Origin of the sequence: Teichococcus coralli (assembly GCF_009829925.1) — a bacterium.
Lineage (GTDB): Bacteria > Pseudomonadota > Alphaproteobacteria > Acetobacterales > Acetobacteraceae > Pseudoroseomonas > Pseudoroseomonas coralli.
Map to the genome: position 1 here is coordinate 1 of NZ_SNVJ01000005.1, position 55,218 is coordinate 55,218.

Genomic DNA, 55,218 nt, shown 5'->3' on the forward strand with positions numbered 1-55,218 from the left:
CCCGGCGCGCAAGACGACCGGCACGCGCACCGCAAAGGCGACGGCGACCAGCCGCAAGTCGGCGACGGGCAGCCGCACGACGACGGCGCGCAAGGCGACCGGCACGCGCGCCACGAAGGCGGCGACCCCCACCCGCAAGCCAGCGGCCAGCCGCAGCACGGCGGCGCGCAAGCCTGCGGCGACCAAGGCCGGCAGCACGCGGAAGACGGCCACCACCGCCCGCAAGCCGGCGGCTGCCCGCACCGGCACGACGGCGCGCAAGGCGGCGACGCCGCGCCGCGCCTCCGCGCCGAAGGCCGCGGCAGCCCCGAAGAAGACGACGTCTTCGCGCCGTGGCCGTGCCAGCGCCTCCGAGAAGGCAACGGGGGGAATGGCGCCGGAAGCCGCAACCCAGGCGGCCCCGCAGTCCGCGGCGGAGACGAAGCCGAAGCGCGCTTCCGGCGCGCGCAGCGAGGCGGCCAAGAAGGCGGCGGCCACCCGGGCCCGCAAGAAGGAGGCAACTGCTCCGGAGCCGGCCTCCGCGCCTGAGGCGTTGCCGGAAGTCACCGTACTGACGGTGGCCGAAGACACGCCGCAGGACATGGCGCCCGGCAACTGAACGGTGAGAGGGCGGCGCATCGGCGCCGCCCTCTCACGCCATGGCTTTGCGGCGCCGGCGCTCTGCCCTAGCTTCTCCGCACCGTGCCACGACGCGGCACACGGAGAGGGAACCATATGTCAGAGAATATCCGCCGCATCCTGTATCTGAGCCATGCGCCGGAGGCCGTTTACGCCCTTTGGCGCGCCAGCATGCCGGAAGGCTGCGAACTTCTGACCCTCTCGGCCAATGACGATGCGGAACGGCTGGAGAAGCTGGCGATCGCCGATGCGGTGATCGTCGCGCCCGCCGTGCTGCGGCCCGAGTGGGTGGCGAAGGCGCCGCGGCTGAAGCTGGTGCAGCACCAAGGGGTGGGCTGGCAGGGCGAGACGCCGATCGCGGAACTGCGCGAGCGCGGCATCCGCCTCGCCATCAACCCCTCCGGCACCGCCGATGTTGTCAGCGAGCATGCCCTGGCGCTGATCTTCGCCTGCCTGCGGCACATCCCGCGCACCGATGCCGCCATCCGCCGTGGCGAGTGGCTGGGCACCGCGCTTCGCCCCATTTCCCGGAACCTGCGCGGACGCACCGTGGGGATTGTCGGCATGGGGCGCATCGGTTCGGCGCTTGCGGCCCTGCTGCAGCCCTTCAAGGTGCGCGGGTTGTACGCCGATCCCTACCAGCGCCTGCCGGAGGGGCTGGAACTGGCGCTCAACTTCCGCCGCGTCGGGCTGGAGGAACTGCTGCGCGAGTCCGAGGTGATCTCCCTGCACCTGCCAGCGACGGCGGAGACGCGCCACCTGTTCAGCGACGATGCCTTCGCCCGGATGCGCGCCGACGCGGTGCTGGTCAACTGCGCGCGGGGCGCGGTGGTGGACGAGGCGGCGCTGGCGCGCGCGCTGCAGGCCGGCAGCATCCGCGCCGCCGCCATCGATGTGTTCGAGCCGGAGCCGCCACGGCCCGACAATCCGCTCTTCGGCCTGCCGAACGTCGTGCTGACGCCGCACGTCGCCGCCGGCACCTTGGATGCCATGCAGGCGAAGGTGCAGGGTGCCACGGCCAACCTCGGCCGGTTCTTCCGCGACGAGCCGCTGGCGGACGAGATCGACCTCGCGGCATGCCCCTGAGCATCCGGCCCTTCACCGCCGCAGACCAGGCTGCCCTGCTGCCTCTGCTGGACGCCTATGCGGCGGAGATGCGCGGCGTGCTGCACGGGCAGGCGGCGACGACGGGTGCCGCCGTTGCCGCGCTGCTCGCCGCCGACGCGCGCGCGGAGCTGCTGGTCGCCTGGCAGGAGCGCGCGCCACAGGGCTTCGCGCTCTTCTTCGACCTGCCGGAGATCGTTTTCGCCCGCCGCTGCGGCCAGCTCGACGACCTGTTCGTGCTGCCGGCGGCGCGTGGCCGCGGCATCGCCCGCGCGCTGGTCGGGGCCGTGGGCGAAGCCGGACACGCGCGGGGCTGGAGCCATCTCCGCTGGTTTGTGCCGGAGTCCGATCGCGCGGCCATCGCCCTCTACGAGCGAATCGCGGAGCACGCACCGTGGCGCAGCTATATCCAGCGGCTCGACCCCGGCGCTTCGCTTTGAAGCGAGTTCGGAACGGCGCGGCGCGGCAAGGCGTCGTCCGGCGATAAAGCTTCCCGTTCGGGTGAACTCGCCGAAACGGCGGCTGCCGGAAGCAACCAGCGCTGTCTGGGCGCTTTTTCCCGGCGGGCTTGCAAGGGCGTCGGCCATGCGCATCAGGGTGATCATCAATGCGGGCGGCGGCTCGGTAGGTGGCGAGGACATCAGCCGGCAACTGACCGACGCTTTCGCCCAGCACGGCGTCGAGGCATCCGTGGCCGAAGTCGAGGGTCCGGCGCTGCGCGATGCCGTCGAGGCCGCGCTCGGAGAGCCGTGGGACGGCGTCGTGGTCGGCGGTGGGGATGGCACCATTGGCACCGCTGCCGGGCTGGTGGCGGGCACGGAGCGGCCCTTCGGCGTGCTGCCGCTCGGCACCCGCAACCACTTCGCCAAGGATCTCGGGCTCCCTCTGGAGGTGAAGGAGGCGGTTGCCGTCATCGCCGGCGGCCACCTGCGCAGCATCGACGTCGCCCGGATCAACGACCGCATCTTCGTCAACAATGCCACGGTGGGCCTCTACGCGGACATCGTGCGGGGGCGGGAGTACGAGCAGGAGCGGCACCGGCTGCCCAAGAACCCCGCCACCGTGCTGGCCACGCTGCGCGCGCTTTGGCGGTTCACCCGGCACCGCCTGGCCGTCCGCGCGGAAGGCTGGGGGGAGCGGTTGCGCACGCCGCTCGTCTTCATCGGCAACAATCTCTACAGCACCAGCTTGCCCAACCCGGGCCGCCGCTGTGCGCTGGACAAGGGCGAGTTGTGCCTCTGCATCGCCCGCCACCACAGCCGCCTCGGCATCCTGCGCATGTTTGTCCGCGCGCTGAGAGGGCGGCTGCGCGAGGACCGCGACTTCGAGATGCGCTCGGTCACCGCGGTGGAGATCCGTTCCCACCGCCGCAGCCTGAGCGTGACCCTGGACGGTGAAGTGCTGAAGATGCAGTCCCCCCTGGAATGCCGGAGCTGGCCGGGGGCGCTGCGCGTCTTCGCGCCGCCTCCGCCATCTCCCACCGGCGGATAGGCTGCCGCGACCCCGCCGCCAGCTCAGCCGAAGGTGGAAAGCAGGTCCTCGACCTGGGCGCCCGTCAGCGCGCGCGCGCCGGCGCCCCGCAGCATCAATGCAAGCCGCGCCGATTCCTCCAGCTCTTCGGCGGCGTAAACGGCGTCCATGAGCGTCTTCCCGGAAACGACGGGACCGTGGTTCGCCAGCAGCATGGCGCGCGCCGACTTCGCCGCCTCGTGGATCGCCGGCTCCATCGCCGCATCGCCGGGACGGTAGTAGGGGATCACCGGCAGGCTGCGGCCGACGCGCATGACGAAATAGGGTGTCAGGGGTGGAATGGGCGCGCTCTCGCCCGGTTCCGCCAGGCAGCCGATGGCGGTTGCATGGGTGGAGTGCAGGTGCACCACCGCTCCCGCATCGGGGCGTGCCGTCAGCACGGCGCGGTGCATGAACACTTCCTTGGAAGGCTTGTCGCCACCGACATGGGCCCAGCCGGCGTCCAGCTTGCTGATGCGCTCCGCCTTCAGCCGGCCGAGGGAGGAGTTGGTCGGCGTCATCAGGTAGCCGTCGGGCAGGCGGACGCTGATGTTGCCGGCGCTGCCGACGGAGTAGCCGCGGGCGAAGAGGCTGGCGCCCAGTTCGCAGAGCAGGTCGCGGAGTTCGTTCTCGGTCATGCGGCGAAGGCCTTGAGGAAGAAGTCGCGGGCACCGAAGTTGCCGGATTTCAGCGCCAGGTGCAGCCCGCCCGGCTCGGCATAGGTCCAGGGCACGCCGGGGTCGATCTGCGGACCGATGCGCAAGCTGGTCACGCCGAGCTTCTGCACCACCGCGCCCGAGGTCTCGCCGCCGGCCACCACGAGGCGGCCCACGCCGCGCTCCACCAGCGCCTGCGCGATGCCGGCGATGGCGTGCTCCACCAGCGTCCCGGCCGCCTCGCGCCCGAGCTTCTGCTGCAGCGCGGCCACCTTATCCGGCGGTGCGGAGGCAGCGATGACCACCGGCCGCTCCTCGGAGAGCTTGCCCTCCACCCAGCCGAGTGCCTCCTTGACCAGCGCCTGTGCGTCGGGGTTGGCGAGCGCGTCCAGCTCCAGCGTCGGCACGTGGTCGCGCGCCAGCCCGATCTGCCCGAGCGTGGCGCGGGAGCAGGAGCCGGCCACCACGGCCATGGCGCCGCGCGGCGGCGGCAGGCTGGCGGCGTCGCCGCGCTCGGGCAGCAGCCCCTTGGCGCGGAAGTTGTCCGGCAGCCCCATGGCGACGCCGGAGCCGCCGGTGATCAGCGCATGCTCGGCGCAGGCTTCCCCCAGCATCCGCAGATGCGCGTCGGTCACCGCGTCGGTGATGGCGTAGCGGCGCCCGGCCTCCTTCAGCCTGGTGAACTCGCGGCGGATGGCCGCAGCGCCCTCCTCGACCACGGGGAAGGGCACCAGCCCGACGCCGCCCTCCGTTTGGCGGGAAAGGACGCGCACGAGGTTGGCGTCCTTCATGGGCGTCAGCGGGTGGTTCTCCATGCCGCTCTCGTTGAGCAGCGCCTGGCCGACGAAGAGGTGCCCCATGTAGATGGAGCGGTTGTTGGCCGGGAAGGCCGGGCAGGCGATGGCGAAGCCGGATTGCAGCCGCTTGAGCAGCGCGTCGGCCACCGGGCCGATATTGCCCTCATCGGTGCTGTCGAAGGTCGAGCAGTACTTGAAGAAGATCTGCTTCGCGCCTGCGGCCAGCAGCGCCTCGCAGGCGGCGAGGCTTTCGGCGACCGCGTCGGCCGCCGGCGTGGTGCGCGACTTGAGCGCGACCACGATCGCATCCGCGTCCGGCATGGGCCCTTGCGGAACGCCGATGACCTGCACCGTGGTCATGCCGTTGGCCACCAGCATGGCGGCGAGATCCGTCGCGCCGGTCGAATCATCCGCGATGCAGCCGAGCAGAGGCATGCTTCTCTCCCTGTTCCTATCCTGAAGGCGCAGCCTTTGGCCCCATTCTTCGCCCAACGAACCGAAAGAAGAAGGGGGTTCGGGGAATTCATTCCCCCGAGCTGCCTCTTATCCGGGCAGCGCGAGCAGGTCGGTGTGCCCGATGCGTGCCGCGAGCCGTCCGCGCATCGCCTGCGCCTGGCGCGCGCCTGCCCAGCCTCGCAGCATCGGCGAGAGGCTGCGCGGGAGGGATGTCATGGCCGCCCGCGCATGACCGTCCGCCAGCGCGTCGGCCATGGCGGGCGTGTTGGGGCCGACCCACCAGGGGCTGGGCGCGGTCCGCACGGTGAAGCCGCGCGCCCGGAAGGCGCTGGCCATGGCGGCAGGAGCAGCGGGGCCGAGGGCCGACCCGCCGAAGCCCTTGTCGCGCGTCTGGTCGCGCCGGAACCCGCGGGCGACGAGATGGTCGGCGGGATGGGGCGGAAAGAAGCGTTCGCGCCCGTTCACGTTCAGCGCGGCGTAGAAGGGCATGTTCAGCCCTCCGGCCATCGCTTCCACCCAGCGCCGCGAGACCAGATCGCAGAGGGCGGAGCTGACCACCGCATCCGCGCCGTCCAGCGGCAGAGCACGCGGACCGGCGGCGAGATCGGCGACCACCGCCTCCACGCGCCAGACGCCCTGCGGGGTGTGAACGAGCAGGGTACGCTTCTTCGGCCAGGTGGTGGTCCAGCCGGCGAGGATGGCGCGCTCTTCGATGGTGGTGACGGCTTCCTCCAGCAGGGCAGCGTCGGCATCCACCAGTGTCCAGCGCTGGGAACGGGCGAGCAGCGGGGCCAGCCAGCGCAGCAAGGCGCCGGTGCCGGCGCCGAGATCCACGAGATGCGGGCGCGGCGGCAGCGCCTCCGCCAGCGCCACGGCGAGGCCCAGGCTGCGCGCGCGCGCATCGAAGGGCTCGCGGAGGGCGAGCCAGCCGGCGTCGAAGCCCTCGCTCATGCCTGCGCCGCGTCCAGCTCGGCGGCGAAGGCCTCGGCGCGGTCGGTCCAGCGCGGCAGCTTCTGGCCGGCGGCCCAGGCGGCCTCGGCCATCGCGGCACGCAGGTCGCGGTCGTAGATGACGCGCCGCATGGCGCGGGAGAGCGAGCTGGCGTCACCCGGCGCGGCGATGACACCGGCCTCCTTCGGCACGAGGTCGGCGATGGCGCCACCGGCGGTGATGGCCAGCGGCAGGCCGCGCGCCAGCGCTTCGGCCGCGGCCATGCCGTAGCCTTCCCAGTGGGTCGCCAGGGCGAAGAGGTCACTGCGGGCGTAGAGGGCGTCCAGGGCGGGCTGCTCGACCTCGCCGGCGAAGGTGACGCGCTGGGCGATGTTCAGCTCCTCGGCGAGTGCGGCGAGGCTCTTGGCGTGCACCGGATCGCGTGGGGAGCCGGCGATGGTCAGGCTCCATTCCAGGTCGGTGAGGCGGCCGAGGGCGTGCAGCAACACGTCATGGCCCTTGCGCGGCACCAGCACGCCGACAGCCAGGAGGGCACAACCCGGCCCGCCCGAGCCCTGGCTGCGCGGCGCCGGATCGGTGCCGGGCTCGACCACGCCGATGCGCTCCTTCTCGGCGCCGAACTCCAGCGGAAGCCGGTCCGCGGTGAGACGGGAGGTGGCGACCAGCCGCGCCATGCGCGGGAAGAGCAGGCTCTCGCGCTGCTTCAGCTCCTCGCGGTCCTCCCCGTCGTAGCCGGGCTCGATGGCGGTGGGGTGGTGGATCAAGCCGACCGCCTGCCGCGCCTCCAGCTCGTCAACGAAGGGGGCGAAGGCGGGCAGGCCAAGCCCGTCGATGACCAGCCGCGTGTTCTCGGGAACGGCGTCCAGCGCCGCGCGGGCAGAGGCCTGGGCGGCGGCGTCTGGAAGGGGATGGCGCCCATCCAGCTCGACCACGTCGATGTCATGGCCGGCGGCGCGGAAGCCCTCGACCAGCCGCCGGTCGTAGCCGTAGCCGCCGGAGATGGTGCTGAAGGGGCCGGGGACGAGCAGCGCGATCCTCATCTCAGCCGACTTCCGCGTCATAGGCGGCCCAGGCGAGAGGGCTTTCGCGCAGCAGCACCTTGATGGCCTCCACCTTGCGGCCGCTTTCGCCGAGCCGGCCGTCTCTTGCCGCGGCGCAGAGCCGGCCATGGATGTGCCGGCAAAGGAATTCGGTGCTGGTGTTCTGCCCGGCGAATTCCGGCACCGTGTCGAGGTTGCGGTAGTCAATGGCGTCCAGCAGGCGGCGCAGTTCGATGCGGGCGGCAGCGATGTCCACCAGCAGGTTGGCCTCGTCCAGCGCGGTGGCGCGGAACTCCGCCTCCACCACGAAGGTGGCGCCGTGCACGCGCTGCGCGGGGCCGAAGCCGTCGCCGCGAAAGCTGTGCGCGACCATGATGTGGTCGGCGACCGTCAGGCTGAACATGGGGCTGCGCGTCTCCGGGGCGGTTTGCGGATCGTGTCAGTAGGTGATGACGGGGCAGAGCGGCGCAACCACGCCCGGCGGCGGATCGAGCAGCGCCGGCATCCGCGCGGACAGCTCGCCGAGGGGAACCGCCGGTCCGAGCAGCGCGTCGAAGACGGGTTCCGACAGCAGGGAAAGGGCGAGGGCAAGCCGCTCCGCATGGCTGCGTCGGCCGCGCATGGCGGGCGAGACGGCACCGACCTGGCTGGAGCGCAGCGTCAGCCGCTTCGCATGGAAGGCCTCGCCCAGCGGCAGCGTCACCGGCTCGTCGCCATACCAGGAGGCTTCGATGATGCGCGCCTCGAAGGCGGCATGGGCGAGCGCGTTGCGCAGCCCTTCGGGATTGGCCGAGGCGTGGATAACCAGCTCCTGCTCGGCCGGACAGTCCTCCGGCGCGGCGAAGTGGACGCCGAGGGCCTCGGCCTCCGCGCGGCGGGCTGACTCGGTGTCCAGCACGGTGACGGCGGCGCCGGGGATCCGCGCCGCCAGCCAGGCGGCGAGCAGGCCGACCACGCCGGCGCCGATCACCAGCACGCGCTCCCCCGGCAGGGGAGCCGCGTCCCAGATGATGTTCAGCGCGGTTTCCATGTTGGCGCCGAGCACCGCGCGCCGGTCGGGCACGGAATCGGGCAGCGGGATGCACATGGAAGCCGGGGCGAGGAAGCGGTCCTGGTGCGGGTGCAGGCAGAAGACGCGGCGGCCGGCGAGTTCCGCAGGCCCATCTTCCACCACGCCGACGGCGGCGTAGCCGTATTGCACGGGAAACGGGAAATCGCCCTGCTGCAGGGGCGCCTGCATGGCCTGCCACTGGCTCTCGGGCACCTGGCCGTGAAAGACCAGCCGCTCGGTGCCGCGCGAGACGCCGCTGGCGGTGGCGCGGACCAGCGCCTGATCCGGCGCGCGTGGCGGAAGCCGCCGCGCGCGGAGTTCGCCGCGGCCCGGGGCGATGGTCCAGAAGCCGTGCGCGATCACGCGCAGACCGCCGGGCGGGCGCGGTGCAGGGCGATGTCGAACAGCACGTCCTGGCCGAGCTGGTGCACCTGCCATTCGAAGCGCAGCCCGTCGGCGATGCGGGCGGCCTCGGGCAGGGTGAAGGCGGGAATGCCGGAGCCGAGCAGCACCGGTGCGACGGTGACGTGCAGCCGGTCCAGGCAGCCGCTGGCCAGGAAGCGCGAAACCGTCAATCCGCCGCCCTCGACGAAGAGCCGCTTCAGGCCGCGCGCAGCCAGCAGCGGCAGCAGCGCGCAGAGATCGAGCCCGCCGATTGCGGCACGCGGCGCTCGCAGCACCTCGGCCGCGCCGTGGCGGCCCGGCCCCTGGGCGTCCTCGGCGCAGACCAGCAGGGTGGGCGGCCCGCCCGCGGCGAAGACGCCGTGCTCCGTGCCGAGCCGCCGGTCGGTGTCCAGCACCACGCGCACGGGGCTGGGCCCATGCACCTCGCGGGTGGTCAGGCGGGGGTTGTCGTGCCGCACCGTTCCGGCGCCGATCACAACTGCATCGCAAAGGGCGCGCAGGCGGTGGGTGTGCAGGATGTCGCCGCGGCCGCCGATCCATTGGCTGGAGCCTGAGGCGGTGGCGATGCGCCCGTCCAGCGTCTGCGCCAGCCGGCCGAGCACCATGCAGCCATCCGGCGCGCCGGGCGGGGCCAGGATCGGCGCGAACAGACCACCGAGCGGATGAGCGGCCAGGGCCGCGGCGTCATGCTCATCGCGGAGGCGCAGCAAGGCATCCCAGGCGGAATCCTCCCCGGGAAGCTCGGCCTGCCGCGGGTCAGGGGTCGGCGTATCCATTGCCGTGATCTATGCCGCAGCGCGCGGAATGTTGCCAGACCCGCCCGCGGGCGGAGCGCCATGCCGTTTCGTGATCGAAACCGGACCCGCAGGCATGCTGAACTGTCGCTGAAGGAGGACGCCGCATGAGGATCGTTCTGGCCACCTTGGCGTTGGCGGTCATGCTGACCCCGCTCGCCGCCTCCGCGCAGGGCAGCGCCCCGACACCGCAGCAAGACCGGATGAAGGCGTGCAATTCCGGCGCCGGAACGCAGAAGCTGGAGGGCGACGCGCGCCGGAAGTTCATGAGCGACTGCCTGGCGGGACGGGTTCCCGCGACGGGGCCGGCCCAGGGCGGCAGCCCGGCCCAGGCCGCGCAGCGCCAGCGCATGACGGGCTGCAACGCCACCGCCGCGCAGCGCAAGCTGAGCGGCACGGCGCGGCAGGACTTCATGAAGTCCTGCCTCTCGGGAAACTGAGGCGCCTCAGGCCGGCAGAATGCCGCGCCGGGCGTCGGCCCGGCGCAGCCAGGCGGTCAGCGGCAGGGCGAGCAGCACCATCCAGAGCTTGCCCAGCACCTGCCCGGGAAGGAAGCTGAGGTCGCCAAAGGCGATCAGCAGGAAGAAGATGCTGTCCACCACCAGCCCGGCCAGACCGGAGGCGAAGACGGCGAGCACCAGGTTGCGCCGCTGCAGCGGGGTATAGACGACGAGGTCCACCGTCTCGCTGATCAGGAAGGCCACGGCGGAGGCCAGCACCAGCGATGGCGCCGCCAGCAGGGCCGAGAGCACGGTGCCCGCCAGAATGGCCAGCCAGGCGAAGCCGACGCCCAGGCGGCGCTGCACGAGGTCCCGCAGCACCAGGGCGAGGCCGATCATCAGCACGCCGGAGGGCGCCATGACACCGGGCGCCACCGGGATCAGGCAGGGGCCTTCCGCCGTGCAGACCGTGCCGGCATTGCCGATGAGCCAGTTCGCCGCGGGAATGGTCAGGCCGAAGGCAATCAGAGCCAGCAGGCCCTCCAGGCGGCGAATTCCGGTCATCTGCGAGTTTTCCCTTATGGGGCGGGTGCATCCGCGCGTAAGCGGCGCGACTGGTACGCCATCCACCCCTTGGCGCGCAACGCGCAGGCCGGACATTCACCGCAGCCATGTCCCCAGGGATGGCTCGCGCCGCGCTCGCCGAGGTAGCAGGTGTGGGTCCTCTCCACGATGTCCCGCACCAGGGGCGCGCCGCCGAGGCTTTCGGCCATTTCCCAGGTCTGCGCCTTGTCCAGCCACATCAGCGGCGTGTGCAGGACGAAACGGCTCTCCATCCCGAGGTTCAGCGCCACCTGGAGGGCCTTGATGGTGTCGTCCCGGCAGTCCGGATAGCCGGAATAGTCGGTTTCGCACATGCCGCCGACGATGTGGCGCAGCCCGCGCCTGTAGGCGAGGGCGGCGGCGAAGGTGAGAAAGACGATGTTGCGGCCGGGGACGAAGGTGTTGGGCAGGCCACTGTCCGTCATGGCGATTTCGGTCTCGCGGGTCAGCGCGGTGTCCGAAACGGCACCAAGCGCCTCCAGGGCGAGCGTGTGGTCGGCGCCGAGGCGATCCTGCCAGCGCTGCGGCAGGGCGGCGCGAAAGTCGGCGCGGCATTCCAGCTCGACGCGGTGCCGCTGGCCGTAGTCGAAGCCCAGGGTTTCCACCCGCTCGAAACGGTCCAGCGCCCAGGCGAGGCAGGTTGCGGAATCCTGCCCGCCGCTGAACAGAACCAGTGCGCCTTCGCTCATTCCTCGCTCTCCTTCGGCTGCCGGGCGTGGGGCTTCCCGCCCCGGGCAGCGCAGGTCAAGGGTAGGACGGCGGGGGCGCGCCGGCCTCAGAAGAAGGAGAAGGCCTTCTTGCGCGAGCGCTCCGCCTGCACCACCAGCCGCGCCTGGTCGGCCGCGAAGGCGCGGCGGGCCGCAAGGCCGGGCGCGCCGATTCCGCGCTGCCGGCACCAGGCGAAGAAGTCGTCCGGCCGCATCGCGATGCGGATGACGCGGTAGCCCTCCTGCTCCGCCTTCTTCAGGTCCTTCTGCGCGCCGAGGCGCCAGTCGTCGTAGTTCTCGCTCATGTCGGGCATGGCTTCGCGCAGCTTGTCGAAGCTGCCGGAATCGTACCAGGCGAAGCCCATGACAGGACGGTTGTCCGACTGAAAACCAAGAATTTCAGAGATCATTCCCGATCCGCCCATCATCCGAGAGTTGTCAGGACCGTGCGGAAGGAAGTGCCGCACGTGGTGTGATGCGGCGCATAATCCGGGACAAAATTTACAAAATCATGAACGGCGTGCGCCCAAATCAGGGCAAGGCCTCGGCCAGCCGCGCGGTTGCCCAGCCGGCGGCCTCCGCCACCACCGGGGAGGGATCGCCGCGCAACGCCTCGGCCGCCGGGCGCAACCCGGCCTCGCCGGAATTGCCGATGGCGATCAGCACGTTGCGCACGAACCGGTCCCGCCCGATGCGCTTGATGGGCGAGCCGCTGAACAGGGAGCGGAAGGCGGCGTCGTCCAGCGCCGCCAGCTCCGCCAGGCGTGGCGCGGTCAGCTCCTCACGCGGAAGCAGGCCCGGCTCCTGCGTGGCATGGGCGAACTTGTTCCAGGGACAGACCGCGAGGCAGTCGTCGCAGCCATAGATGCGGTTGCCCATGGCGGCGCGGAATTCCTCGGGGATCGGCCCCTTGTGCTCGATGGTCAGGTAGGAGATGCAGCGCCGCGCATCCAGCCGGTAGGGGCCGGTGAAGGCGTTGGTCGGGCAGGCGGCGAGGCAGCGCGTGCAGCGGCCGCAATGGTCGCTCTCGGCGCCGGAGGGAGCGAGGTCGAGCGTGGTGTAGATCTCGCCCAGAAAGAGCCAGGAGCCGAACTCCCGCGAGACGAGGTTGCTGTGCTTGCCCTGCCAGCCGATTCCGGCTGCCTGCGCCAGCGGCTTCTCGGACACGGGAGCGGTGTCCACGAAAACCTTCAACGCGCTGCCGCGCCAGCGGTCCACCATCCAGCGCGCCAGCGCCTTCAGCCGCTTCTTGACGATGTCATGGTAGTCCTTGTTGCGCGCATAGACGCTGATGGCGGCGCGGTCACGCTGCTGCAGGACCGCGAGCGGGTCCTCCTCCGGCCCGTAGTTCATGCCGAGCGCGATGACGGAGACGGCCTCGGGCCAGAGCGCCCGCGGATGGGCGCGCTGCCCGGCGCGATCGGCCAGCCAGTCCATCTCCCCCTGCATGCCGGCGGCAAGGAAGGCGTCCAGCCGCTCCCGCACCTCCGGGCCGAGATGCGCCGGCGCGAAGCCCACCGCATGGAAGCCGAGCGCCAGCGCCTGCGCGCGGATCTCCGCCGCCATGCCCTCCGGCGTCAGTGCCGGGGAGGGCACCGGGGGCGGCGCCTTGCCGGCGCGGGGCGTCTCACCCCCGGCCACGGTAGTTGGGCACGTCCTGGGCCGGCACCCAGACGCCCTCCGGCGCGTTGCCGGTCTGCCAGAACACGTCGATGGGCATGCCACCGCGCGGATACCAATAGCCGCCGATGCGCAGCCAGGCCGGGTCCAGCACTTCGGCGAGCTTGAGGCCAATGCCCACCGTGCAGGCCTCATGGAAGGCGCCGTGGTTGCGGAAGCTGGTGAGGTAGAGCTTCAGGCTCTTGCTTTCCACCAGCCAGCCGCGCGGGATGTAGTCGAGGACGAGGTGGGCGAAGTCCGGCTGACCGGTGATCGGGCAGAGCGAGGTGAACTCGGGTGCGGTGAAGCGCACGCAGTACTGCCTGCCGGGATGCGGGTTGGGCACCCGCTCCAGCACGGCCTCCTCGGGGCTCTGCGGCTGCTTCGTGGCCTGGCCGAGCATGGTGAGGCCGGACACGTCGTGCGTGGTCATGCGGTGGTCTCCTGGGCGCGGACCCAGCCGGCCTCGATGGCGGTGGCCTTCTCGGCGAAGCGGCCCGCGAGGATGGCGGCGCGGAGGCGCGCCATCAGGGTCTGGTAGTAGCGGATGTTGTGCCAAGTCAGCAGGATCGGCCCGAGCATCTCGGCCGCCTTGAACAGGTGATGCAGATAGCCCCTGGAGTGCCTGGTGCAAGCGGGGCAGTCGCAATCCGGGTCGAGCGGGCCGATATCCTCGGCATGGCGGGCGTTGCGCAGGTTCAGCACGCCCTGACTGGTATAGGCCCGGCCGGTGCGGCCCGAGCGCGTCGGGATGACGCAGTCGAACATGTCCACGCCGCGCGCCACGGCGCCCACCAGGTCGGAGGGCGTGCCGACGCCCATCAGGTAGCGCGGATGCGTCTCCGGCAGCATGCCCACGCTGAAGTCGAGCACGCGGAACATTTCCTCCTGCCCCTCGCCGACGGCGAGCCCGCCGATCGCATAGCCCTCGAAGCCGATCCGCTTCAGCGCCTCCGCGCTCTCTCCGCGCAGGTCGGCATAGACGCCGCCCTGCTGGATGCCGAACAGCCCGTAGCCCGCGCGCGGCGTGAAGGCGGCGCGGGAGCGCGCGGCCCAGTCCATCGAGAGCCGCATGGCGCGCGCGGCCTCGTCATGCGTCGCCGGGTAGGGGATGCACTCGTCGAAGCACATGCTGATGTCGGCATCCAGCAGGTGCTGGATCTCGATGCTGCGCTCCGGCGTCAGGCGGAACCGCTCGCCGTTGATGTGGCTCTGGAAGGTGACGCCGTCCTTGTCGAGCTTCCGAAGCTTGGAGAGCGACATCACCTGGAAGCCGCCGGAATCCGTCAGGATCGGTCCCTGCCAGTCCATCATGCGGTGCAGCCCGCCGAGCCTGCCGACGCGCTCGGCGCCGGGGCGCAGCATCAGGTGGTAGGTGTTGCCGAGCACGATGCTGGCGCCGGTGGCCCGCACATTGTCGGCCGTCATGCCCTTCACCGTGCCGGCGGTGCCGACGGGCATGAAGACCGGCGTCGGCACCTCGCCATGCGCGGTGCGCAGGGTGCCGGCGCGGGCATGGCCGTCGCGGCACTGGCAGGTCCAGGCCAGGGGGCCATGCGTCGTCATGAACAGTAATCCTCCCGGAACAGCAGGCTGGCATCGCCATAGGAGTAGAAGCGGTAGCCGGCCGCCACGGCATGGGCATAGGCGTTGCGCATCCGCGCCATGCCGGCGAAGGCCGAGACCAGCATGAACAGGCTCGACTTCGGCAGGTGGAAGTTGGTCAGCAGCAGGTCCGCCGAGTGGAAGCGGTGGCCGGGTAGTAGGAAGATGTCGGTGAGGCCGCGGAAGGGATGCACCACGCCCCGGCTGTCCACCGCGCTTTCCAGCAGCCGCAGCGCCGTGGTGCCGATGGCGACGATGCGGCCGCCCTTGGCGCGGGCGTCGTTGATCGCCGCCGCCGCCGCGGGCGTGATCTCGCCCCATTCGGCGTGCAGCTTGTGGGCGCGGGGGTCCTCGGCGCGGATGGGAAGGAACGTCCCGGCGCCGACATGCAGCGTCAGCGCCACCTGCCCGACGCCGCGCTCGGCCAGCGCGCCCAGCAGGCGGTCGGTGAAGTGCAGGCTGGCGGTCGGCGCCGCCACCGCGCCGGGCTGGCGCGCGAAGATCGGCTGGTAGTCCTCGCGATCCTCTGCGCGCGGCCCCTCGGGGCGGGCGATGTAGGGCGGCAGCGGGATCTCGCCGGCCTTTTCCAGCGCGGCGGCGAGCAGCGCCTGGTCCGGCCCGAAGTCGAGCAGCGCGGCGCCGCCTTCCTGCCGCTCCACCACGCGGGGGGCGAGCTCCGGCGCGCCCTCGATGCTCAGGATGTCGCCGGGGCGCAGCTTCCTGGCGTTGCGCACCAGGGCGTGCCAAATGCCGCCGGCCTCGGCGCGGTTCAGCATGATCTCCAGCCGCGCCTCGCCGCGCCGGGCGCGCAGCCGGGCGGGAATGACGCGGGTGTCGTTCACCACCATCAGGTCGCCGGGGCGCAGCCATTGCGGCAGGTCCAGCACGCCGGCATCGCGGATGCCCTCCGGCGCGGCCACGAGCATGCGCGCCGCATCGCGCGGGCGGGCCGGCGCCTGGGCGATCAGCGCCTCGGGCAGGGCGAAGTCGAAATCATCCGCCCGCAGGGGGGGCAGGGTGGAGGGGTCTTGCGCGGTCATTCCGATGGGGCTTTCGCCGCGCGCGGTAGCGGAGGGGAGCCCCGAAGGCAAGCGCGGCCTCGGCATTGCGTGCTCGGAAGGGGTTGCCTCCCCACAGGGGCGGGGGCAGGCTCAGGCAAAACAAGCACCGGGGGATCGTCCGACCATGGGCCTCAAAGGGGCGGAGTGGCTGGCGCGCAGCATCGCGGCATCCGGCCAGAGCCATGTCTTCTTCATCGACGCCGTGCTGCGCCCCACCCTGATGGCGCTGCAGGCGCAGGGCGTGCGGCCCATTCTGGCGCATTCCGAGAAGGGCGCGGCCTACATGGCCGATGGATATGCCCGCGTCAGCGGGCGGCCGGGCATCGTCGCGGCGCAGTCGGTCGGCGCGGCCAACCTCGCGGCGGCCTTGCAGGATGCCTGGCTCGGCCGCGCGCCGGTGATCGCGCTGACCGGGCGCAAGCCGCCCTCGGCGCAGCACCGCAATGCCTACCAGGAAGTGCCGCATGCGCCGCTCTTCGCCCCGGTGACGCGGTTCGGCGCCGCCGTCGAGGCCGCTTCCGACCTACCGCGCCTGTTCCGCATGGCCTGGGCGGCCGCCACGACGGCGCCGCCGCGCCCGGTGCATCTCGATCTCCATGGGCTGATGGGCGAGGTGGTGGAGCAGGGCGACAGCGGCGCCGAGCCGGCCGACTTCTCCGCCTGGACCGCGCCCCGGCACCGCCCGGTGGCTGAGGGCGCGCAGATCGAGGCCGCCGCCGCCCGCCTCCGCGCCGCCGGGGATGTGGTGATCCTGGCCGGCGATGGCGCCGCGCTCTCCGGCTGCGGCGAAGGCCTGCAGGTGCTGGCCGAGGCGCTGCAGGCACCGGTCGTCACCAGCCTGGGCGCGCGGGATCTTCTGCCGTCGCGCCACCCGCTCAACATCGGCGTTGCCGGCAGCTACTCGGCGCCGCCTGCCAATCAGGTGCTGCACGAGGCCGGCCTGGTGCTGATGGTCGGCTGCGACGGCGGCGACCAGGTGACGCATGGCTGGCGCCTCCCGCGCCCCGGCACGCCGGTCATCCAGATCGACGCCGACGCGCTCGAGCTCGACCGCTGCCCGGCCGAGCTTTCCCTGCACGGCGACCCAAGGGGCACGCTGAGCCACCTGATCGAGGCGCTGGGCCGCCCGGCGCGGGACCATGCCTTCGCCCGCCGCGCCAGCGCCCGGATGGAGGACTGGCGCGCGGCCATGGCGCCCCGCCTCGCCAGCGACGAGGCGCCGATCGATCCCGCCCGGCTCTGCGCCGAGATTTCCGCCGCCCTGCCGGAGGATGGCATCCTCGTCGCCGACACCGGCTATTCCGGCATCTGGACCGGCACGCTGATCGAGATGAACGGCGCCGGGCAGCGCTACCTGCGCGCCGCCGGCTCGCTCGGCTGGGCCTTTCCCGCCTCGCTCGGCGCCAAATGCGCGGCGGGCGACCGCAAGGTGGTCTGCTGGAGCGGCGACGGCGCGCTCTACTACCACCTGACCGAGCTGGAGACGGCGAAGCGCCGCGGCATCGCCGTGACGCTGGTGGTGAACAACAACCAGGGCTTCGGCCAGGGCTGGCCCAACCTCCTCCGCGCCGCCGGCAACAACCCCGAGCGCGCCGCGACGCTGCTGCGCTTCGGCGAGCACACCGATTTCTGCGCCCTCGCGCGCGGCTTCGGCCTGCGCGGCATCCGCGTCGAGCGGCCGGAGGAGATCGGCCCCGCCCTGCGCGAGGCCATGGCCGCCGACGAAACCGTGGTGGTTGAGGTGATGACCGGCATCGAGCATCGCGCGCCCGAGCCCTGGGCGCCGGAGGAGCGGGTATGAAGGTTTCGATCATCGGCGCGGGGCTGATGGGCCATGCGCTGGCCCTGGTCTTCGCCATCGGCGGCCATCGCGTGCGGCTGACCGACAACAACCCGGCGGCCCTGGCCCGCGCCCCCTCGCTGATGGAGAAGGCGCGCGCCACGCTGGACGGCGCCGGCGAGGCCAACGGCCTGACCGAGGCCGGGCTGCGCGAGCGCGTCACCCTGCACGAAAGCCTCGCCGAGACGGTGGCGGACGCCGGGCTGGTGATCGAGGCCATCATCGAGAAGCCCGAGGTGAAGCGCGCGCTCTTCGCCGAGTTGGACCCGCTGATGCCGGCGGACACCATCCTGGCCAGCAACACCTCCTATCTCGACGCCTTCCCGCTGATGCCGCCGGGCCGGCTGAAGCGCGCCATCCTGATGCACTGGTACACGCCGCCCTACCTGGTGGACCTGGTGGACCTCGTCGGCAGCCCGGAATGCGCGCCGGAACTGGTGGAGCAGGTCGCCGCCACCCTGCGGGCCATGGGCAAGGTGCCGCTGGTCATGCGGCGCTTCCTGCCGGGCTACCTCGCCAACCGCATCCAGTCGGCGCTGTCGGGCGAGTGCTACCGGCTGATGGACGAGGGCTACGCCACCCCGCAGGAGATCGACGCCGCCATCATCCATGGGCTCGGGCTGCGGCTGCTGCTGCTGGGCCAGATGGCGAAGGCCGACTTCACCGGCCTGCCGCTTTCCGCCCAGGCCCTGGCCAACGGCATGTACCAGCCGCCGCCGCCGCGCCGGAACAGCGAGACGCTCGACCGCGCCCTGGCGGAAGGCCATACCGGCGTCATGGCCGGGCGCGGCCTCTATGACTGGGGCGGGCAGGACCCCGAGGCGCTGCTTGCCGAGCGGGACCGCCGCCTGCTGGCGCTGAAGCGCGCGATCAAGGAGATCGGCCCGATGGCGGGCCTGGAGGACAAGAAGACATGATCCGCTACGAACTTCCCGGCAAGACGGCGCTCGTCACCGGCGGCGCCTCCGGCATCGGGCTGGCCACGGTGCGCGGGCTGGCCGAGGCCGGCTGCCGTGTCGCCATCAACCACCTGCCGGACGACCCGCGCGCCGAAGGCGTCATCGCCGCGCTGCGCGCCGCCGGGCATGACGTGATCTCCGCGCCGGGCAATGTGGGCGAGGCCGAAAGCGGACCGCGCATGGTGGAAAAGGCCATCGCCGATCTCGGAGGCAAGCTCGATTACCTCGTGAACAATGCCGGCACGCCCGGCACCAGCAGCCTGATCCCGCCCGCCGCGCTGGACCGCCTCACCGAGGAGCTCTGGCAGACCGTGCTGCAGGTGAACCTGCTCGGCGTCTTCCGCTGCGCCAAGGCGGCGGCGCCTGCGCTGAAGGCCTCGCACGGCGCGGTGGTGAACGTCGCCTCCATCGCCGGCCTCGACAGCCCCGGCAGCTCGATGGCCTATGGCGCCACCAAGGCGGGCGTCATCAGCCTGACCAAGAACCTGGCGCGCTCGCTTGCGCCGGAGGCGCGGGTGAACGCCATCGCCCCCGGCGCGGTGGACAGCCCCTGGATGGTGGAGTGGACGGAGGAGCGCCGCGCTGCCTCCGCCAACAAGGCCCTGCTGAAGCGCCGCAACCAGCCGGAGGACCTGGCCGAGGTCATCATCTTCCTGCTCGCCGGCGCACGGATGGTGACGGGGCAGACCGTCGTCGTCGACGGCGGGCTGACGCTGGAGGCGCGGTAGGCGAAGAGACGAGGGGACCTTGTCCCCTCGCGCTCACCCTTCGTGAAACCGCGTTTCCCGGACCTTCCCTCAGCCGAGCGCGGCAACGCCCTCGATCTCCAGCAGGAACTCCGGCAGCGGAAGCGCCTTCACCACCGCCGTGGTGCGCGCGGGATACGGGCCGGGGCCATACCAGGCGGCGTAGAGGCGGTTCATCTCCTTCACGTCCTCCTCGCGCGTCAGCAGCACGTTGACCTTCACCAGCCGGCTGCGGTCCGCGCCCGCCTGCGCGAGCACCTTGTCCAGCGTCGCCAGCACCAGTTGCATCTGCGCCTCGAAGCCATCAGGCACGCTGTTGTCGGCGTTCAGCGGCCCGATGCCGGAAACGTAGAGCAAGTCTCCCGTGCGCACCGCATAGGAGAGCGGTGGCGTCCGGAGCCCGGCCGGCGGCGGAATGTGCGTCAGCGCGCGCATGGCAATCCTCCTCTTCAGCAGCGCCTCCATCCTGCACGCCATCCGGGCCACAGGCGAGACACCTTGCCCGCCGCAGGCTGGAGCGGCACGCTGCCTGCTGACGCTGCAACGACCGCAGTCACCGACGGAGCCTCGCCATGCCCCAGGTTGATACCGCCCGCTTTCTTCAGGACCTGCACGACCTGCGCAGGATCGGCGCCTTCAAGACCGGGGTGCATCGTCCGACCTACTCCCCTGACGACATGGAATCCCGCCGCTGGCTGATGCAGCGGATGGAGGAGGTCGGGCTGGAAGCCTCCATCGACGGCATCGGCAACGTTTTCGGCCGCAACAAGGGACCGGGACCGCACCTGCTGGTCGGCAGCCATATCGAGAGCCAGAACGAGGCCGGCTGGCTGGATGGCGCGCTTGGTGTCGTCGCCGGGCTGGCGCTGGCGCGTGCCGGGCTGCCGGTGGATGTTTGCGCCTTCGCCGACGAGGAAGGGCATTTCGAGGGCGGCTTTCTCGGCAGCAGGTCCATCATCGGCGAGCTGTCGGAGGAGGAGATCGACCGCAGCCGCAGCCGCAACGATGGCACGCCGCTGCGGGACGCGCTGAGGGCCGCCGGCCTCGCCGGATTGCCGCGGATGCAGATTGATCCCGCCCGCTACAAGGGCTTCTTCGAAATGCATATCGAGCAGGGCACGCAGCTTGAGGGGGCCGGGCTGCAGGTCGGCGTCGTCACCGGTATCGTCGCCATCTGGCAGTGGCGGCTGAGCGTGACGGGGCAGCAGGACCATGCCGGCGGCACCACCATGGCCGAGCGCCGGGATGCCGGGCTGGCGGCGGTGCGCCTGCTCGCCGCCATCGACCGGGAATTTCCGCGCGTCTGCGGCGAGCGCAGCACCTGGACGACCGGGCGCATCCTGCTGGAGCCGGGTGCGCCGAGCATCATTCCGGGCAAGGCGGAGGTGCTCTTCCAGTTCCGCGACGTGTCCATGGAGAAGCTGCAGGAGATGGAAGCGGCACTGCGGATGCTCGTGCGCGAGAGCAACCGGCGCGAGCGCAGCCACACCGAGCTCGTCGGCATCAGCAAGGCGACGCCCGCGCTCTGCGACCCGGCGATGATGCGCGCCCTCGGCGGCGCGGCCGAGGCGCTGGCGCCCGGCGCCTGGCAGGAAATGCCGAGCGGCGCGGGACATGACGCGCAGTACCTCGCGAAGCGGATGCCCGCCGCGATGCTGTTCACCCCCTCGATCGGCGGCATCAGCCACCATTGGGCGGAAGACACGAAGGAAGAGGATCTCGCCCTCTGCGTGCGGGTGCTGGCCGAGGGCGCGGAGCGCTACCTGGCAGGCTCGAACTGAGAACTCGAAGAACGAAGATGGGGGCGCGGGGGAGTTCCTTTCCCCGCACGTCCTCCTAGCCCGGCGCCAGATCCACCTCGACCCGCAGGCTATGCCGCCCGCCGCCAAGGATGATGCCGCGCAGGGGCGAAATGTCGTGGAAGTCGCGTCCCCAGCCCAGCGTGACATGCTCGTCGCGCACGACCAGGGCGTTGGTCGGGTCAAGGTCCACCCAGCCGTGCTCCAGCCCGAGCCAGGCGCTGACCCAGGCGTGGGACTGGTCGGCGCCCATGAGGGACGCGCCCCCCGGCGGCGGCAGGGTGCGGATGTAGCCGGAAACGTAGCGCGCCGGCAGGCCAAGCCCACGCAGCGCGCAGAGCATCAGGTGGGTGAAGTCCTGGCAGACGCCCGCCCGTTGCGCCAGCACCTGCGCGACCGGCGTGGCGATGCCGGTGACGCCGGGGCGAAAGGCGAAGTCGCGCGGGATGCGCGCGGTCAGGTCCAGCAGCCCTTCCAGCACCGGCTGGCCCGGGCGGAAGGAGGCAGCCGCATAGGCGGTGGCTTCGGCCTCGGGCGGAAGCATGGGCGAGGGAAGAGCGAACTCGGCCGCCTCAGGCTCCCGCGAGGCCCGTTCCGCGACGGTTTCCCAGGGCGGCGTCGCGGCGGGATCAGGAAGGGCGCGGGCGGTAACCTCCACCGTCGCCTCCGCCACCACTTCAAAGACCGAGTGTGGGCGGTCGAGGAAGAGCCAGGCGACGCGGTTGCCGAAATGGTCGGTGCCGGTGGCGACGCGCGCGGGCTCGGGCTGGCAGGTCAGGCTTTCCGCCAACACGCGCTGGTGCGGCAGCGGCCGGGGCGCGAGGTGCAGAAGGTGGGTGGCGATGTCCACCGGCTCGGCATAGCGATAGGTGGTGGCGTGGCGCACATGCCACATCATCCCGCGCCTCCGCCGGGATATTCCTGCCCGATCTGCTGGATGGGCGGCAGCAGCGCGAAGTAGCGGCGGGTGATGGCGTCGGAAAGGACGGCGATCTCGCCCTCCATCGCGGCGAGGCGGGGTGCGAGCGCCACCGCCGCGGCCGCCTGGTCGGGCGCGGCGAGAACCGCGGCGGGCATGGCCTCCACGGTTGCGATCAGCGCTTCGGCCGGCGGCAGCAGCTCGCACTCTGAGCCGCCATCCACCGACCGCAGCAGGTCGCGGATGGCGTGGAGCTGGAAGGCGAGGCCGCGCGGGTTGCCGGGCTCGGCCAGCACCAGGTCGAGCGCCGGCGCGGGCTGCAGCGTGCCGAGATAGCGGCTGCGATAGGTGATGACGGAGTCGCACAGCTCCAGCGCCAGCCGCAACCCGCCCTCGATGCGGCTGGCGCTCTGGCCGAGCGCGAAGCCAAGCTGCGCGGCGATGCTCTGCGCCCGCTCCACGCGCCGCCCGAGGTCGAGAAAGGCGAACCCGCCGGCGCGCACCATGTTCTCGGCCGCGGCGCCCGCCACGCCAGCCGAGTAGCGGAGCACGCTGCCCAGCACGGCTTCCAGGCCTTGCAGGCCAAGCTGCGGTGCATCGGCCTGCACGCGCACGGCGCGCAGCGGCAGGGTGAAGAGGGTGTGCATGTCGCCGGTCAGCCGGTCACGCACGGCCTCCACCAGGCGGCCGATCTCATCGAAGAGCCGCGCGACCGTGCCGCCCTCCCGCAGCGTGCGCCAGAGCGCGGCCTGGAAGGCGGAGCTGGCGGCGGTGTTCGGCATGTCCTCGGGCATGACCAGCCCGGCATGGCGCAGGCCCGTGAAGAGTGCCGCCAGCTCCGCCATCTCGCGCGGCAGCAGCGGGCCGCGGTCCAGCCGGGCCAGGGCCGCGCGCATCAGTCTCGCGGCGCCTTCCATGCGCTCGACGTAGCGGCCGAGCCAGAACAGGTTGTCGGCCACGCGACTGGGAAAGTCGCCACCGGCACGGCGGATCGGCAACGGCGCCTGGCGTGGCGCGCCCGGCCCCTGGATGCGGCCGCCTTCCTCGCTGAGCACCCAGACATCCTTGGACAGGGCCTGGCGCGGCAGCCGGCCGATCGGCCCGGTCGCCTCGTCCGGCACACGGGCGAGGCCGCCGGGGAAGGCGCTCCACGCCGCGCCGTCCTGCGCCAGGAAAAGGCGCAGCAGCACCGGGCGCGGCGCCAGGCCACCACCCTCGACGAAAGGCGCGACGGAGGGCGGAAGGTCGCGCGTGGCGGCGAAGGCGCGCGGCTGCGCCGCCACGCGGGCGAGCAGGGTCTCGCGCTGGGCGGGCGTCATGCGGCCGGGGCGCCAGGCGGGGGCGATGCCGTCGGCGGCGGGTCGCAGCAGCCAGGCGTCCGGGTTGCGCAGCACGGCGGCGAGGGCATCGGGATCCGCCAGCCAGTGCGTCTCGACCGAAGGCAGGCGCAAGGGCTCGCCGAGCAGGTGCTCGCAGAGGCGCGGCAGCAGGGCGGTCAGGCCCGGCGCCTCGGCCAGGCCGCAGCCGGGCGCATTCACCACCCGTACGCCGCCATGCCGCCAGGCGTCGAGCAGGCCGGGGACGCCAGGTTCATGGCCGCCGAATTCCAGCGGATCGAGCAGGCGGCCGTCCATCCGGCGCAGCAGCACGTGGACGGGCTGCAAGCCCTTCAGCGTCTTGAGGAAAACAGCCCCGCCACGCGCCGCCAGATCGCCCGGCTCCACCAGCGCGCAGGAGAGCTCGCGCGCCAGCAGCACATGCTCGAACCAGAGCGGGTGCTGCACGCCCGGCGTCAGCAGCGCGATGGCGGCGTTCTCCTGGCGCGGCGGGGCGAGGCGTTGCAGCGCGTCCTGCCAGAGATCGAAGAACGGGCGCAGCGGCCGCACCTGCTGGCTCTGGAACAAGTGCGGCAGCACGCGCCCGAGCATGCGCCGGTTCTCCTGCGCATGACCGATGCCGGCGGCGCGGCTGGTGCGATCGGCCAAGACCCGCCAGCACCCGTCGGGCCCGCGCAGCAGGTCGGCGGCATAGGTCTGCAGCATCGGGCGCGGCGGTGGCGCGGCGGCGCTGCGGCAGGGGCGCAGGAAGGCCGGGTTGGCGAAGAGCAGTTCGGGCGGCACCAGCCGGCCGGCCAGCAGGCGCTGCTCGCCGTACAGGTCGGCCAGCACGGCATCCAGCAACCGCGCGCGCTGCGCCAGCCCCTCGGCGAGGGTGGCGAACTCGGCGGCGGGAAGGGGCAGCGGCACCGGATCGCAGCGCCAGGAAGGTTCGGCGCGCCTGAGGCCAGGCAGCAGGGAGGTGGCGCCCTCCTCCTCGAAGGCGCGGTCGAGCCGGCGCGCGGCCTCGCCGAGGCCGCCCTCGGCGGAGTCGGGCGGCAGGTCGGAAAGGGCCGCGAGCACGCGCCGCCAGTGCGGCCGCACCTGGCCACGGCCATCGACCATCTCGTCGGGCGGGGAGGGCTGGATCACCCGCCGCCCGCTATCATGCGAGGCGGCGCAGGTCGAGGGTCCGGCGCAGCTCCGCCCCCTGCACCGTCAGCGGCGCGGCGCCGGGCCCGGGCGTGTGGCCGCCCCCGGGGGTATGTCCGAAGGGGAAGAAGCGGGCGCGGCGCCGCGCCTCCGCCTCGTTGGCGTTCACCGGAAAGCGCTCGTAGTTGCGCCCGCCCGGATGCGCCGCGTGATGCATGAAGCCGCCGAGGCTGCGGCCGGTCCAGCTGTCCCAGAGGTCGAAGGTCAGCGGTGTCTGCGCGCGGATGGCCGGGTGCATGGCGGAGGTCGGCGCCCAGGCCTTGAAGCGCACGCCTGCCACGAACTCGCCGGCGCGGCCGGTAGGGGCCATGGGCAGGGCGCGGCCGTTCACCGCCAGGGTGAAGCGCTCCGGGGTGAAGCCGGTGGCGCGGAGCTGCAGCCGCTCGGTGCTGCTGTCCACGAAGCGGGCGGTGCCGCCAACGTAGTTTTCCTCGCCCAGGACGTTCCAGGGTTCCAGCGCGTGCCGCAGTTCAAGGCCGACATCGTGCACCGCCGTCTCGCCCAGCAGCGGGAAGCGGAACGCGAAGTGCGGGTCGAACCACGCCTCCTCCAGCGGTGCCCCGAGCGCCCTCAGCTCCTCGATGGCGTCGCGGAAATTCTCGCGCGCGTAGTGCGGCAGCATGAAGTCGTCATGCAGGCGGGTTCCCCAGCGCACCAGCCGGCGCTCATAGGGTGCCTTCCAGAAGGCGGCGAGGGCGGCGCGCATCAGCAGCATCTGCGCCGCCGACATGCGCGGGTTGGGCGGCATCTCGAAGGCACGGAACTCCACCAGGCCGCGCCGGCCGCCGGAATGGTCGGGCGAGTAGAGCTTGTCGATGCAGAACTCGGTGCGGTGGGTGTTGCCGGTCATGTCCGCCAGGATGTTGCGGAACAGCCGGTCCACCAGCCAGGGCGGGCATTCCAGCCCGGGCTCGATCTGCTGGAAGGCGATCTCCAGGTCGTTCAGCACGTCCTGCCGCGCCTCGTCGATGCGCGGGTGCTGGCTGGTCGGGCCGATGAACAGGCCGGAGAAGAGGAAGGAAAGGCTCGGATGGTTGTGCCAGAAGCCGAGCAGCGACTTCAGCAGGTCCGGCCGGCGCAGGAAGGGGCTTTCGGCCACCGTCGCGCCGCCCATCACCACATGGTTGCCGCCGCCGGTGCCGACATGGCGGCCATCAAGCATGAACTTCTCGGCCGCAAGGCCTTCCTCCCGCGCCAGGGCGTAGAGCTGCTCGGTGCGCTCCACATGCTCGGCCCAGGAAGCGGCGGGATGGATGTTCACCTCGATCACCCCAGGATCGGGCGTGACGGAGAAGCCCTGCAGGCGCGGGTCGGAGGGCGGCCCATAGCCTTCCAGCACCACGCGGCGCCCGGCGGCGGCGGCGGTTTGCTCAACGGCGGCGCAGAGTTCCAGCCAGTCCTCGGCGGCGTAGAGGGGCGGGAAGAAGACGTGCAGCCGGCCTGCGCGCGGCTCCACCGTCAGTGCGGTGCGGACGAGATCCCGCTCATCGCGGCCGTTCTCGGCAGGCAGCGGCGCGCGGGCGCGGCGCAGTGCCTCGGCGCCGGGCAGCGGACCGGCGCCGGGCGCGCCCGCAGGGGACGTGTGCCCGATCTGGTGGTGGATGGGAAACCCGGCTGCGCTTGTGGCGGGCGGCGGCGCAGCGGGGCGGAAGGCCTGGGCGGGCGGGAGGGGCGCGCGCGAGGCGAAGGGATCGGCCTCGAACTCGGCGGGAATGCTGGCCGGGTCGGCCCAGGGCAGGCTTTCCAGCGGCAGGCGGGAACCGATCGGTGAATCGCCGGGGACAAGAAAGATCAGGTCATCCTCGCGGAACAGCCACCGGCCGGATTCCCAGCCCCTGCCATCTTTCCGCCGGCGCAGCGGCAGCACCGAGCCGACGCTCGCCGCCAGCCCCTGGCCGAAGACCTTCGCCAGGCGCGCCCGCTCCAGCGGGTCCTTCAGCCTGGAATCCTCGGCCAGCACGTTGGCCGGTAGGCGCTTCTCCTTCCAGAGATAATAATGGATGTCCTCATGCGCCGGCTGCACGTGGCGCGCGTCGAGCCCGAGCCGTTCCGCGAGTGCCGTGGCGAAACCGGCAGCATCGGCGGCGGTGGCGCTGTCCGCGTGCTCGTCGTCGGCGAGGAGGGCGGGGTCGGTCCAGACCGGCTCGCCATCCTTCCGCCAATAGGCGTTGAGCGCCCAGCGCGGCAGCTGCTCGCCGGGATAATGCTTGCCCGCCGCGTGCTGCACCACGCCGCCCGGCGCCCAGAGCGGCATCAGCCGCTTCAGCAGCCGCCCGGCGATGCGCCGCTTGGTCGGGCCAAGGGCATCGGTGTTCCACTCGGGCGCCTCCTGGTCGGTGGCGGAGACGAAGGTGGGCTCGCCGCCCATGGTCAGCCGCACCTTGCCCTCGGCGAGCTGCGCGTCCACCACCTCGCCGGCCTCCAGGATGTCCTGCCAAGTCTCCTCGGAATAGGGCTTGGTGACGCGCGGCGTTTCGCGCAGGCGGGTGACGCGCATGCCGAAGTCAAAGGCCACCTCGGCCTTCGACATCACGCCGCTGATCGGCGCGGCCGACTGCGGCTCCGGCGTCGCCGCGAGCGGAACATGGCCCTCGCCTGCCAGCAGGCCGGAGGTGGCGTCCAGCCCGACCCAGCCGGCACCGGGAAGATAAACCTCCGCCCAGGCATGCAGGTCGGTGAAGTCGGCCTCCGGACCTTCAGGCCCTTCCAGCGGCTTCTCGTCGGCGACGAGCTGGATCAGGTAGCCCGAGACGAAGCGCGCGGCATAGCCGAGGTTGCGCAACATCTGCACCAGCAGCCAGGCGCTGTCCCGGCAGGAGCCCTTGCCCGCGGTCAGCGTCTGCTCGGGCGACCAGACGCCTGGCTCCATCCGCACGATGTAGGAGACGCGGCTCCGAACCAGGCTGTTCAGCGCCATCATCATGGAGACGGTGCCCTGCTCGCCGCGCGGCACCTCCGCCAGCAGCGCGGCGAGGCGCGGACCGGGCTCGGCGGCGCGGCGGAAGGGTGCCAGCTCCTGTTCCAGCACCGGGTCATAGCTGAGGGGCCAGGTCTCGGCCTCGGGCTCCAGGAAGAAGTCGAAGGGATTGATGGTGGCCATGTCGGCCACGAGGTCCACCGTCACGTCGAAATGGGTGATGCGTTCGGGAAAGACGACGCGGGCGAGGAAATTTCCCTGCGGGTCCTGCTGCCAGTTCAGGAAGTGCGGCTTGGGCGCGATGCTCAGCGCGTAGGAGAGGATCGGCGTGCGCGCATGCGGGGCCGGCCGCAGCCGGATGGTCTGCGGCCCCAGGCTGACGGGGCGATCATAGCGGTAGCTGGTGCGATGGGTCAGCGCGACATGGATCGGCATGCGAGGGCCCGGCTGCTGTTGCTGCAGTGCAGCTTAGACCTTGCCTCGCGCGCCGCGAAACCCGCTATGAACGACGGCGTGGCAGGGCCGTCTTGGCGATCCGGCCGGCCCATCCCATCATGCCGCCCTCGCTGGATGACCCACAGGCGGAGGCTTTCCTTTATGGCTGCTGACAACGAATCATCCGCCGGTGGCGTGCAGGGTGGCGTCGAGGGCGCGACGCCCAGCCTGGAGGTGGCCGGCGCCGTCGCCACCATCCGCCTGAACCGTCCGCGCCACCACAACCGCCTGGAGCCGGAGGACCTGCTGCGCCTGGTGCAGCTGCTGGACCGGGTGGAGGCGGATGATGCCCTCCGTGTCCTGGTGCTCACCGGCGCCGGGCGTTCCTTCAGCGCCGGCTACAACATCGGCAAGCTCGGCCGCGGGGCGGGTCCGGAGACCCCTGAGTTTGGCACCGTGGGCGACCGCCTCGAGCGCTGCCGCCTGCCGACGATCTGCGCCCTCAACGGCAGCGTCTATGGCGGCGCGGTGGACCTCGCCATGGCCGCGGACTTCCGCATCGGCGCCGCCGGCATGTCGCTGACCATGCCGGCCGCAAGGCTGGGCCTGCACTACTACCCCAGCGGACTGCAACGGGCCGTCGCGCGCATTGGCCTGGGGGCGGCCAAGCGGATCTTCCTGCTGGCCGAGCCCGTCGGCACCGACGAGCTGCTGCGCATCGGCTTCCTGGACGAGGCGGTTCCGGCCGAGGCGCTGCAGGCCCATGTCGCCGCCCGGGCGGCGCTGCTGGCCGGGCACGCGCCGCTGGCCGTGCAGGGCATGAAGGCGGCGCTGAACGCCTTCGCACGGGGCGACGCCGATTTCGCGGCGATCGACACCCGCCACCAGCAGTCGCAGCGCTCCGCCGACCTCGCGGAGGGGCGTGCCGCCTGGCTGGAAAAGCGCGCGCCGCGCTTCGCCGGGCGCTAGAGCAGCTCCCGTTCCGATGGCATCATCGGGACGGGTGAAGATGCTCGTTAAAACAAACGGCTAGAGCGTTTCCCGTGCGCCAGGATGAACCGAAAATGCTCTAGGCGAGGGGGAGCCGCCTCAGTTGTTCCGCAGGTTGTCCTGCCGGGCCATCTCGGCGTTCACCGCGCCTGCCGCCTCGGCGCTGCGCGGTAGCCGCGGCATGCTGGCCAGCAGGCGCAGCGTCTCCGCCCCGCCGCGGCTGAAGGCCGGCGCCTGCAGCGCCGCCTCGGCGGTGGCGCGGCTGCCGTGGTCCAGCGCCTCCGCGGCCTGGCGCAGCGATCCCATGACCGCCTCCGCCGGCGCCCCTTCATGGATGCCGAGGTAGTTGCGCGCCTCCCGGCGAGCCCACTCCATCTGCGTCATCACGGTGGGCGAGGTCTTGGCGGACCAGTAGGGATCGTTCACCAGGGCGTCCGCCAGGAACTCGATCTGGACAACCGCCAAGGCGGCGCGGCCGGGCTGCCCCTGCCACTTGGACAGGTCGCCGAACTGGAAGGGGGCGTTCAGCGCCGCCCCGCGCACCGAGCTGCCGGCGCCAAACAGGTAGGAACGTGCCGGATCCGCCGAATAGCAGGCGGCGAGAAGGGCAGGGAGGCCAAGGGCGGCGAGCAGGGTGCGGCGGTTCATGCACGCCAGATGGGACCATCCGCGCCGCGCTGAAGGCAGATCTGCTTCACGCTCCCGCGCGCGATCCGCCCTTGCCCCCGCCGCGCGGCGCTGCCACACACGCGCCGTCCGAACCCTCTTGCGCCGCGCCTCCCCGGCGCCACGGCCAGCGGAACCATGACCGAAGACCTGCCCAACCCCGCCCTGCTGCCCTCCGGCCTCGCCGACCTCCTGCCGCCCGAGGCGGCGCGCGAGGCGGACATGGTCGAGGCGATGCTCGCGGTGTTCGTGGGGCAGGGCTATGAGCGGGTGAAGCCGCCGCTGCTGGAGTTCGAGGATTCCCTGCTGGCCGGCTCCGGCGCCGCGGTCGCCGACCAGACCTTCCGCCTCATGGACCCGGACAGCCATCGCATGATGGGGCTGCGTGCCGACATCACGCCGCAGGTGGCGCGCATCGCCGCCACGCGGCTGGCGGATGTTCCGCGTCCGCTGCGGCTCTCCTATTCCGGCCAGGTCCTGCGCATCCACGGCAGCCAGCTCGCGCCCGAGCGGCAGGTGCCGCAGGCCGGCATTGAGCTGATCGGCGTGGATTGTGCCGAGGCGGATGCCGAGGTGGCGCTGATCGCCACCGCGGCGCTGGCCGAGGTGGGCATCACCGCTCCCAGCCTGGACATCACGCTGCCCACCATGGCCCCCGCCCTGCTGGACGCGGCCGGCGTGCACGGCGACCTGCGCCGCAAGCTTGCCCGCGCGCTGGACCGCAAGGACGCGGCGGCGGTGCGCGAGCTGGCGACCATGGCAGGGCCGCCGGCCATTGGACTGCCGGCGCTGCTGACCGCCGCCGGACCGGCCGACCGTGCCCTGGCCGCGCTTCAGGAGGCTGACCTGCCGCCTGCCGCCCGCGCCATCGCCGACAATGCCGCGGCCATCGTGGCGGTGATCCGCGCCCGCGCGCCGGAACTGCACATCACGCTGGACCCGGTGGAGTTCCGCGGCCTTCAGTACCATGTGGGGGTGGCCTTCACCCTCTACGGCCCCGGCACCGCCGGGGAGCTGGCGCGGGGCGGCCGCTACCGCTCCGGCGACGAGGCGGCGACCGGCATGACGCTCTATCTGGACGCGGTGCGCCGCGCCGCGCCGGTGCCGCCGGAGGCGCCGCGCGTCTTCATCCCGCTCGGCGCCGATCCGGCGGCGGCGGCGGGCCTCAGGGCCCAGGGTTTCGTCACGGTGGCGGCGCTGACCCCCGCCGACACGCCGCAGCGCCTGCGCTGCGGCCATATCCTGCGCGGAAACAGCGCCGCGCCGATCGAGGAGAGTGTTTAGCCATGGCCAATGTCGCCGTGATCGGCGCCCAGTGGGGTGACGAGGGCAAGGGCAAGGTGGTGGACTGGCTGGCAAGCCGGGCCGACATCGTCGTGCGCTTCCAGGGCGGCCACAATGCCGGCCATACGCTGGTGGTGGGCAACCAGACCTACAAGCTGTCGCTGCTGCCCTCGGGCGTGGTTCGCGGCAAGCTCGGCGTCATCGGCAACGGCGTGGTGCTGGACCCGGACGCGCTGCTCGGCGAGATCTCGCGCGTGCGCGGGCAGGGCCTCGACGTCGGGCCGCACAACCTGCGCATCGCCGAGAACGTGCCGCTGATCCTGCCGCTGCACCCGGCCATCGACAAGGCGCGCGAGGAAGCGCGCGGCGAGCGCAAGATCGGCACCACCGGCCGCGGCATCGGCCCGGCCTACGAGGACAAGGTGGCCCGCCGCGCCATCCGCCTCTGCGACCTCGCCGAGCCCGAAACGCTGTCGTCCAAGCTCGACGAGCTGCTGCTGCACCACAACACTTTGTTGAAGGGCCTCGGCGCCGAGACCTTCGAGAAGCAGGACCTGCTGGACCGCCTGCTGGCGCTGGCGCCGAAGCTGCTGCCCTATGCCGAGGCGGTGTGGGAGCGGCTGGACGAGGCGCGCCACAAGAACAGCCGCGTGCTGTTCGAGGGGGCGCAGGCCGTCATGCTGGATGTGGACCACGGCACCTACCCCTTCGTCACCTCCTCCAACACGGTGGCGGGCAGCGCGGCGGCCGGCTCCGGCATCGGGCCGCACAACATCGGCACCGTGCTGGGCATCGCCAAGGCCTACACCACCCGTGTCGGCTCCGGGCCGTTCCCGACCGAGCTGCATGACGACACCGGCAAGCGCCTGGGCGAGCGCGGCCGCGAGTTCGGCACCGTGACGGGCCGGCCGCGCCGCTGCGGCTGGTTCGACGCTTGCCTGGTGCGCCAGGCGGTGAAGGTCGGCGGCGTGCAGGGCCTCGCGCTCACCAAGCTGGACGTGCTGGACGGCCTGCCCGAGCTGAAGATCTGCACAGGCTACCGGATCGACGGCGAGGTGGTGAAGCGCCTGCCCGCCGCCGCCGCCGCCCAGGCCAAGGCCGAGCCGATCTACGAGACGCTGGAAGGCTGGAGCCAGTCCACCATGGGCGCCCGCTCCTGGGCCGAGCTGCCGGCCACCGCCATCAAGTACGTCAAGCGCATCGAGGAACTGGTGGAGGCGCCCGTCACGCTGCTCTCCACCTCGCCGGAACGCGACGACACCATCCTGGTGAGCGACCCCTTCGCGGGGTGAGGGGAGGGGACGCCCTCCCCGGCCGGCCAGGGGAAGGCGCCGCCTTCCCCCGGACCCCCATCCGCCAGGAGGCTGAGCCTCCTGGACCTCAATTAGATGAGGATTCTGGGAGCGGAGCATCTGGTCGTCGATCCTCTGACCGATGTTGGCCGGTAGCGGAATGGCGGCTCTGAGGGACGCGACGGGGCAGAAGCAGACCTTCTTGCCCGTAAGGGGCTAGCACCGGATGCGCCCCACAGGAGCTCTGCTAGGCCTCCAACTGGGCGTGATTACCTGCCCGGCTGAGCCAAAGAAAAGGAAAGCGTCACCCAGGCATTCCATCCTTCGGGACGATTCTGGGCAGCGAACTCGCCGTACGCCTTGACGTTCAGGTAAGCGTTGATCCGCTCCCCGATGCGGAACATGTAGCCGATCTGCGGTCCGACGCCCGCGACGCGCGACTTGAAGTCGCCGAGCCGCGCTCCCTCGCCGCTGTCGCCAGTGATCTGGTTGTAGAGGTAACCGACGGCGCCGACGTGCAGCCGCTCGTTGATGAAGTACGAGGCGCCCCAATCCAGGTGCATATCGATGCCGTTCCTGTACTCGGTGTCGGGGTTCTCGAAGTTGTAGGTGAAGCCCAGAACCGCCGAGAACTCCAGCTCGCTCTTCGGGTCGAAGTAGGTGTAGCCGCCGCCCCCATCGATTGCGGCGTGCCCCGTGCCGAGATTTGCGAGGCGGTTTGGGTTGTAGGCGCCGACAGGTATGCCGCCGGTTCCATAGGCCAGAAAGTTGTGGACGCCCTGGTTCCACTTGAGGGTGAACTGGGGGTAGAGGTCGCCGAAGGCTGTGCGGGCATCGCTTCGTTCGCCGGAGATCGTGTTGCCGCGTGGGCCTGTGAGCGTCGCATCTACGGAGGCTTCCGAGCGCCCCGCAATGCCGGTGAGGCTGAGTGCCGCCTGCGCCCCGAGAAACGGGGTCTCAAAGGTGTAGGTCGGGCCGAAGAAGACGCCGTCGACCCTGGCTGAGAGGCCACTCTCGAACCGGCCGCCACGCAGGAAGGTCCTGCCGCCGCCGCCATCGACTGAGGTGTGGTTGTAGACCGTGGCCCATGACCATCCCGCCTCCCCTGGCACAGCCGCGAGGCTGCCGTAGAGCCCGGGTGCCCAGAAGCTGACGCCGCCTTCATCAGCATGGGAAGCGGTGGAAGTCACGACCCCGCCAAGGGCCACGAGGAGCGCCGCGCTTGGACTCCACCCCCTGCTGGGGTCGTTCCTGAACGGCGCCGGTGCCGTGCTCACCCACTCTTCCCCGGCCTATAGGGGTCGGCTGCCCCCATGGGGATGGGAGGGTGCTCCTTCAGGCTCTGCTGGAAGGGGGTGAGGGCCGCAAAGATGCCATGCACCACCCAGCCATGCGTGAATCCCGTCGGCAGGCTTTCATCCGGGCGCTCCTGCGGAGTGATGTCCAGGTTGAACAGCTTGACGCCGCCTCCGAGCCGCTGCGGCGCGTCGTCCATGCGCTCCTGCCAGACGAAGTGGAGCTTCCAGTTGCGCCATTTCACGGCGAAAAGCTCGTTGTTGACATAGACCGGGAACCATTCGCGGACCGAGGTCTCCTGGCGACCCAGAAGGAAGCTGGTCTGGTCCAGGCCGTCGATCGGCCGGTCCTGCGGGATCTCCGCTCCGGCGATGCGGGCCAGCGTGGTGAAGAGATCCGCGATGTGCACGATCTCGTTGCTCACGCGCCCTTCGGGAACCCGGCCCGGCCAGCGAATAATGAAGGGTGTGCGCAGCGAGCCTTCCATGGCTGTGAAGTAGGAGCCAGACCACGGGCCCGCCCAGCCTCGCCACGGATAGGTTTCTTCCGGCCCGTTGTCGCTGGTGAAGACAAAGACGGTGTTGTCTTGGACGCCCATTTCGGCCACCGCATCGAGGATCTGCCCGACGCTCCAGTCCATCTGGGCCAGCACGTCTGCCCAGTCGCCTCGTCCCGTCTTGCCCGCGAACTGCTTCGACGGCTCGGTTGGCGCGTGGACGAGGGTGAACGGCACGTAGGCGAAGAAGGGGCGTCCGGCCTGCACGCTGCGCTTCATGAAGTCGATGGTCTTGGTCGTGAGCTCAAGATCAATCTCCCGACGGGCGTTATCGTCGTAGACCTTGATGCCCCGCGCCTTCTCTCCTCGGCGCCCCTCCATGACTTGCTCCAGGTGTGCCAGCTTGGCGTCAAAGCCCGCCTGTTGCGGCCAAAAGCTCTCGTCGCTCGAATTTGGTATGCCGTACCACTCGTCAAAGCCGCGGTCGTGAGGGTAGCGACCCTCGCTGTCGCCCAGGTGCCACTTGCCGAAGATGCCGGTGGCGTAGCCTTGCGAAGACAGCAGATCCGGCAGGGTGACCTCCCACCGCACAGGGCCGTAAGGGCGGCCGTCAATCGGAACGCTGTAGGTACCGGAGCGGATCGGGTGCCTGCCCGTAATGAAGGCGGAGCGCGATGGCGTGCACTGCGGCTCGACATTGAAGTTCAACAGCCGCGTCCCCTCGGCGGCCAAGCGGTCTATCCTGGGCGTCGGGGCACCGCGGAGGATGCCACCACCGTAACAGCCGAGCTCGCCATAGCCCAGGTTGTCGGCCAGGATGAAGATGATGTTCGGCTTCTGCCCACCCTGCTGGCTCTGCTGTGCTCGCACGGATCTGCTCGAGGCGGCAGAACCCACAGCCAACGCCCCAACAAGTGCGGAGCCACTCAACAGCAGGCTTCGCCTGCTACCGTCGCCGCTTCTTCGCTGGGGCCCTGACGAAACATCTATGGTGACGCGTTCCTGGGGCATCCATAGCCTCCCGCAGCGTGCCGCCGCTGCGCAGGGACTTACGCTTACGATCCAAGGAACCTAGCGAAAGAAGGGTTCGAGGAGCCATACAGGAAAACCCTGGGATCTTCGGAAGATTTCCGCTTCTGAGAACACGCAATGTGCGACGTGACGTCTAAGATGGGCGCAAGGCAGACCTCAGGGGCGGTTCATTCCTCACCCATGCCTATCTTGACAACAGGACCAAATTCCTATTACCCTCCGCTCCCCCCACCCGGAGCGGCCCCATGTCCCGCCTCACGCCCCCAACCCTCTGGACCCCGCTTTCCGACACCGCCTGGGCCGCCCTCCAGCCCTTCCTGCCCGCGCTCTCCCCGCAAGGCCGCCGCACCGCCGACCCGCGCGCCCGGCTCGATGCCATCTTCCACCTCGCCCAGCTCCCCGGCGCCCCCTGGCGCGACCTGCCGGAGCGCTACGGCAACCCCGCCACCGTCGCCCGCTTCTTCCGCCGCCTGACCCATGCCGGGTTCTGGCACGGCCTGCTGCGGGGGCTGGCCAAGGCGCCGCCCGGCCATCCGCTCCGCGCCGTGGAATACGCCATCTGCCGTGCCTGCCGCCGCGCCGCGCGCCTCGGCGGCCTGCCGCTGCTGGCACTGATCCGCCGCCTCGGCCTACGCTCCGCCCTGGCCGCACCCCCCTGGCTGCTGCCCGATCCGCTTTTGTCCGAAACTCTCGCCCGCCTTCCGCTCGGCCCGCGCGCCGCGCCCGAAACGCTGCGCAGCCTGCTCCGCCTGCTGCGGGACGCCGGCGGACGCGCCCGCATCCCGCGCTCCGTCCGCCTGGCCTGGCCATGAGCGCCATGCCCGCCCCGCCGCGCGAGTCCACCGGCCACGCCGGCCGCACCCCGAACCTGCCGCGGGTCCCGCTGGCGCTGCGCCGCGCCGGCTGCGCCCACGCCCTCCCGGCCCGCCGCCCCCGTCCCGAACCGCGCCCGACAACGAAAAAGGGGCGCGGCCTTCGCCGCGCCCCTTCTCCAGTCCCGCTGCCGGGGCAGTCAGTCCACCGCCAGCCGGCGCTCCATGATCTGCGTCTTCATGCTCTTCTGGAGCTTCTCAAAGGCGCGCACTTCGATCTGCCGCACCCGCTCGCGGCTGATGTTGTACTGCTGCGACAGCTCCTCCAGCGTGGTCGGCTCGTCCTTGAGCCTCCGCTCGATGAGGATGTGGCGCTCGCGCTCGTTCAGCGTCTTGAGCGCCTCGCCAAGCAGCTGGCGGCGGTTGGTGAGGTCCTGCCGTTCGGCAAGCTCCTCCTCCTGGCTTTCGCCCTCATCCACCAGCCAGTCCTGCCACTCGCCCTCGCTGTCGGCGCGCACCGGCGCGTTCAGCGAGTTGTCGGGAGAGGCGAGGCGTCGGTTCATCGACACCACGTCCTGCTCCGGCACTTGCAGCACGCGGGCGATCTTCTCGACCTGCTCAGGCTGCAGGTCGCCTTCCTCCAGCGCGGCCATTTGGCCCTTCAGCCGGCGCAGGTTGAAGAACAGCTTCTTCTGCGCGGCCGTGGTGCCCATCTTCACGAGCGACCAGGAATGCAGGATGTACTCTTGGATCGCGGCGCGGATCCACCACATGGCATAGGTGGCCAGGCGGAAGCCCCGGTCGGGATCGAAGCGGCGGACGGCCTGCATCATGCCGACATTGCCCTCGCTGATCAGTTCGCCGACCGGAAGGCCATAGCCACGGTAGCCCATGGCGATCTTCGCCACGAGGCGCAGATGCGAGGTGACAAGCTTATGGGCGGCCTGCTGGTCGCCATGCTCCTTCCAGTCCTTCGCCAGACGGAGTTCCTCGTCCGGCGAAAGCATGGGGAACTTGCGGATCTCCTGCAGGTAGCGGGAGAGATTGCCCTCGGGGGCAATCGGAATCATCGACGAAGTGGAAGCCATTCTGCATCTGCCTCCTGCACCGGCCGGGTGCTCCTGTGACAGCGAGCCCCGGAGGGTATGGTCCGGCCGTCCCCGCTGAGCCCTGGCGCGCCGCTTCATCCCCTGTCACGGGAGGGACAGCTTCGGCGGCCGCGCCTTGGTGGTGGCACCCGGCGTTGGCGACGGGTTGAACGCTACCCCGCTTCAATTGGTTTCGCAAGAAAATCCCGACTGTAATAGTCGGGTTACGGCGGGTTACCATCCAGCAATGTTAGCAGCCCGCGCATGTCGGGCGGCAGGGGGGCGGCGAAGCGCAGCAGCTCCCCCGTGGCGGGATGGCGGAATCCGAGGCTTTCCGCGTGCAAGGCCTGCCGCGGAAAGGCCAGCAAGGCGTCGCGCGCCGTTGCCGGTAGGATGCGGGCGGCGGCGGGTATGCGCCGCAGGTAGACCGGATCACCCACCAGTGGATGGCCGATCTGCGACAAATGGACCCGGATCTGGTGGGTCCGTCCGGTGGCGAGGCGGCAGCGCAGCAGCGCGCAGCCGGTGCCCCAGGCGCGTTCGGTGGCGAACCGTGTCAGCGCGGGCTTGCCGCCCCGGGTGACCACAGCCATGCGCTTGCGGTCGGTCGGGTGCCGGCCGATCGGCGCATCCACTTCGCCCGCCGGCCGGGAGGGCACACCCCAGGCCAGCGCAAGGTAGGCGCGCTCCAGGTCGCGCGTCGCGAAGGCGGTGCTGAGGGCCTGGTGCGCGAGGTCCGTCTTGGCCACCACCATGACGCCGGAGGTGTCCTTGTCCAGCCGGTGCACGATGCCGGGACGCCGCTCGCCGCCGATGCCGGTCAGTTCCTCGCCGGCATGGGCGAGCAGCGCATTGACCAGTGTGCCGTCCTGGTTGCCGGGGGCAGGATGGACCACCAGCCCGGCCGGCTTGTCCAGCACGATCAGGTGGCGGTCCTCGAACAGGATGGTCAGCGGCATCGCCTGCGGCTGCGGCGTCGCGTCCACCGCCGGCGGCGGAGCGACGCGGTAGCGCATGCCGGCGCGCACCGTCTCGGAGGGATCGGTCGCGGGCGCGCCGCCGCGGCTGACATGGCCTGCCTCGATCAGCGCCTTGACGCGCGAGCGGGAGAGCGTGCCTATCGCCGCCGCCAGGAACCGGTCGAGCCGGTCGCCCGCGTGGGCGGCTTCCGCAAGGACCTCGAACTGACCGTCCGGCATGGGGCCGGGCTCGGGCTGGCTTGCGGAAGGGGAGATGTGGGTGCGCGCGCTCAAGATTTTGGTCGTTGTGATGGGGGTGATGATCATCCTGGGCACGGTGGCGCTGGTGGTGGCGCTGGTGCAGCGCTCGCACACGGCGATGACCGGCCTTTCTTCCGGTGCGGTTAGCACGGATCTCGCCCTGCGCCAGCCACCAGGCACGCGGATCGGCCAGATCGCCGTGCTCAATGGCCAGTTGGCGATCTGGGTGGAGCGGCCGGACGGTGGGCGCATCCTGCTGGTGGACCCGCAGGGCAGCCGCGTGGCCGGGGAGATCCGGCTCGGCGACTGAGGTCGACGGCCAGGGAAACGGGGAAGCATTCCGAGTGCGGAAAGTTGGAATCTTCCTCTTGCCCGGCCAGGGCAGGGCCTATAAAAGCCCCCTCACGCCTCCAGTCCCCTTCGTCTAGAGGCCTAGGACACCGCCCTCTCACGGCGGCAACAGGGGTTCGAATCCCCTAGGGGACGCCAAGCGTGCTAAGGCGCGCTTTTTCAAAGGCTTAGGCGCTTTCCACTTTTTATTTCTGTAGCAGTAGTTCGTAGCAGTTTTGGCTCCGTTTGGCCTCCGCTAGCGGCTGGCTGCGGCAGGGGCTGCCGAGTCAGTCTTCAGCTTCAAATTCACTCCTGCAAGCTCCTTGCCTGCACGCTTGATAGCCTCATGCGCCGTTCCCTCTGCTGAGGCGGCGACGATCAAGCCGTCATGCATGGGCAGCGCCAGGATGCCCTTCGTGGCGAGATCCTCCATCGCCTGCGAGATGATGCTGGCCTCAATGAACATGAGCTGGAGGGGAAGCAGCTTACGCCGTTGCGGCAGCGCTTCGTTGGTACGAATGGCATCTGCTGGCTCGCTGAGGAAGGGATACCGCCCAAGGACGGCTGCACCGACCTGCTTCGGAGACCAGCTGACATCCCGCCCCAACTGCTCCCGCGCCTTCTGTGCCCAGCGCTGGACGGGCGAACCCTTGCCAATCGTCGCATTAATCCACGCCTTCGCCACATCACGGGGCACGCCCTCGACCGAGTAGGCATCTCCCTCCGGCTCCGGCAGGCCCAGCATCCCGTGCAGCAGGGTCAGATGCGAGGCTGAGATGTCCACCTCGACCACGGATTCTCCCCCGATCCGGATCTGGAGTCGATCCGCCTGGGAGAGGTTCTGGTAGTTCCCTTCCGCTCCTGCGGCATACCAACGCCCATGGTGCTGCCAGTCGTGCGTAAAGGTCCGCCTCCACTGTGGAGGAAGGCAGCCCTCAACTACGGTGGCGGCAGCCAGGCGGTTCATGGCCTCGATCTGCTGGATCAGGTGGAAGGCTTCCGGTGAGGCAGCATCGATCTGAAGGACAGATTGCCTCCTGCCTCGTACCTTCAACTCCATAAGCCGGAGCGGCTGGACAACCCTTGGCGCCTTCTTGGGAGGGTTCAGCCGGAAGTGCTGGCGGAGGGTGCTTGGGGCGATGCCATGCTGATCTGCCAGCTTGAGCAGGTTCTCTGACGGCCAATAGCGGGCTGAGAAGCTGTCGCTTGCCTGCCTGCGGTATCCTTCATGCTGATGAATGAGGCCAAGCTGAAGGAGAGCCTTCAACGTGCCCTTGAAGACCTCAGCGCCAATTGGTTCTCCGGTGAAGTCATTGGTCTTCAGGCTGCGATACGACGCTCTCGGCTGCGTGGCACCCCAGTGCCAGAGCAACCCACCCAGGATGGTGCCAAGGGCCTTCTCCAGCTTCACCAGGCCCTTCTGCCGACGTTTCCGCTTCCGGTTTCTGGCCGATGCTTCCCACTCAATGACCAACTGCCCGATCTCAGCAACGAAGCCTGCTGCTCCGAGTGAGATAGGCTGAGCATGGAGAGGAATGATCTTGGCAGCCTTGAACTGCTCCTTGTTCAGCGTCTGGAAGGGCTGCCTGAAGCCTGACGGGGAAGCAGAAGCTCCGATGCTGGCCATAGGGCAGGCATTAGGACTGACCTGAAAGGGCAGAAGAGAAGGCTGAAGACCTTCGGGCTGCCCTGAAGCCTCGTCCTCAGCCTCAATAGAGGGGGAGGCCAAGGATGGCATACAGATAAGGTTTTTGAGGAAGGTCGATGGAGTAGGAGAGGGCATGGGGGAACTCGGAGGGGGGTTATGAGAACCGGATCGTTAGCCGGGTCTGGCCGTGGACTTAGGCTCTTCTTCTGAACCGAAAGTTAACGAAATCCCCCCCCCAAGATTCCGTTTCAGGACTGGTATCGGCTGCGTAAGCGAAGGCAGGCAAGCATGACGGCGCATGCAGGGCTCGGATTAGGTCGAACCAGCAACTCCCCTCCTAATGGCGCATACCCCGCCTAATGTGGTATCTGAGTATACGGCAAGAACTTCCAGCGTGAACGTCGTAGGAGAACAGGGTACCCCTGGGTGGCCCAGGCCCGGCCCCTTTCCTCTACTGCTACAGAAGACACCTGTGGCAGTGCTGGAGAGGCTCTGGGCCATCGACCTCCTTTGGAGAGGTCTAGGCCATTGGCCTCCTTGGTGCTGCTGCGTGCCGGCCTGCCACGCTTGTTCTGCTTCACTCCAGTGGAACCTATCACTTTGCCATCGAGCGGGTAGCTCTGCCCACGCCAGTTCATCCGTGCCACGTTAACAACCTGGCCCTGTCCGAGCATTCAGGGGCAACAACACCGGAGCCTGCACTCCCAAGTCATTCAGTCAGGGTTCTGAACGTGTCCAGTTTCACAAGACCTCGCCCCTAATATTTTCCGCGATAGACGTCGAAGAGAGAGCGGAAGAATCGGTCGTAGGCCGGAGCGCGTGGATCGCGGCGCACCGATGCCCGCAAGCAGAGCAACGGATCTCCTGGGACATAATTTCGCCCTTGCCCCTGCCCTCTTGCCCGTCTCTCTCCCCATACTTCGCCGATAACCGTCAACTTCCGAGCGCTTAGCGCGATTTCGAGTTGCGAGTAGCACCAGAGCTGAGCCCATACATTCGGCCAAAGATTTGTTGTAATCGGTAGTTTAGAGTGTTTTATCTCCACAATTATTACGTCACCATTCATTTTATTCATGTAAATAAGGTCGGGAGATGCCCTCAAGGGTCTTCCGTTGACCTGCAAACTTTTTATTTCGTAGTAGTTTTCTTTCTTTTTCCCACAAACGTGTAAGCCATTATGCAATAAATTCCAATCCGAATTTATATATTTTAAAAAATCATTATCGGTGCATTCAGATAATTGGCTTCGACGATTTAGAATTTCCTCCTCCGCTGCCTTACCGCGTTCGCGATCATCATCGTTTCCATGATCACTACTATAAAGAGAGTAGATCCACTGTGAGAAGGCCGATGCAGTCGCTTGAGGCTTGTCCGGCGGCATTGTTTGCGCTCGACGCAGGAACTCCGACGGAACCAACTTAAAAGTAGGAGATGGTTTTCGGCGCAGAGGGTAGTTTTTAACGAACTGATGTATTTTTTTATTACCAGCTTCAGCTGTACTATCGCTAATTTTCGGGCGATAAAAAGGTTCTTCTGTTGTGGCTGCCCCAAAAAGTATGGCGGCTCTGTTTTCAGCTGCCTCTCTGTTTATTTTGTAAATGCCGTGCGGATCGGCCCGGAGATGAACGTGCAGCTCGGGTAAGCTTTGCGGAATCGCAAGCTCATCTGGCTTATTGGATTCATCAGGCTCTTGGGACTCGTCGTCCCAATCTCGCGGTGGGCGCTGCGTCATCCGCCTACTTTAGCTCGGCCGCGCAAAGCGCATAGCATGCTCTAGCTGCTGGCCGATTCTTCCACTCCAAATTCCACAAGATCGATCTTCGCCTTCAAATCCGCATAGTCGCCGTAGGTCCGGCTCACCCGCTGCGACTTGTGGCCGGTGATCCGCTCCCGATAATCCTCCTCCATAACCTTCCGCGCAGCACCGATGAAGGTGTGCCGCAGGGAATGAACGACCTTGCCCTCACCGAGGCCGACGGCCTTGAAGCGACGGAGCAGACGCTTGCTGGCCACGGCGCTGGTGAAGGGGAACAGCTGCTCCTGAGGGCGGGAGGCAGCCCATTCCGCGAAGCCATCCGCCATCAGCTGGCGATGCACCGGCACCTTCCGCACTGAATTGCGGGTCTTCACCGTCTTGCCCAGCTCCGCATCATCCCTGATGTGGAGGAAGGTCACGCCACCCTCGACGGTGACATCCGGCTTGCGGAGCTGGCACAACTCGCCCAGGCGGGCACCCGTATAGAGAGCCACCCGGACCAGCCACCATTCCTCGCCCTCCAGGCTGGAGAAGAGCTTGGTCAGGTCGTCCCTGGTCAGGATTTCCCGGCTCTCGGCGTCGTCTTTCAGCTGCCCGAGCTTGACCTGATCGAAGGGATCAGTGGCCAACAAGCCGTCATCCTTCGCCACGGTGAACAGGACGCGGACCATCGACCACTGCTTCTGCTTGGTGGCGTTCTTGATGGAAGTGTCCCGGATCAGGTCATCTTTGAAGCGCCGAACATGCTCAGTGGTAACGTCACCATAGGGGAGAGGCCCATTCAGCCGCTCGAAGCGATCCAGCGCTGTGTTCATGTCCGCCTGGGAGCTGCGGGCCGGGGTTCGCTGAACGGTCCATACGGTGACGAGAGAGCGAAGGCTGCCGGGTTTTGCAGCCTTCTCCGCCCCCGCAAGGGGGACTGATCCACTGGCAGGGGAATTGGCGGCGGCGCCTTGGAACTGTGCCCGGATGGCTTCCAGGGAGCGCTTGGTCGCCTCGAACTGTTCTTCCAGGAAATGCGTAAGGGGGTCCAGGTACCGCTCAGGCACACCCCAGATTGGCTCGCCGTCAGGGTCCTGACCGATGGCGAAGGTCCAGCCGTGCTCCCGCTCCAGCGCCAGGGCTTCCAGAGCCTGGTCAATCATCGCCATGGCCTCGCTACGGGACTTCGGCCGGCTCTGAAGCTGGCCAAGCTCAAGAGCTCTAGCGATGAAGTCCCGATTCTCCGGAGACGGATCGGCGGGGGCAAAGGTTGGATTTGGCAATCCAAGCTGCCCTGCGAGGCGGGTGAACTTGCTTAACGCGGCGTCAGCGCGGGCAGAGGCCATTTGGGCTGCCTCTTCAGCCTCCGCGTTCACTGCCCGCTCAGCCGCCTGGAACTCGGCGTTGAGCTTGGTCATGGCGTCGTGGAAGCGGCGCTCAGCCTCCTTGCGGTCCTGGGTGCCGAGGCTCTTCCAGAGATCCTTCTTCCCGCTGAAACTAGGCCGCAACGGCTCCGGGACGGAGCGGCGGAGGTACCAAAAGCCATTGCGCTGGAGGAGGTTCTTCATGAGCACTCTTGTAGCACTTATTCGTAGCAGATTTCTCCTGTAATCCTGTGATATCGGCTAGATGACCAAGTTTTCTGCTTATTTTCGTCGGTGTCTTCCCTTCCCCTAGGGGACGCCATCTTCCTGGCATCGATGATCGGAAGACTGGCCCATGCCAGCCAAGGCGGGTAGCACATATCCGTCAGGCATCCCTGGCCCGGAGGGCTTCCCCCGGGAATGCCGCGGAACTTCGCAAGAGACGATGGTTCACCCGGCACTCAGCTTCCGCTGCGCCACCTGAAACGCCGCTGCCACATGCCGATGCCGAAGAAGGCCCGGCGATAGGCGGCCTGCGACAAAGCGCTTTCATCGGGGTGCGCCGGCACCTGCAGGCAGGGGTTTGCGCGCGGTGAGCCGCTTGGCCCATTGTCGTGCTGCCTCCGCATCGGCCCCATCCTGTTAGGCCGGAAGGCGAAGCCTCGCCACGGCCGGGCGGGGCCGTTACGCGGAATCACGTCTCGAAGCCGGGCGAAGCCGAAGCGGACCGCCCGCATCGGCAAGCGGCGCTGACGCCCATCCCGAACGGTTGCGCAACGGCATCCCTTCTCCGGATTATCTCGGCTCCCGCGTCCTTTGCGCTCTTCAATATGCCCTGTTCGTCACCAGAGACGGAGGTTGAGGGTCATGGCGAAGCTGAGGCCTGCGACCAGCAGGCCCAGGAGGATCAGCACCGCAAGAGCCAGCAGCCTGACTTTCAGAGGACGGTCTTCACCGACGCAGTAGTCCATATGGGCAATGCCCTGCTTCATCTATCCCTCGAAGGTCCAGAACGCCGACGTTGCCAGCCAACATAGCGGCGACTAGGCCGACATGTTCGGATGGACCGCAGCATGGCGAACGCAAGAGCGTGAAGCCTTCCTTCGCGCAGCCTGGCCGCTCCACGCAGCCTGGCCGCTCCACGCGGCCTGGTCCTCGGCTCAGGCGCGCACCAGGTGCGCCGAACAGCCTGTGCGGGCCAAGGCGAAGGGTGAGGGAAGTAGACGCCCGCAGGTGCCCGGCGCGATCTGACGGCACCCTCCATCGTGAGGGCCAGTGGCGCTTGCGGCGCGTTGAGGATGCGGCCTCGGGGAAAAGCGCAGCAGAAATCTTCCGTCGCGGATCTGCCGGCTCCGGCGCGCGTGCCCACGGTCCCGGTGCGCACCTTTCAGTGTGCAGCGAGACGGCAGCGCGCTAGGGGCAAGCCGCAATCGCGGAGGTCGCCGGAAGCGCTCCTGCCAGCACCGGCGCAACCTTTGCGCGCGGTGGAGCGGTGAGGAGCCGCGCCGATGAGGCCAGGGCCCGGTCAGGCACGGGTGCCTCGGGGCGCGCGTCCAGGCTGGAAAAGGTGAGGGCCGCCAGCACCAGGGTGATGCCATAGGCCGTGCCGACCATCACCATCGGGCCGCGCGCATACCAGAATCGTTCGAAAGCCACTCTTCCGCGATAATGCATTGTCCGGTCCTCCTGCAAAGGTGTCCCGCCAAGCCTGTGCTCAGACGCGCCTGCTATCGCCCTCGGTCATGCGCCCAGCGTTCCAGCTGCAACCGCTCCCAGGCGAGTCCCAGCCCACGCTGGAAGCCTTCCAGCACCCGGCGCGCCGCCCGCGCCTCGCGCCACTGGCAGTCCCTTTCGAGCAGCAGGATGAGGGACAACTGCCGCGCGATTCGATCCTCGCTTTCCCGCACCTTCCGCTCGGCGGTTGCGAGAGGCGCCTCGGGCGGATCACCGACATGCATCTTTTTGGGCCGCCATGGTGTCTGCCTACTGGAGCAGTGGAGGATTTCGGGAACTATCCAGCTTCCGCTCGCGCCGAGTGAATCGCTCTTTCGGAGATCAGCCATTTGGGGAGGGTTTCACCTCTCGCTTGAAGAAGGCAACGGTGGCCTTCGACTCCCAGCGCGAAGTTGAGGCTGGCCCACTTTGCTGGCTGGAGCGGGAGATTCTACGCTCCGCCGTGTTGCCCGCCGCCGAAGCAGGCACCGACGGAAAGCGCCATACTGCCGGTAGGGGAACAACCGCGTGCCTGAAGCACTCCATCGTCCTTCGCCCGCGAAGGGCCCTCCCGTCGGCATGCGAGCTTCCAGTGGGCGCTTCGCCTGGCTGCTGGCCTTCGCGGTCGTTCTGCTGGCGCTCCCTGTTCTGCTTACGCCGCTTCCGCCGCTGCTCGACTATCCCAACCACCTGGCACGCCTCTGGCTGGTGGCGGGCCGTGCGGCGCAGCCGCCCTTTGACCGAATCTATGCGGTGGACCTCACCAGCGTGCGGACGAATATCGGCATCGATCTCCTGGCGGCCGCGCTGGGTTCATGGCTGCCGATCGAGCGTTTCGGGCAGATGCTGGTGCTGGGCGCGGTGGTGCTGCCACCGCTGGGAGCCGCGTTGCTGAACCGCTCCGTCTTCGGTGGCCTGCACTGGTGGCTGGTCGGCCTTCCCCTGCTGGCCTGGAACTGGACGCTGATCGCCGGCTTCCTGAACTTCCAGATCGGGCTCGGGCTCGCCCTCCTGGCCGCCGCCGCCGATCCGGCGCTGGCACGGCGAACCGGCCCCCTCGGCGCCTTCGCCATACGTGCTGCGCTCGCTGCGTTGCTGCTGCTGGCGCATGCCTTTGCCGCATTGTTCTATGCGGGACTCCTCGCGGCCCTCGCGCTCGGCCGTGACTGGGACTTCCTGCGCTCGCCTCGCGAACTGGGACGGGCCGTGCGACGGGTGGCCGTGGCGGTGCTGCCGATCCTGCTGCCGGTGCTGCTTGCCTGGCTTTCCGCGCCCGCTTTGCCGGGGGCGCAGGAGGATCCGGCCACACAGACCTCCTGGCAGGGCGGCTTCAGCCTCCATGCGAAGCTGGTCACGCTGTTTTCCGGCATCGCCGCCTACAAGTCGCTTTACGACCTCGTCTTCGTGGCGCTGCTTGCCCTGCCCGTGCTGGTGGCGCTGGCGAGGCGGAGGCTTCGTTGCCACGCCGGGCTGCTGCTGGCCACGCTGGGTTTTCTCCTTCTGGCCTTCGCCGTGCCGCCCAAGGTCGCGGGAACCTATTTCGTGGACGCGCGCTTTCCCGTCATGGCGGTGCTGACCGCCGTCGCCGCGCTGCGCCCCGACATTGTCGTGCCGGCCTGGCCGCGGCGCCCCGCAGCCGAGGTTTTGCTGGCCTGCGCGCTGCTGGCCCTGGTTGGCCTCCGGGCTGCCTGGGTCGGCGGCATCTGGCATGAACGGCAGGCGGATATCGCTTCCCTCAGCCGGGCACTCGCTCACGTCCCACCAGGGAAGGCCATTCTGCAAGTGACGCATTCCATGACGGTTCCCGCCCGTCGGAGTGCGCCGCGAGGGCGGTACTACGGCGGCGGCGGTCCGATGCTCTACGAGCACTTGCCTGCCCTCGCGGTGCCTTGGCGGCACGCCTTCGTGCCGATCCTGTTCGCCTCGCGCGGAAAGCAGCCGCTGCAGGTCCTGCCGCCCTGGGACGAGATCGCCGGCCCGGACAACACGACCGCTGTCTCGGTTCACCGCCTTGCCGACGCGGAGCATGCCGTGCTGCCGGAGAACACGGAGTATGTCCGCGCCTGGCGCACCCGCTTCGACTATATTCTTGTCCTGAACGCCGACCAGCCTGACGACGAAGGACCGATGACGATGCCGCCCGAACTGGAGCTGGTGGCCGACGAAGGCTTCGTGCAGCTCTACCGTGTCAAATCCCCCCCGGCCAGGCCGCCGGGGGAGGTCAGGGCCGGAGGCTAGAGGGCGCCCCGCTGGGAGCGGCGGAGGCGTTCAGCCCGGTTGGGCGGCTCCGCCGCTCCGAGCGGAGGCTCTGGGCGCGGCGGCGCGAGGTGCGGCATGTCGAGCTCCGCCAGAGGAGGCAGCAATCCACTGATGCCCGTGCGTGGTGCCGTCCCGACCCTTCGCCTAGACAGCCGGCTGGTGGTGCAGGGCTTCACCCCGTCGGCGGGTGCGCTGCTCGGGCTTGGGGCAGAGGATGTCGGCCGGCCCTTCGCCGCGCTGCTCGAGCGCGCGGGGCTGCATGGGCTGCAAGAGGCCGTCGCCGAGGCCCAGCGGACGGGCGAGCCGCAACACGGCCTCCTGGCGGTGGGTGGCGGCAAGCGCCGCTGGCAGGCGTTGATCCTGCCGGCGGCGGAGATGCTGACAGTCGCGTTGCTGCCCGGCCTTCCGCATTCGCCCGGTCCGCAGGAGGCAGCCGGTGCGGAGCAGGAAACCGCCCTGCTAGAAGCCCTGCCCATGGCGGGCATGCTGCTCGACCGCGAGGGCCATGTCCGGGCGGTGAACGCCGCCTGGCGCAGCCTGGCCGGAGAACTGCCCTTTCCCGGTGCGGGCGCGGCGCCGGGCGACCACTACATCCGCTGCGCCGCCGAGGCCCCGGCCTGCGATCCAGGGACGGCCGGGATGGTGGCCGAGGGTCTGCGTGCGCTGCTGGCCGGCGCGCATGACCGCTTCGAGGTGGAGTACCCCTGCGCGGGCGGCGGGCAGGCGCGCTGGCTCAAGCTGGCGGCGGTGGCGCGGGTGCCGCCACGAGGCGGGCGGCAGGCCCGGGAAGCCGTGGTCCTGCAGGAGGAGGTGACCGATGCGCGGCTGGCGCGGAACCGCATCCTGGAGCGGGAGGCGCATCTGCGCTCCATCCTGGAAACCGTGCCGGACGCCATGATCGTGATCGACGAGCACGGCACCGTTCTTTCCTTCAGCGCCGCAGCCGAGCGGCTGTTCGGATTCACCGCCGCCGAGGCCTGCGGGCAGAATGTCAGCCTGCTGATGCCGGCGCCCTACCGGGAGGCGCATGACGGCTATCTCCATCGTTATCTCTGTACCGGCGAGCGGCGGATCATCGGCATCGGACGGCTGGTGGTCGGTCAGCGGAAGGATGGCAGCACCTTTCCGATGGAACTCTCGGTTGGCGAGGTCAGCCGCGGCGGCCGGCGCCTGTTCACCGGCTTCGTGTGCGACGTGACCGAGCGGCAGGAAACCGAGGTGCGGCTGCAGGAGCTGCAGACCGAGCTGCTGCAGGTTTCGCGGCTGAGCGCGATGGGCCAGATGGCGGCCACCCTCGCGCACGAGCTGAACCAGCCGCTCACCGCCACCGCCAACTACCTGCGCGCCTGCCAGAGGCTGTTCGACAGCGGCGCGCCGGACCTGCCACGAGTGCGCGAGGCGGTGGCGCTGGCGGCCGAGCAGACCCTGCGCAGCGGGCAGATCATTCGCCGCCTGCGCGATTTCGTCACGCGTGGCGAAACCGAGCGGCAGGCGGAGAGCACGGTCAAGCTGGTGGAGGAGGCGAGCGCGCTGGCGCTGGTCGGTGCCAAGGAGCATGGGGTGACGGTGCGGCTGCGGCTCGATCCGCGCCTTCCGCGCATCCTGGCCGACCGAGTGCAGGTGCAGCAGGTGCTGCTGAACCTCATTCGCAACGCCATCGAGGCGATGAGCGGGATGCCGCGGCGCGAACTGACCGTGTCGGCCGAGGCGCAGGGCGAGGAGGTGGAGTTCAGCGTGGCCGATACCGGGCTGGGCCTGGCGCCGGAAGTCGCCGCGCAGCTGTTCTCGCCCTTTGTGACCACCAAGCGAAGCGGCATGGGGGTGGGGCTGTCGATCTGCCGCACCATCGTCGAGGCGCATGGTGGCCATATCCGGGCCGGGCCCAACCCCGCCGGCGGCAGCATTTTCCGCTTCACCATCCCTGTCGCGCCGGAGGGGGAAGCGGAGCCGCGCTGAAGCCGGCCTGTGGGCGCGAAGCGATGGCATGCTCGATCCAGGCGAGAAGGTCCTCCTGCTCGAACGGCTTTTCGAGCACGCCGACCGCACCAAGCGTGGCTGCCAGCCGCGTGATGTTCCGGCTGGGCATGCTGGTGACCAGCAGCGTCGGCGGGGCCAAGCCGGCATTGCGCAGGCGGGTGAGTAGCTCGAGGCCGGTGATCTGTGGCATCTCGTGGTCCAGCACAAGGCAGGCCAGCACCTCCGGCCGTGCCTCCGCCAGGAACTGCGTGCCCGAGGCGTAGGCCTCAACGACATAGCCGGCCGTCTCGAGCAGGAACCGGAGGGAGTCGCGAACACCCATGTCGTCGTCGACGAGGGCGATGGTGCGGAGAGGCGGGCTGACCATGGGAAGCTCCGGGCTTCAGGGCTCGCGCCGGACGAGGCCGGCTCCTGAAGGAAGCCTTTCTAACGGAGGCCCGCCCGCCTCGCGCTGATCTGCATCACCTGGCCGGAGGGCATCGGTCCTCCGTTTACGGCGCCACGGCCACCCCTGCGCTGAGCGCCATGCGGACAAGCTCGGAAAGGTTGCGCGCCCCCATCTTCTCCATCACCCGGGCGCGATGCACTTCCACGGTCCGTGGACTGGCGCCGAGATCGGCGGCAATCGTCTTGTTGGATTGGCCGGCCACGAGCCGCTCCAGCACCTGGTGCTCGCGCGGGGTGAGGGTGGCCAGGCGGGCGGCGACGCGGCCGCGCTCGGCCTCGTGCTCACGGCTTCTGCGGTCGGCTTCCAGGGCGGTGCGGATCGTGCCGAGCAGCGCCTCGTCGTCGAATGGCTTCTCGATGAAGTCGAAGGCGCCCGCCTTGAGGGCCTGCACGGCGATCGGAACGTCGCCATGCCCGGTCATGAAGATCAGCGGCAGCCGAAAGCCGAGCTCCCGCAGCCGGCGCTGCAGCGCCAGGCCGTCGATATCCGGCATCCGCACGTCGGCCAGCACGCAGCCAGACTGAAGCGCGGGCGCGACCACCAGGAAGGCCGCGGCGGAGTCATAGGTCCGCGCGGCAAGCCCGGCGCACTGGAACAGGAAGGCCAGGGAATGGCGGACCGCCTCATCGTCGTCGATGACATGCACAGCGGCCTCGCCCGCTGCCGGGGATATCTCTGGCATGGTCGCGAACAATCCTTCCGCCGGGCGATCGCGCATCCAGGGGCGGCTGCCGGGTGGCAGCCGGCTTTGTCGCCCCCGGCCAGCCTAACACGATCTCGAATCACCGGGGGCCTGGCGCGGGTCCAGACAGGCTACGAGGCGCAGGAGGGGGCAGGCGCCGCTAGGTTCCGGTGCGGATCAGCCCCGGTCTCCCACCGGGCGCCCTTGCGTCATTGCCGCGTGCCGGCGCCGGGCAAGGCGGCAGCACGGACGGAGGTTGATCCGGTGGAGGGTGGATGCGCAGGGAAGCCGCGCGTTGCTCGCGAGCTCTGCCGGCCCTGCCGCGAACGCCAAGCTGCTCCAGGCGATCTCTGCCCGGGGCGCGGCATCGCGCAGACCATCGCGGCACCGGCACGCCGGGATGCTGCTGCCGCGGCATGCAAGCCACGCCGGAGAGGGCCGGCGCGGCAGGAAAGCGGCGGCGCACGCTGAACGCCAGGCCCTCGACCATGATCCGGAAGGACTTCTCCGCACGACAATGATCAAGCCCGAGACGCGGCTGAATCGGAGGGGCAGACCGCGTGATCGTCGAGGCGGCAGCCAACCCCGTCGTCTTCATCGACGGGCGAGGCGTGGTGCGGCCGGTGAAGCCTGTGGTGACTCGGGTTTCCGGCCGCCCTGCGGCGGTCAGGTCGCCCCCGCCAGGTTAAGGTGCCGGCCGCGGCGCGGCATACATACTTCTCCTGATGGGGCTTTCCCCGATGGGGAAGTTCCGGATTATCGCACTTCCGCTGTTCCGGTATTGGTTCGACTGGACCGCCTGGCCGATGGAGCGCGAACATGCCCATTGCTTCCCTTGTCCGTGGCAGCTCCGCTCCTGCGCCGCCCACCTCGGCCATGGAGATGCTGGGCATGGGCGAAGCGCATGATCCGCGCTTCGCTTTCGGCCATCCCCTCCGGCTCGGACGGGGCGCCGAGATCTATGCCGAAGGGGCACCGATCGGGGATCTCTACAAGGTCGTCTCGGGCACGGTCCGCACCTGCCGCTACCTGCAGGATGGCCGCCGCGTCGTGGCGGAGTTCGTTCTCGCCGGCGAGATCTTCGGCGTGGATGGCGTGGACCACCACAACTTCTCGGCGGAGGCGGTCACCGAGGCGGTTGTCATCGCCTTTCCGCGCGAGCAGCTCAATGCGTGGGTGGACCACGAGCTGCCCGCGGCCCGCGCCTGGCGCAACTTCATGCTTGCCAAGCTGAGCGGCGCGCAAAGCCACTGCGTTCTGCTCGGCCGCAAGACGGCGACGGAGCGCGTTGCATCCCTCCTGCTCGATCTTGCCGACCGCGCCGGCTCCGCTTCCCTCCTCGACCTGCCGATGTCCCGCTACGACATCGCCGACCATCTTGGCCTGACGGCCGAGACGGTGAGCCGCATCTTCAGCGGATTCAGGCGGGGCGGCGTCATCGCCAACCGCAATTCCCGCAAGGTGCGGATCCTGGACCGGAGTCGTCTTGAGGCCGAAGCGGCCCGGGACACTGCCTGAGCCTGCAGAGCACCGCGTGGCAAGGTGAGTTGCGGGCGAAGCAGCCGAGCGGGTCACCGGCAGCGTGCCGGCGCGCGGGTGCGGCAGAATCCTGGTGGTATGCGGCGCCGGGGCGGAGGCGAGCGGCACGGCGCTGCCGGTGGGGGAGGGAGATGCCGTGCTCCGGCGGCTGCCCGATGTGAGGCGGGCAGGTGCGCGAGCTCGGCCCGGCGCTGTCAGAGCGTGCGCCGCACCGGTCCGCCCCTCGCCCGCTGCCGCCGCCCGTGGGGTCGCGACCGCAGCGCTGACATAGGTCAGCGACGGCGGCCCCGGAAAATGCTGCGCTGTGGAGGCAGGCATCCCGCCGCGAAAGGGAACCAAGTCTCATGCAGGGCTACGGGAGCATTATGGTTCATGTGCGCGCCGAGGGAGAGGCCGGCCAGGCCGTCTCTCTCGCGGCGGAACTGGCCCGGCGCTTCGACGCACGGCTGATTGGCATCGCGGCCGCTGATGTGGCGCTGACCATGAGCGTCGCATCCTATGGATCAGGCAGCGCGCAGCTTGTCACGTTGCGGATGGCTGAGCTGGAGGACAAGCTGCGCGCTGCCGAGCTGCTGTTCCGGGGCTCTGCCGGCGCGGCGGGCGAGCATGTGGAATGGCGTGCCTTCACCGAGTTCCCCGCGACCGCCGTGGCGCGCGAGGCACGGGCTGCGGACCTGTTGGTGATGAGCCCGCGCGCGGGCGCGCGGAACAGCAGCTTCATGAGCGAGGCCGAGCCTGGCGACGTCCTGATGCAGGCGGGACGACCCATTCTCCTCGTGCCTTCCGGACTGGGCGAACTCTCTGCTTCCAGGATCCTGGTCGCGTGGAAGGACCGTCGGGAGGCCCGGCGCGCCGTCCGCGACGCCCTGCCGCTGCTCGCCCGGGCGGAGCGCGTGCAGGTGCTGGAGATTTGTGAAGCCGAGGAATCGGTGGCCGCTGCCAGGCGCCGGGTCGCGGACGTCGCTGCCTATCTGCGCGATCATGGCGCGTGCGCGGAGGGCGAGGCCCGCCTCCGAAGGGAGGTGAGCGCTTCAAGGGAACTCGCGGCGGCGGCGGCTGCGCTGGAGGCTGATCTGGTTGTCGCGGGCGGCTATGGCCATGCACGGTTGCGCGAGTGGGTCTTCGGTGGCGTCACGCGGGACTTGATGGCGGATCCCACCCGCTGCTGCCTGTTGAGTCACTAGAGCGACCCGCCTCCGCCTTGGCTCACCTCGAACGCTCCCGCTCTTCGCCATGAAGAGCGCTTCCACCCGATCCGGTGCTTGCGCCTGATCGGGATCAGGAAACGAGGGTCTGTTCTCAATGGCCTGCCGGTCCGCGGCGTACATGGAGAGGCCGACCAACTTCGCGGGCAGGACACTGGCGCTGCGCGACCTGTGCGCGGCCGCGGCGGCGCCCGCGCGCCACCACCTCCGCATCCGGCCCACCCCGGGCGTTCCGCGCCTCATGGGAGCCGCATGAAGTTGGCTGCTCCCGAGGCGCGGGCGATCAACGCCTGCATGGCGGGGTTGCTCGCGCCCTGCTCGTCGGTCAGCGCATCCATCGGACAGAAATACTCGTGCGCCTGCGGCATCTGGGTGCGCGCGAAGCCGTCGTACTGGCGGGTCTTCAGCCCGTAGAGCACCCGCACGTCGCGCACCGGCAGTACCAGCGGTTCGACCGGCTGCTGCCGCAGCAGCTTGATATGCTGCCAGCGCGGCTTGTCGCTCCCGGGGTCGAGCGGCGCCGTCAGCCAGGGCACCGGGCAGACCGTGAGCAGCGAGGTCGTGGACGGGGCGAAGCGGGAGCGCTTGTCGAGCAGGTTCTGCAGGGTCGAGCAGGCCTCGATGCAGAGAATATCGCAGTAGGCGTCCGCCGGATCCGGGCTGAAATGCAGCCAAAGGCCATCCGGCAGGGTGCGAAGCCGGTTGGAACCCGGGAGCCGCAGAAAAGGGTGGGTACTCGTATCAGCCTCGCCCGGGCGGGCGCGCATCCAGATGCCACGCTGCTTCGGGGAGTCGAGGGCGCCAGGCGGTCGCTGTGGCCAGGTACGCAGTCGCCGGCGGACCAAGTCGTCCAGTGAGCGGTAAGTAAGTTCCGGTTGGCCCGAGTCGCGCATCAGAGGTGTTCCGTCCGCATCTTGCAGGTAACGGGGAACAATGAATGCGATCTCGAACTTGTGATCAAGAGGAAGAGCGGAGTTTCTCTGAATTTTTCGTTGAAAGCTTTCACTGCCGATGGAGATTTAACTTCCGAATGCGACCATAGACTTCTCCTTCATTTGATGCGTGACAATAACTTGGAAGTCGTTCTTCCTGCGAAGTGCAAAGAAAAGCCCGCCACAGCGAACCGTGGCGGGCCTCCTTGCGGCCGAAATGCGGCGTGGCGCGGTTAGCCGCGCTGCTCGACCGGCTTGAAGGCGCGCTCGGTGGCGCCGGTGTAGATCTGGCGCGGACGGCCGATGCGCTGGCCCGGATCCTCGATCATTTCCTTCCACTGGCTCACCCAGCCCACCGTGCGGGCCACCGCGAAGAGCACCGTGAACATATGCGTCGGGATGCCCATCGCCTTCAGGATGATGCCCGAATAGAAGTCCACGTTCGGGTAGAGCTTGCGGGAGACGAAGTAGTCGTCCTCCAGCGCGATCCGCTCCAGCTCCATGGCAAGGTCGAGCAGCGGCTCGTCTTTGATGCCGAGCTCGGCCAGCACCTCGTGGCAGGTCTCGCGCATGATCTTCGCGCGCGGGTCGAAGTTCTTGTAGACCCGGTGGCCGAAGCCCATCAGCTTCACGCCGCTGTTCTTGTCCTTCACCTTGCTGATAAAGTCCGGGATGTTGTCGGCGTGCCCGATCTCCCCCAGCATCTTCAGCACGGCCTCGTTGGCGCCGCCATGGGCGGGGCCCCACAGGGCGGCGATGCCGGCGGCGATGCAGGCGAAGGGGTTGGCGCCTGTCGAGCCCGCCAGCCGCACCGTGGAGGTGGAGGCGTTCTGCTCGTGGTCGGCGTGCAGGACCAGGATGCGGTCCATGGCGCGGGAGAGGATCGGGTTCGGCTTCCACTCCTCGGCCGGCACGGCGGTCATCATGTAGAGGAAGTTCTCAGCGTAGCTGAGGTCGTTCCGCGGATACATGAAGGGCTGGCCGATCGAGTACTTGTAGGCCCAGGCGGCGATCGTCGGCACCTTGGCGATCAGGCGGAAGGCGCTGATCTCGCGCTGCGCCGGGTCGTTGATGTCCAGGCTATCGTGGTAGAAGGCCGAGAGGGCGCCGACCACGCCGCAGAGGATCGCCATCGGATGGGCGTCGCGGCGGAAGCCGTCGAAGAAGCGCCGCAGCTGCTCGTGCACCATGGTGTGCAGGGTCACGCCGCGACCGAACTTCTCCATCTGCTCCTTGGTGGGCAGCTCGCCGTTCAGCAGGAGGTAGGAAACCTCAAGAAAGTTGCTCTGCTCGGCCAGCTGCTCGATCGGGTAGCCGCGGTACAGCAGGATACCCTGGTCGCCATCGATATAGGTGATGGCGCTGTCGCATGCAGCCGTGGCACCATAGCCGGGGTCGAAGGTGAAGACGCCGAGTTCGCCGTAAAGCTTGCGAATGTCGAAAACGTCGGGGCCGATCGAACCCTGGATAAGTGGCAGGGTGGCGGAGCGATTGCTCCCGTCGAGCGTGACGGTGACGGTCCCTTTGGCCGTGCTGCTCATAGCGTCTTCCTCTTTTCCGGAGGGCGGCGTCCGAAGTGCGTGACGCCGTCAATGATGCGGTGCAAGA

The 55,218-nt window shown here is 69.6% G+C and carries 51 protein-coding genes and 1 tRNA gene; 18 read left to right on the plus strand and 34 right to left on the minus strand.

The features are described from left to right. A partial coding sequence (locus tag E0493_RS07080) for a hypothetical protein (protein WP_160936244.1) occupies positions 1-489 on the minus strand: 489 nt, incomplete at its 3' end. Between the two features lie 225 nt (positions 490-714). Between E0493_RS07080 and E0493_RS07085 the strand changes: the two genes are divergently transcribed. From E0493_RS07085 to E0493_RS07095, 3 genes are all read left to right on the plus strand, one after another. Next, on the plus strand, positions 715-1,704 hold the full coding sequence (locus E0493_RS07085) for a 2-hydroxyacid dehydrogenase (RefSeq protein WP_160936245.1): 990 nt from the start codon (positions 715-717) through the stop codon (positions 1,702-1,704). Then, entirely contained in the window at positions 1,695-2,162 is a 468-nt protein-coding gene (locus tag E0493_RS07090; protein ID WP_160936246.1) for a GNAT family N-acetyltransferase, read from the plus strand. Before E0493_RS07085 ends, E0493_RS07090 begins: the two co-directional genes overlap by 10 nt. Positions 2,163-2,307: 145 nt before the next feature. Beyond that, a complete protein-coding gene (locus E0493_RS07095) occupies positions 2,308-3,213 on the plus strand; it encodes a diacylglycerol/lipid kinase family protein (protein WP_160936247.1) in 906 nt (301 codons plus the stop codon). Between the two features lie 23 nt (positions 3,214-3,236). Here E0493_RS07095 and otnC read toward each other — a convergent pair whose 3' ends face one another. From otnC to E0493_RS07130, 7 genes are all read right to left on the minus strand, one after another. Then, positions 3,237-3,869, minus strand: a complete 633-nt coding sequence (otnC, locus tag E0493_RS07100) for a 3-oxo-tetronate 4-phosphate decarboxylase (RefSeq protein ID WP_160936248.1) — start codon at positions 3,867-3,869, stop codon at positions 3,237-3,239. Then, the gene (otnK, locus tag E0493_RS07105) at positions 3,866-5,119 is read right to left on the minus strand and encodes a 3-oxo-tetronate kinase (RefSeq protein WP_160936249.1); all 1,254 of its coding nucleotides are present in this window, start codon (positions 5,117-5,119) and stop codon (positions 3,866-3,868) included. Before otnK ends, otnC begins: the two co-directional genes overlap by 4 nt. A gap of 108 nt (positions 5,120-5,227) precedes the next feature. Further along, the gene (locus E0493_RS07110) at positions 5,228-6,091 is read right to left on the minus strand and encodes a class I SAM-dependent methyltransferase (RefSeq protein WP_160936250.1); all 864 of its coding nucleotides are present in this window, start codon (positions 6,089-6,091) and stop codon (positions 5,228-5,230) included. Further along, positions 6,088-7,131: a glycosyltransferase family 4 protein gene (locus E0493_RS07115; RefSeq protein ID WP_160936251.1), complete on the minus strand. Its 1,044-nt coding sequence runs from the start codon at positions 7,129-7,131 to the stop codon at positions 6,088-6,090. Before E0493_RS07115 ends, E0493_RS07110 begins: the two co-directional genes overlap by 4 nt. 1 nt (position 7,132) lies before the next feature. Further along, complete coding sequence (locus E0493_RS07120) at positions 7,133-7,534, minus strand: 6-pyruvoyl trahydropterin synthase family protein (RefSeq protein WP_160936252.1); 402 nt, start codon at positions 7,532-7,534, stop codon at positions 7,133-7,135. 36 nt (positions 7,535-7,570) lie between these two features. Further along, positions 7,571-8,545, minus strand: a complete 975-nt coding sequence (locus tag E0493_RS07125) for a zinc-dependent alcohol dehydrogenase (protein ID WP_160936253.1) — start codon at positions 8,543-8,545, stop codon at positions 7,571-7,573. Next, entirely contained in the window at positions 8,542-9,363 is an 822-nt protein-coding gene (locus E0493_RS07130) for a RibD family protein (protein WP_160936254.1), read from the minus strand. The genes E0493_RS07125 and E0493_RS07130 overlap by 4 nt, the downstream gene beginning before the upstream one ends. Before the next feature lie 125 nt (positions 9,364-9,488). Here E0493_RS07130 and E0493_RS07135 point away from each other — a divergent pair, with 125 nt between their 5' ends. Beyond that, positions 9,489-9,821 carry a PsiF family protein gene (locus tag E0493_RS07135; protein ID WP_160936255.1) on the plus strand — a complete coding sequence of 111 codons (333 nt, stop codon included), beginning with the start codon at positions 9,489-9,491 and terminating at the stop codon, positions 9,819-9,821. 6 nt (positions 9,822-9,827) lie between these two features. Here the strand turns inward: E0493_RS07135 and E0493_RS07140 are convergent, their stop codons facing one another. The 7 genes from E0493_RS07140 to queA form a co-directional block, all read right to left on the minus strand. Further along, a complete protein-coding gene (locus E0493_RS07140) occupies positions 9,828-10,385 on the minus strand; it encodes a VUT family protein (protein ID WP_160936256.1) in 558 nt (185 codons plus the stop codon). A gap of 14 nt (positions 10,386-10,399) precedes the next feature. Further along, entirely contained in the window at positions 10,400-11,113 is a 714-nt protein-coding gene (gene queC, locus E0493_RS07145; protein ID WP_160936257.1) for a 7-cyano-7-deazaguanine synthase QueC, read from the minus strand. Between the two features lie 86 nt (positions 11,114-11,199). After that, entirely contained in the window at positions 11,200-11,541 is a 342-nt protein-coding gene (locus tag E0493_RS07150; RefSeq protein ID WP_160936258.1) for a hypothetical protein, read from the minus strand. 121 nt (positions 11,542-11,662) lie between these two features. Beyond that, complete coding sequence (queG, locus tag E0493_RS07155; RefSeq protein WP_160936513.1) at positions 11,663-12,697, minus strand: tRNA epoxyqueuosine(34) reductase QueG; 1,035 nt, start codon at positions 12,695-12,697, stop codon at positions 11,663-11,665. A gap of 61 nt (positions 12,698-12,758) precedes the next feature. After that, the gene (gene queF / locus E0493_RS07160; protein ID WP_160936259.1) at positions 12,759-13,223 is read right to left on the minus strand and encodes a preQ(1) synthase; all 465 of its coding nucleotides are present in this window, start codon (positions 13,221-13,223) and stop codon (positions 12,759-12,761) included. Continuing rightward, positions 13,220-14,356: a tRNA guanosine(34) transglycosylase Tgt gene (tgt, locus tag E0493_RS07165; protein WP_160936260.1), complete on the minus strand. Its 1,137-nt coding sequence runs from the start codon at positions 14,354-14,356 to the stop codon at positions 13,220-13,222. Before tgt ends, queF begins: the two co-directional genes overlap by 4 nt. Further along, positions 14,353-15,435 carry a tRNA preQ1(34) S-adenosylmethionine ribosyltransferase-isomerase QueA gene (gene queA / locus E0493_RS07170; RefSeq protein ID WP_408888587.1) on the minus strand — a complete coding sequence of 361 codons (1,083 nt, stop codon included), beginning with the start codon at positions 15,433-15,435 and terminating at the stop codon, positions 14,353-14,355. The genes tgt and queA overlap by 4 nt, the downstream gene beginning before the upstream one ends. 145 nt (positions 15,436-15,580) lie before the next feature. Here queA and E0493_RS07175 point away from each other — a divergent pair, with 145 nt between their 5' ends. From E0493_RS07175 to E0493_RS07185, 3 genes are read left to right on the plus strand one after another with little or no spacing between them, the layout of a single operon-like run. Then, positions 15,581-17,257, plus strand: coding sequence for a thiamine pyrophosphate-binding protein (locus tag E0493_RS07175; protein ID WP_160936261.1), 1,677 nt, complete (start codon positions 15,581-15,583; stop codon positions 17,255-17,257). Beyond that, positions 17,254-18,213, plus strand: coding sequence for a 3-hydroxyacyl-CoA dehydrogenase family protein (locus E0493_RS07180; protein WP_160936262.1), 960 nt, complete (start codon positions 17,254-17,256; stop codon positions 18,211-18,213). Before E0493_RS07175 ends, E0493_RS07180 begins: the two co-directional genes overlap by 4 nt. Continuing rightward, positions 18,210-18,983: an SDR family NAD(P)-dependent oxidoreductase gene (locus E0493_RS07185; RefSeq protein ID WP_160936263.1), complete on the plus strand. Its 774-nt coding sequence runs from the start codon at positions 18,210-18,212 to the stop codon at positions 18,981-18,983. Before E0493_RS07180 ends, E0493_RS07185 begins: the two co-directional genes overlap by 4 nt. A 69-nt stretch (positions 18,984-19,052) precedes the next feature. Here E0493_RS07185 and E0493_RS07190 read toward each other — a convergent pair whose 3' ends face one another. Then, positions 19,053-19,436, minus strand: a complete 384-nt coding sequence (locus tag E0493_RS07190; RefSeq protein WP_160936264.1) for a RidA family protein — start codon at positions 19,434-19,436, stop codon at positions 19,053-19,055. 137 nt (positions 19,437-19,573) lie between these two features. Here E0493_RS07190 and E0493_RS07195 point away from each other — a divergent pair, with 137 nt between their 5' ends. Further along, positions 19,574-20,782, plus strand: coding sequence for a Zn-dependent hydrolase (locus tag E0493_RS07195; RefSeq protein WP_160936265.1), 1,209 nt, complete (start codon positions 19,574-19,576; stop codon positions 20,780-20,782). A 55-nt stretch (positions 20,783-20,837) separates the two neighbouring features. On the opposite strand, the gene E0493_RS07200 is transcribed toward E0493_RS07195, so the two are convergent. From E0493_RS07200 to E0493_RS07210, 3 genes are read right to left on the minus strand one after another with little or no spacing between them, the layout of a single operon-like run. Continuing rightward, a complete protein-coding gene (locus E0493_RS07200; protein ID WP_160936266.1) occupies positions 20,838-21,698 on the minus strand; it encodes a transglutaminase family protein in 861 nt (286 codons plus the stop codon). After that, on the minus strand, positions 21,695-24,187 hold the full coding sequence (locus E0493_RS07205) for a circularly permuted type 2 ATP-grasp protein (protein ID WP_160936267.1): 2,493 nt from the start codon (positions 24,185-24,187) through the stop codon (positions 21,695-21,697). Before E0493_RS07205 ends, E0493_RS07200 begins: the two co-directional genes overlap by 4 nt. Positions 24,188-24,200: 13 nt before the next feature. Beyond that, positions 24,201-27,599, minus strand: coding sequence for a transglutaminase family protein (locus E0493_RS07210; RefSeq protein WP_160936268.1), 3,399 nt, complete (start codon positions 27,597-27,599; stop codon positions 24,201-24,203). 162 nt (positions 27,600-27,761) lie between these two features. Between E0493_RS07210 and E0493_RS07215 the strand changes: the two genes are divergently transcribed. Next, entirely contained in the window at positions 27,762-28,568 is an 807-nt protein-coding gene (locus E0493_RS07215) for an enoyl-CoA hydratase/isomerase family protein (RefSeq protein ID WP_160936269.1), read from the plus strand. A gap of 120 nt (positions 28,569-28,688) precedes the next feature. Here E0493_RS07215 and E0493_RS07220 read toward each other — a convergent pair whose 3' ends face one another. Further along, on the minus strand, positions 28,689-29,237 hold the full coding sequence (locus tag E0493_RS07220; RefSeq protein WP_160936270.1) for a hypothetical protein: 549 nt from the start codon (positions 29,235-29,237) through the stop codon (positions 28,689-28,691). Positions 29,238-29,393: 156 nt separating this feature from the next. On the opposite strand from E0493_RS07220, the gene E0493_RS07225 reads away from it, so the two are divergent. Beyond that, positions 29,394-30,539 carry an ATP phosphoribosyltransferase regulatory subunit gene (locus E0493_RS07225; protein ID WP_160936271.1) on the plus strand — a complete coding sequence of 382 codons (1,146 nt, stop codon included), beginning with the start codon at positions 29,394-29,396 and terminating at the stop codon, positions 30,537-30,539. Positions 30,540-30,541: 2 nt separating this feature from the next. Further along, on the plus strand, positions 30,542-31,831 hold the full coding sequence (locus tag E0493_RS07230) for an adenylosuccinate synthase (protein WP_160936272.1): 1,290 nt from the start codon (positions 30,542-30,544) through the stop codon (positions 31,829-31,831). A gap of 269 nt (positions 31,832-32,100) precedes the next feature. On the opposite strand, the gene E0493_RS07235 is transcribed toward E0493_RS07230, so the two are convergent. Then, positions 32,101-33,108: a SphA family protein gene (locus E0493_RS07235; RefSeq protein ID WP_202396975.1), complete on the minus strand. Its 1,008-nt coding sequence runs from the start codon at positions 33,106-33,108 to the stop codon at positions 32,101-32,103. Continuing rightward, a complete protein-coding gene (locus E0493_RS07240) occupies positions 33,105-34,493 on the minus strand; it encodes an arylsulfatase (RefSeq protein ID WP_202396976.1) in 1,389 nt (462 codons plus the stop codon). The genes E0493_RS07235 and E0493_RS07240 overlap by 4 nt, the downstream gene beginning before the upstream one ends. A gap of 407 nt (positions 34,494-34,900) precedes the next feature. Between E0493_RS07240 and E0493_RS07245 the strand changes: the two genes are divergently transcribed. Beyond that, positions 34,901-35,467, plus strand: coding sequence for a transposase (locus tag E0493_RS07245; protein ID WP_160936274.1), 567 nt, complete (start codon positions 34,901-34,903; stop codon positions 35,465-35,467). Between the two features lie 200 nt (positions 35,468-35,667). On the opposite strand, the gene rpoH is transcribed toward E0493_RS07245, so the two are convergent. Further along, the gene (gene rpoH / locus E0493_RS07250) at positions 35,668-36,555 is read right to left on the minus strand and encodes an RNA polymerase sigma factor RpoH (RefSeq protein WP_160936275.1); all 888 of its coding nucleotides are present in this window, start codon (positions 36,553-36,555) and stop codon (positions 35,668-35,670) included. A gap of 224 nt (positions 36,556-36,779) precedes the next feature. Next, positions 36,780-37,754, minus strand: coding sequence for an RluA family pseudouridine synthase (locus E0493_RS07255; protein ID WP_160936516.1), 975 nt, complete (start codon positions 37,752-37,754; stop codon positions 36,780-36,782). Positions 37,755-37,788: 34 nt separating this feature from the next. On the opposite strand from E0493_RS07255, the gene E0493_RS07260 reads away from it, so the two are divergent. Next, complete coding sequence (locus E0493_RS07260; protein WP_235913638.1) at positions 37,789-38,085, plus strand: DUF6476 family protein; 297 nt, start codon at positions 37,789-37,791, stop codon at positions 38,083-38,085. A 103-nt stretch (positions 38,086-38,188) separates the two neighbouring features. Further along, positions 38,189-38,264: transfer RNA gene (locus E0493_RS07265), tRNA-Glu, on the plus strand. 97 nt (positions 38,265-38,361) lie between these two features. On the opposite strand, the gene E0493_RS07270 is transcribed toward E0493_RS07265, so the two are convergent. From E0493_RS07270 to E0493_RS07295, 6 genes are all read right to left on the minus strand, one after another. Continuing rightward, positions 38,362-39,732, minus strand: a complete 1,371-nt coding sequence (locus E0493_RS07270; RefSeq protein ID WP_160936277.1) for a hypothetical protein — start codon at positions 39,730-39,732, stop codon at positions 38,362-38,364. A 778-nt stretch (positions 39,733-40,510) separates the two neighbouring features. Beyond that, on the minus strand, positions 40,511-41,485 hold the full coding sequence (locus E0493_RS07275; RefSeq protein ID WP_160936278.1) for a hypothetical protein: 975 nt from the start codon (positions 41,483-41,485) through the stop codon (positions 40,511-40,513). Positions 41,486-41,526: 41 nt separating this feature from the next. Further along, a complete protein-coding gene (locus E0493_RS07280) occupies positions 41,527-43,059 on the minus strand; it encodes a site-specific integrase (RefSeq protein ID WP_160936279.1) in 1,533 nt (510 codons plus the stop codon). Positions 43,060-43,697: 638 nt separating this feature from the next. Beyond that, entirely contained in the window at positions 43,698-43,847 is a 150-nt protein-coding gene (locus E0493_RS07285; protein WP_160936280.1) for a hypothetical protein, read from the minus strand. A 421-nt stretch (positions 43,848-44,268) separates the two neighbouring features. Then, the gene (locus E0493_RS07290; protein ID WP_160936281.1) at positions 44,269-44,529 is read right to left on the minus strand and encodes a hypothetical protein; all 261 of its coding nucleotides are present in this window, start codon (positions 44,527-44,529) and stop codon (positions 44,269-44,271) included. Between the two features lie 53 nt (positions 44,530-44,582). After that, complete coding sequence (locus tag E0493_RS07295; RefSeq protein ID WP_160936282.1) at positions 44,583-44,813, minus strand: hypothetical protein; 231 nt, start codon at positions 44,811-44,813, stop codon at positions 44,583-44,585. 334 nt (positions 44,814-45,147) lie between these two features. Here E0493_RS07295 and E0493_RS07300 point away from each other — a divergent pair, with 334 nt between their 5' ends. Next, positions 45,148-46,806 carry a hypothetical protein gene (locus tag E0493_RS07300; RefSeq protein WP_160936283.1) on the plus strand — a complete coding sequence of 553 codons (1,659 nt, stop codon included), beginning with the start codon at positions 45,148-45,150 and terminating at the stop codon, positions 46,804-46,806. A gap of 132 nt (positions 46,807-46,938) precedes the next feature. Then, positions 46,939-48,783 carry a PAS domain S-box protein gene (locus E0493_RS07305; protein ID WP_235913639.1) on the plus strand — a complete coding sequence of 615 codons (1,845 nt, stop codon included), beginning with the start codon at positions 46,939-46,941 and terminating at the stop codon, positions 48,781-48,783. Here the strand turns inward: E0493_RS07305 and E0493_RS07310 are convergent. Together E0493_RS07310 and fixJ are read right to left on the minus strand one after the other, a co-directional pair. Further along, a complete protein-coding gene (locus E0493_RS07310; RefSeq protein ID WP_160936284.1) occupies positions 48,740-49,171 on the minus strand; it encodes a response regulator transcription factor in 432 nt (143 codons plus the stop codon). The genes E0493_RS07305 and E0493_RS07310 overlap by 44 nt on opposite strands. A 124-nt stretch (positions 49,172-49,295) precedes the next feature. Beyond that, positions 49,296-49,934 carry a response regulator FixJ gene (gene fixJ / locus E0493_RS07315; RefSeq protein ID WP_160936285.1) on the minus strand — a complete coding sequence of 213 codons (639 nt, stop codon included), beginning with the start codon at positions 49,932-49,934 and terminating at the stop codon, positions 49,296-49,298. A gap of 819 nt (positions 49,935-50,753) precedes the next feature. Here fixJ and E0493_RS07320 point away from each other — a divergent pair. Together E0493_RS07320 and E0493_RS07325 are read left to right on the plus strand one after the other, a co-directional pair. Next, positions 50,754-51,452 (plus strand): helix-turn-helix domain-containing protein, encoded by a 699-nt coding sequence (locus E0493_RS07320; protein ID WP_160936286.1) that lies wholly within the window; start codon positions 50,754-50,756, stop codon positions 51,450-51,452. A gap of 365 nt (positions 51,453-51,817) precedes the next feature. After that, entirely contained in the window at positions 51,818-52,657 is an 840-nt protein-coding gene (locus E0493_RS07325) for a universal stress protein (RefSeq protein ID WP_160936287.1), read from the plus strand. A 260-nt stretch (positions 52,658-52,917) separates the two neighbouring features. On the opposite strand, the gene E0493_RS07330 is transcribed toward E0493_RS07325, so the two are convergent. Together E0493_RS07330 and gltA are read right to left on the minus strand one after the other, a co-directional pair. Next, a complete protein-coding gene (locus tag E0493_RS07330; RefSeq protein WP_235913640.1) occupies positions 52,918-53,445 on the minus strand; it encodes a hypothetical protein in 528 nt (175 codons plus the stop codon). Positions 53,446-53,843: 398 nt separating this feature from the next. After that, positions 53,844-55,151: a citrate synthase gene (gene gltA, locus E0493_RS07335; RefSeq protein ID WP_160936289.1), complete on the minus strand. Its 1,308-nt coding sequence runs from the start codon at positions 55,149-55,151 to the stop codon at positions 53,844-53,846. Positions 55,152-55,218 lie beyond the last annotated feature (67 nt).

What these genes read in the sequence shown, in the direction of transcription:
- E0493_RS07085 (WP_160936245.1), top strand. Translation starts at nt 715, where the DNA reads ATGTCAGAGAATATCCGCCGCATCCTGTATCTGAGCCATGCGCCGGAG.
- E0493_RS07090 (WP_160936246.1), top strand. Translation starts at nt 1,695, where the DNA reads ATGCCCCTGAGCATCCGGCCCTTCACCGCCGCAGACCAGGCTGCCCTG.
- E0493_RS07095 (WP_160936247.1), top strand. Translation starts at nt 2,308, where the DNA reads ATGCGCATCAGGGTGATCATCAATGCGGGCGGCGGCTCGGTAGGTGGC.
- otnC (WP_160936248.1), bottom strand. Translation starts at nt 3,869, where the DNA reads ATGACCGAGAACGAACTCCGCGACCTGCTCTGCGAACTGGGCGCCAGC.
- otnK (WP_160936249.1), bottom strand. Translation starts at nt 5,119, where the DNA reads ATGCCTCTGCTCGGCTGCATCGCGGATGATTCGACCGGCGCGACGGAT.
- E0493_RS07110 (WP_160936250.1), bottom strand. Translation starts at nt 6,091, where the DNA reads ATGAGCGAGGGCTTCGACGCCGGCTGGCTCGCCCTCCGCGAGCCCTTC.
- E0493_RS07115 (WP_160936251.1), bottom strand. Translation starts at nt 7,131, where the DNA reads ATGAGGATCGCGCTGCTCGTCCCCGGCCCCTTCAGCACCATCTCCGGC.
- E0493_RS07120 (WP_160936252.1), bottom strand. Translation starts at nt 7,534, where the DNA reads ATGTTCAGCCTGACGGTCGCCGACCACATCATGGTCGCGCACAGCTTT.
- E0493_RS07130 (WP_160936254.1), bottom strand. Translation starts at nt 9,363, where the DNA reads ATGGATACGCCGACCCCTGACCCGCGGCAGGCCGAGCTTCCCGGGGAG.
- E0493_RS07135 (WP_160936255.1), top strand. Translation starts at nt 9,489, where the DNA reads ATGAGGATCGTTCTGGCCACCTTGGCGTTGGCGGTCATGCTGACCCCG.
- E0493_RS07140 (WP_160936256.1), bottom strand. Translation starts at nt 10,385, where the DNA reads ATGACCGGAATTCGCCGCCTGGAGGGCCTGCTGGCTCTGATTGCCTTC.
- queC (WP_160936257.1), bottom strand. Translation starts at nt 11,113, where the DNA reads ATGAGCGAAGGCGCACTGGTTCTGTTCAGCGGCGGGCAGGATTCCGCA.
- E0493_RS07150 (WP_160936258.1), bottom strand. Translation starts at nt 11,541, where the DNA reads ATGATCTCTGAAATTCTTGGTTTTCAGTCGGACAACCGTCCTGTCATG.
- queG (WP_160936513.1), bottom strand. Translation starts at nt 12,697, where the DNA reads ATGGCGGCGGAGATCCGCGCGCAGGCGCTGGCGCTCGGCTTCCATGCG.
- queF (WP_160936259.1), bottom strand. Translation starts at nt 13,223, where the DNA reads ATGACCACGCACGACGTGTCCGGCCTCACCATGCTCGGCCAGGCCACG.
- tgt (WP_160936260.1), bottom strand. Translation starts at nt 14,356, where the DNA reads ATGACGACGCATGGCCCCCTGGCCTGGACCTGCCAGTGCCGCGACGGC.
- queA (WP_408888587.1), bottom strand. Translation starts at nt 15,435, where the DNA reads ATGACCGCGCAAGACCCCTCCACCCTGCCCCCCCTGCGGGCGGATGAT.
- E0493_RS07175 (WP_160936261.1), top strand. Translation starts at nt 15,581, where the DNA reads ATGGGCCTCAAAGGGGCGGAGTGGCTGGCGCGCAGCATCGCGGCATCC.
- E0493_RS07180 (WP_160936262.1), top strand. Translation starts at nt 17,254, where the DNA reads ATGAAGGTTTCGATCATCGGCGCGGGGCTGATGGGCCATGCGCTGGCC.
- E0493_RS07185 (WP_160936263.1), top strand. Translation starts at nt 18,210, where the DNA reads ATGATCCGCTACGAACTTCCCGGCAAGACGGCGCTCGTCACCGGCGGC.
- E0493_RS07190 (WP_160936264.1), bottom strand. Translation starts at nt 19,436, where the DNA reads ATGCGCGCGCTGACGCACATTCCGCCGCCGGCCGGGCTCCGGACGCCA.
- E0493_RS07195 (WP_160936265.1), top strand. Translation starts at nt 19,574, where the DNA reads ATGCCCCAGGTTGATACCGCCCGCTTTCTTCAGGACCTGCACGACCTG.
- E0493_RS07200 (WP_160936266.1), bottom strand. Translation starts at nt 21,698, where the DNA reads ATGATGTGGCATGTGCGCCACGCCACCACCTATCGCTATGCCGAGCCG.
- E0493_RS07210 (WP_160936268.1), bottom strand. Translation starts at nt 27,599, where the DNA reads ATGCCGATCCATGTCGCGCTGACCCATCGCACCAGCTACCGCTATGAT.
- E0493_RS07215 (WP_160936269.1), top strand. Translation starts at nt 27,762, where the DNA reads ATGGCTGCTGACAACGAATCATCCGCCGGTGGCGTGCAGGGTGGCGTC.
- E0493_RS07220 (WP_160936270.1), bottom strand. Translation starts at nt 29,237, where the DNA reads ATGAACCGCCGCACCCTGCTCGCCGCCCTTGGCCTCCCTGCCCTTCTC.
- E0493_RS07225 (WP_160936271.1), top strand. Translation starts at nt 29,394, where the DNA reads ATGACCGAAGACCTGCCCAACCCCGCCCTGCTGCCCTCCGGCCTCGCC.
- E0493_RS07230 (WP_160936272.1), top strand. Translation starts at nt 30,542, where the DNA reads ATGGCCAATGTCGCCGTGATCGGCGCCCAGTGGGGTGACGAGGGCAAG.
- E0493_RS07245 (WP_160936274.1), top strand. Translation starts at nt 34,901, where the DNA reads ATGTCCCGCCTCACGCCCCCAACCCTCTGGACCCCGCTTTCCGACACC.
- rpoH (WP_160936275.1), bottom strand. Translation starts at nt 36,555, where the DNA reads ATGGCTTCCACTTCGTCGATGATTCCGATTGCCCCCGAGGGCAATCTC.
- E0493_RS07255 (WP_160936516.1), bottom strand. Translation starts at nt 37,754, where the DNA reads ATGCCGGACGGTCAGTTCGAGGTCCTTGCGGAAGCCGCCCACGCGGGC.
- E0493_RS07260 (WP_235913638.1), top strand. Translation starts at nt 37,789, where the DNA reads ATGTGGGTGCGCGCGCTCAAGATTTTGGTCGTTGTGATGGGGGTGATG.
- E0493_RS07270 (WP_160936277.1), bottom strand. Translation starts at nt 39,732, where the DNA reads ATGGCCAGCATCGGAGCTTCTGCTTCCCCGTCAGGCTTCAGGCAGCCC.
- E0493_RS07275 (WP_160936278.1), bottom strand. Translation starts at nt 41,485, where the DNA reads ATGACGCAGCGCCCACCGCGAGATTGGGACGACGAGTCCCAAGAGCCT.
- E0493_RS07280 (WP_160936279.1), bottom strand. Translation starts at nt 43,059, where the DNA reads ATGAAGAACCTCCTCCAGCGCAATGGCTTTTGGTACCTCCGCCGCTCC.
- E0493_RS07285 (WP_160936280.1), bottom strand. Translation starts at nt 43,847, where the DNA reads ATGAAGCAGGGCATTGCCCATATGGACTACTGCGTCGGTGAAGACCGT.
- E0493_RS07290 (WP_160936281.1), bottom strand. Translation starts at nt 44,529, where the DNA reads ATGCATTATCGCGGAAGAGTGGCTTTCGAACGATTCTGGTATGCGCGC.
- E0493_RS07295 (WP_160936282.1), bottom strand. Translation starts at nt 44,813, where the DNA reads ATGCATGTCGGTGATCCGCCCGAGGCGCCTCTCGCAACCGCCGAGCGG.
- E0493_RS07300 (WP_160936283.1), top strand. Translation starts at nt 45,148, where the DNA reads ATGCGAGCTTCCAGTGGGCGCTTCGCCTGGCTGCTGGCCTTCGCGGTC.
- E0493_RS07305 (WP_235913639.1), top strand. Translation starts at nt 46,939, where the DNA reads ATGCCCGTGCGTGGTGCCGTCCCGACCCTTCGCCTAGACAGCCGGCTG.
- E0493_RS07310 (WP_160936284.1), bottom strand. Translation starts at nt 49,171, where the DNA reads ATGGTCAGCCCGCCTCTCCGCACCATCGCCCTCGTCGACGACGACATG.
- fixJ (WP_160936285.1), bottom strand. Translation starts at nt 49,934, where the DNA reads ATGCCAGAGATATCCCCGGCAGCGGGCGAGGCCGCTGTGCATGTCATC.
- E0493_RS07320 (WP_160936286.1), top strand. Translation starts at nt 50,754, where the DNA reads ATGCCCATTGCTTCCCTTGTCCGTGGCAGCTCCGCTCCTGCGCCGCCC.
- E0493_RS07325 (WP_160936287.1), top strand. Translation starts at nt 51,818, where the DNA reads ATGCAGGGCTACGGGAGCATTATGGTTCATGTGCGCGCCGAGGGAGAG.
- E0493_RS07330 (WP_235913640.1), bottom strand. Translation starts at nt 53,445, where the DNA reads ATGCGCGCCCGCCCGGGCGAGGCTGATACGAGTACCCACCCTTTTCTG.
- gltA (WP_160936289.1), bottom strand. Translation starts at nt 55,151, where the DNA reads ATGAGCAGCACGGCCAAAGGGACCGTCACCGTCACGCTCGACGGGAGC.